Raw genomic sequence first — 54,826 nt, forward strand, 5'->3', positions numbered from 1 at the left:
AGCTCGGCGGAAAGAAGATCGACGAGATCGACCACAACGCCGGCTGACCGAACCGGGCCCCGTCGGGGCCGCGGACCGGCGCCCGGCGCCCCGGCCGAGCACGGCGGCGAGGCCACGGCCGTACGGCCGTGGCCTCCGCTGTAGGGGCGCTCTGCTCCAGGGGTCTGCGGCCGAGCGGCGGGGTGCGCTCCGGCCGATGGAAGCCGCCCCGCTCTCTTCGCGGCGATGGCAAGGCGGCGGGGCGCCCGGGTTCCACCACTCCACCGGCGCCATCGGCACCGGTTCCCTGTGGAACGACCTGCGTGCGTCCGACTGAGGTTCTCGCAGAATCGGTGGGGTGGCCGTCGCTCTGCGACGGATCCGCCGGGGCGCCTCTCACCCTCCTCCCGCCGCTCTCCCCCCTCAGTCCTGGTCCCAGCCGGCACCGTCCGGGGTGTCCAGCCATACGCGGTGGCGGCCGTCGGCGGACACGGTCAGCCCGAACCGGTCCGGTCCGGGCCCGCCCAGTGAGCGCCACTCCTCCTGGGCGGCCTCCACCTCGTCCCACAGCGAGCGCGGTCCGGCCTGCTCGGCCCGCCACGCCGTCCCGGCGGGGACCACCTGGGCCCAGGACCGTCCGTCGTCGGAGGCCAGCCAGAGCCGGCGCCCCGTCCCGCCGGGCGCCGGGCGCAGCCCCATCCGCCACCGGGGCACCATCACGGTGACCGGGAACGCCGTCGCGAACCGGGTGAGCGGGGCGATGGGGTCGCCGCCGTGCAGCAGCCGCGTCTCGTCCGGCTGGGCTTCGGCGGAGGGGGCCGCCGCGGGCGGCGGGCGCTGGGAGCGCAGCGGCATGAACCCCAGCCCGCCCAGGAACGGCCCGCTCGCCGACCCGTCCCCGTGCACGGTGAGCCGGGCCAGCACCCCCGCCCCCTCCATCGCCGTCCAGGGCAGCACCACCAGCCCGCCCGGCACGGTCTGCTCGATCCACGCCCGCGGCACCCGGGTGGCGGCGCAGGTGGCGACCACCCGGTCGTAGGGGGCGCCTTCGGCCAGGCCGTGCTCCCCGTCGCCGTGCACGGTCCGGGGCGAGCGCCCCGCGCGCACCAGGCCCGCCCGCGCCGCCTCCAGCACCTGCGGGTCGATCTCCACGCTGGCCACGCGGTCGTCGCCGAGCCGCGCCGCCAGCAGTGCGGCGGTCCACCCGGTGCCGGTGCCCACCTCCAGCACCCGGTCTCCGTCCCGGAGCCCGGCGGCCTCCAGCATCCGCGCCACCACGCCCGGGGCCGAGCAGGAGGAGGTGGGCACGCCTTCGCCCCGGTCCGCATCGCCGTCGTCGATCCGGGTGACGATGGGCGCGTCGGTGTAGGCGGCCTCCAGCCACCGCTCGGGGGCGCGGTCGGCGTCCAGCGGTGCCCCGGAGGTGGTGACCGCGCCGTGCAGGGGGACGAAGAAGTGCCGGGGGACGGAGCGGAAGGCCGAGACCAGTCGGCGGTCGCTGAGCGCCCCTGAGGCGGTGAGGGAGTCGATGAGCGCACGGTGGCGCCGCGCGGCGCTGAGCATGGCGTGTCGTCCCCGTGGGTTCGCGGCACAGGGGCGGCCGGCGGCCACCCGTCCCATGGTCCCCGGAGCGGGCGCGCCGGTAAACCCGTGGCGGCTAGTCTCGGCAGAGTCGGCAAGCGATCCGAGGAGAAGTGGGCAAGTGAACCCTGGCGGCGGAATGGACATGCAGGCGCTGCTGCAGCAGGCGCAGCAGATGCAGCAGCAGCTGATGGAGGCCCAGCAGGAGCTGGACGAGGCCCGCGTCGAGGGCTCGTCGGGCGGCGGCCTGGTGACCGTGACGGTCAACGGCCGCGGCACCGTCGAGGACGTGAAGATCGCCCCCGACGCGGTGGACCCCGAGGACGCGGCGGAGAGCGCGCAGACCATCGCCGACCTGGTGCTGGCCGCGGTGCGCGACGCCGAGGCGGCGGTCGAGCGGCTGCAGCAGGAGAAGATGGGACCGCTGAACGACGCGCTGGGCGGGATGCCGGGCGCGGGCGGCGGCATGCCGGGCCTGCCCGGCATGTAGCGCCGAGGGCGGGGCGGCCCGGAGCCCCCGGCGGCCCGGGCCCCTGCCGCACACCCCTCCTGCGGAGCGCGTCCGGCGCGCGCCGCCCGGGAGCACGCCGTGCGCGTCCTGGGCTACGGTGGGAGGGCGACAGCTGCGACACCTTGGGTAGGCGATGTACGAAGGCGCGGTCCAGAACCTGATCGACGAGCTCGGGCGACTCCCCGGCGTCGGTCCCAAAAGCGCGCAGCGCATCGCCTTCCACCTGCTCGCCGCCGAGCAGGCCGACGTCAAGCGCCTGGTCGACGCCCTGGTCGATGTCAAGGACCGGGTCCGCTTCTGCGAGGAGTGCGGCAACGTGGCCGAAGAGGAGCGCTGCCGCATCTGCCGCGACCCGCGCCGCGACGAGGCCGTCGTCTGCGTGGTGGAGGAGTCCAAGGACGTCGTGGCCATCGAGCGCACCCGCGAGTTCCGCGGCCGCTACCACGTGCTGGGCGGAGCGATCAGCCCCATCGAGGGGGTGGGCCCCGACGACCTGCGGGTCAAGGAGCTGATGACGCGGCTGTCGGACGGCCGTGTCACCGAGCTGATCCTGGCCACCGACCCCAACCTGGAGGGCGAGGCGACCGCGACCTACCTCGCCCGCCTGGTCAAACCCATGGGCCTGAAAGTCACCCGCCTGGCCAGCGGGCTGCCCGTCGGCGGCGATCTGGAGTACGCCGACGAGGTGACCCTCGGCCGGGCCTTCGAGGGCCGCAGAAGCCTGGAGTTCTAGGTCACATTCGCGGGCGCTCCGGCGGCCGGACCGCCGTGGCCGGCGCCGCGTCGACCGAGTTGGCGGGGTCGTTTCGCCGGAACCGCGAATAAGGTCCCGCAATCCGGGTAAACCCTGCCCTCGGTGCCTTTCTGCCCAGGTGGGAGGGCATCTCCCACCCCCCGTACCGCTCGCTACACTCCATTACTGATCACCGTGAATCCCAATCCTCAGGAGCGCCGACCGTGGCATTGATCGTGCAGAAGTACGGTGGCTCCTCCGTCGCCGACGCGGAGGCCATCAAGCGGGTAGCCCAACGGATCGTCGCTCAGAAAAAAGCGGGATACGACGTGGTCGTCGTGGTCTCGGCGATGGGCGACACCACCGACGAGCTGCTCGACCTGGCCGAGCAGGTCTCTCCGCTGCCCCCCGGGCGCGAGATGGACATGCTGCTGACGGCCGGCGAGCGCATGTCGATGGCGCTGGTCGCCATGGCCATCGGGAACCTCGGCTATGAGGCCCGCTCGTTCACCGGTTCGCAGGCCGGCGTCATCACCACGTCCCTGCACGGAAACGCCAAGATCATCGACGTCACCCCCGGCCGCATCCGCGAGGCCCTGGACGAGGGCTCGATCTGCATCGTCGCCGGCTTCCAGGGCGTTTCGGAGGACAGCAAGGACATCACGACGCTGGGCCGCGGCGGTTCGGACACCACCGCGGTGGCGCTGGCCGCCGCCCTGGAGGCGGACGCCTGCGAGATCTACAGCGACGTGGACGGCGTGTTCACCGCCGACCCGCGCATCGTGCCCGCGGCGCGCCGCATCCCCAAGATCTCCTACGAGGAGATGCTGGAGATGGCCGCCAGCGGCACCAAGATCCTCCACCTGCGCTGCGTCGAGTACGCGCGGCGGTACAACATCCCGCTGCACGTGCGCTCGTCGTTCAGCCAGAAGCCCGGAACCTGGGTCGTCTCCGAAGTCGAGGAAAGCGAAGGCATGGAACAACCGATCATCTCCGGCGTCGCGCACGACCGCAGCGAAGCCAAGATCACCGTGGTGGGGGTCCCCGACCGCGTCGGCGAGGCGGCCACCATCTTCAACGTGCTGGCCGAGGCCGAGATCAACATCGACATGATCGTGCAGAACGTGTCGGCGGCCTCCACCTCCCGCACCGACATCTCCTTCACGGTCCCCGACTCCTCCGGCCAGACCGCCATGGCCGTGCTGAAGAAGGTCCAGGAGAAGGTCGGCTTCGAGTCGCTGCGCTATGACGACAAGATCGGCAAGGTCTCGCTGATCGGCGCCGGCATGCGCTCCTACCCCGGGGTGACCTCGCGCTTCTTCGACGCGATCGCCGGGTCGGGGACCAACATCGAGATGATCTCCACCTCGGAGATCCGCATCTCCGTCATCGTGACCGAGGACCAGGTCGACTCGGCCGTCGCGGCGGCGCACAGCGAGTTCCGGCTCGACGCCGACCAGGTCGAGGCCGTCGTCTATGGAGGTACCGGCCGATGAGCAACCGTCTTCCCACCCTGGCCGTCGTCGGTGCCACCGGCGCCGTCGGCACCGTGATGCTCGACATCCTCTCCACCCGGGAGAACGTCTGGGGCGAGATCCGCCTGGTCGCCTCCCCGCGCTCGGCGGGCAAGCGCCTGACCGTGCGCGGCGAGGAGGTCGAGGTCCAGGCGCTGTGCCCGGAGGTCTTCGACGGGGTCGACGTCGCCATGTTCGACGTGCCCGACGAGGTCTCCAAGGAGTGGGCGCCGATCGCCGCCGAGCGCGGCGCGGTGGCCGTGGACAACTCCGGCGCCTTCCGGATGGACCCGGACGTGCCCCTGGTGGTGCCCGAGGTCAACGCCGAGATGGTGGCCCAGCGCCCGCGCGGCATCATCGCCAACCCCAACTGCACCACCCTGTCGATGATCGTGGCGATCGGCGCGCTGCACCGCGCCTACCGCGCCACCGACCTGGTGGTCGCCTCCTACCAGGCCGCCTCCGGCGCCGGCCAGGAGGGCATCGACACCCTGCGCGACCAGATGTCGGCGGCCGCGGCCGACCGCACGCTGGGCGAGCGGGCGGGCGACGTGCGCTCCGCCGTCGGCGAGCTGGGCCCCTTCCCCGCGCCGCTGGCGCTGAATGTGGTGCCGTGGGCCGGGTCGCTCAAGGAGGACGGGTACTCCTCCGAGGAGCTCAAGGTCCGCAACGAGTCCCGCAAGATCCTGGGCCACCAGGACCTGCGCGTCTCGGCGACCTGCGTGCGCGTCCCGGTCGTCACCACGCACGCGCTGTCCGTGCACGCCACCTTCGATCAGGAGGTCGACGCCGGCAAGGCGCGCGAGCTGCTGGCCTCGGCCCCCGGCGTGGTGGTGCAGGACGACCCGGCGGCGGGCGAGTTCCCGACCCCGGCCGACGTGGTCGGCACCGACCCGACGTGGGTGGGGCGCATCCGCCGCTCCATCGACGACCCGCGCTCGCTGGACCTGTTCCTGTGCGGGGACAACCTGCGCAAGGGCGCCGCGCTGAACACGGCGCAGATCGCCGAGGTCGTCGCCCAGGAGTTCGTCCAGGGCTGAGGCGGATCCCGCCGGCATCCGGGGCCCGGCCCGCGCACCGCGCGGGCCGGGCCCGTTCCGGGCCGCTCGGCGCCTCCCCTCGCGTTGATCTCGGGGAAGTCGGCCTTATCAGGGCCCTGATAAGGCCGACTTCCCCGAGATCAACGCGAGGGCGCACCGTTTCTCAGGGCAGGCGCCAGCGCGGCCGGGTCAGGCTCAGCCGGTACACCAGCCGGCACTGGTCGGTGGAGCCGACCAGGTCGGAGGTCTCCACCGGGCGTCCCTGGCAGTAGTGGGTGCGCTCCACCACGAGCATCGGCCGCCCCGGCGGCAGCCGCAGCGACGTCGCCTCGGGCTCGCGCAGCGGCCGCACCCCCACCTCCTCCACGACCCGGTCCACCGACACCCCGGCGCCGGCGAGCCGGTCCAGCACCCCGGTGTCGGGGGCGTCCGCGGGGGAGCGCAGGGTGCCCCGGGTGAGGGAGGTCGGCTCCCAGGCGGTGTGCACCGCCACCGGCTCGCCCTCGGCGGTGCCGACGGTCAGGGTGCGGAAGACCGGTGTGCCCGTGCGCAGCACCAGCCGCCGGGCCACGGGGTCCTCCGCCTTCTCGGTGGCCACGTCGCTCTCGGCGGGGTGCAGCGGCCCCACCCCCGCGCCGGAGGCGCGGTCGGTGCGCGGGAAGCGGTGCACGTTGGGCAGTGAGCGCACGAAGTACCCCGCACCGGGGCGCGCCTCCACCAGGCCCTCGCTGACCAGCAGCCGCAGCGCGTGCCGGGACACCTGTTCGCTGACGTCGTAGATGCGGGCGAGCCGGGAGCGGGAGGGGAGGCGTTCACCGGGCCCCAGCTCGCCGGAGAGGATCGGCCGGCGCAGCAGCTCGGCGACCCAGACGTAGCGCGGTCGCGGCTCCACGGCTACACGGTTCCCGGTGCGGGCCCTCCCGGTGCGCCCCCGAGGTTTCTCAGGGCGAAGTCCAGCTCGGCGGACATGTGCCGGATGCGTTCCTCCACCACGAAGGACCCGTGCCCGGCGTCGAACCGGTACACCTCGTGCGGTTTGCCCAGCTCCCGCAGGCGCTCCACGTAGTTCTCGATCTGCCGGATGGGGCAGCGCGGGTCGTTCTCCCCGGCCAGGACGAGCACGGGCGCCCTGACGTCGGAGGCGTAGGTGATCGGGGAGGAGGCGGCGTAGAGCTCGGGGACCTCGTCGGGCGAGCCGCCGAACATGGAGCGGTCGAAGGCGCGCAGCGCCTCCATCTCGTCGGCGTAGGCGGTGGTGTAGTCGGCGACCGGCACCGCGGCGATGCCCAGGGACCAGTCGTCGGGGCGCACGCCCAGGCCGAGCAGGGTCAGGTAGCCGCCCCAGGAGCCGCCCTCGAGCACCAGCCGGGCGGGGTCGGCCAGGCCGGAGGCGACCGCCCAGTCGCGCACGGCGGTGATGTCCTCCAGCTCGGTCAGGCCCACGCGGCGCTCGATGGCGTTGCGCCAGGCGCTTCCGTAGCCGGTGGAGCCCCGGTAGTTGACCCGGACGACGGCGAACCCGTGGTCCACCCAGGCGGCGACGTCGGAGAAGAAGGCGTCGGTGTCCTGGGCCTCGGGGCCGCCGTGCACCAGGAAGACGGTGGGGTAGGGGGCGGTTCCGGCCTCCGGCTCGGAGACCAGGGCGTGCACGGTCCCGCCGGGGCCCTCCACGTCGACGTCGCGCACCGGGACCGAGGGCGGGGCGGCCGTGCCGGGCGGGGTGAGCACCGTCTCGCCGCGGGTGTTGCGGATGACCGGGGGCAGCTGGGAGCTGGACCAGGAGTACTCGACGGTGCCGTCGGGCCGCGCGGCGGCGGCGCTGACCATGCCCGGGGGTGTTTCCACGGGCTCGGTGCGGCCGGCGGCGGGGGTGTGCAGGTGCAGCCGCGAGCGGGCGCGGTGCTCCTGGACGATCAGCAGCTGCTTGCCGTCGGGGGTCCACTCGGCGGAGAGCTCGCCGGGCAGGTCGTCGAGGCGGACCTCCAGCTCGTCGCCGGTCTCGGGGTTCCACAGCAGGGGTTCGGTGCGACCGCGCCGCTCGTGCAGGACCAGCAGCGCGCCGCCGCCGGGGGAGAAGCGGCCGGGGTACAGGGCGCGCCCGGGGCCGTCCCACAGGTCGCCGACGGCCTCGGCCCGCGGCCCCTCCGCACCGCCGGAGCCGTCCAGCCGGTAGACGCGCACGGCGGTGTACCGGGAGTCGCCGTGCTCGCTGTGCGCGATGGCGAACAGGGAGCCGTCGTCGGACATCCCGGCCAGGTAGCCCTCTTGGCGGTGGGAGTACAGGGTGGCCGGGGGCGCGCCGGGGCGGCACAGGTGGACGCTGAAGCCGTCGTCGGTGGAGCGGCCGATCAGCGCGGTGCCGTCGGCGCCCAGCGCCAGCCCGGCGGGGTAGGAGGGGGCCAGGCCGGGGGCGGCCTCCTCGTCGGGGCCGCCGGTGAAGGGGCGGCGCATCCATACGCCGAACTCGTCGCCGTCGGTGTCGGCGAACCACCACACCCAGGCCCCCGTGGGATCGAGGGAGCCCAGCTCGGTCCCCTGGGGGCGCGCGGTGGCCTGGCGTTGCTCACCGGTCGCGCGGTCCCAGGTGTACAGCTCCCACGTTCCGCTGGAGTTGCTGCGGAAGAGGGAACGGTCCGGGGCCTCACGGGCCCAGGAAGGAAGACTGATCCTGCCGGCTCGGAACCGGTCCTGCCAACGCTCGCCCATGATCCCCAGTAAAGCAGTGGACTTGTGCTGATTGGGGGCGAATCCACGAGTCGACTTGGCCACTCTTGGACGAATCGGCATGGGAAGGGCGCCACCGTAGGAAAACGGGTGGCGGGAGTGGGCGTTGGTGCCAGGGAGGTGGAACACCGGGGTCAGGGCCGTGTTCCGCACACGCGGCGCACGGTACGGACGAGGAAGGGCGCGAGTGCGCGTGCGGCGGCCACGGTGGCGGGGAAGAGGGGCAGGGCCCGCGCGGATACGGAGACCGCGGGCGTTCCGCCCGCCCCGCTCAGGGGCCGCCGGGCCCACGGCCCGAAGGGGAGGACCAGACGGGGGGCCGCGGCGGCCGCCCCCCGGTCGGGGCCGCAGCGCCGCCGAAGGGCCCGGGTGGGACCGGGCGTGCAGGCCGGGCCCGGCCGGGGACGTCTCGAGAGGGCGCTGCCAGAGAGGGCGTTGCGTCCTCCGGTGCGCGCTCTCCGGCTCCTCGGCGCCGTGCAGGGCCGTGCCTTCCCGCGGTCCATGCGCGCTTCCCGCGGCCGGGTAGCCTTCGGCGGATGAGAGTAGCGATTATCGGGCTCGGCGACATCGCCCGGAAGGCGTACCTGCCGACCCTGGCCGTGCGCCCCGGTGTGGAGCCGGTGCTGATGACCCGCTCGGCGGACCGGCTGGCCGAGGTCGCGGCCGCCTACCGGGTGCCCGACCGGAACTGCTTCACCGATCTGGGCGCCCTGCTGCGCCGCCCTCCGGAGGCCGCGTTCGTGCACGCCGCCACCGACGCGCACGCCGAGCTCCTGGAGGCGCTCATCGACGCGGGCGTCCCCGCCTATGTGGACAAGCCGATCGCCCCCGGGCTGGAGGCCGCCGAGCGGGTCGTCGCCCGCGCCGAGCGCGCCGGGGTGGGGCTGATGGTCGGCTTCAACCGCCGCTACGCGCCCGGCTACGCGGCCGCCCGGGAGCGCCCCCGCGACCTGGTCTTCCTGCAGAAGAACCAGCAGGGCCGCCCCGACACCCCGCGCCGGGTGGTCTTCGACGACTTCATCCACGTGGTGGACACGCTGCGCTTCCTCGCCCCCGGCGGCACCGAGGGCACTGCGGGCACTGAGGAGGCCGAGGTCTCGGTCGACACCCGGGTGCGCGACGGGGCGCTGGAGCACGTGGTGCTGCGCCTGTCCGGCCGCGGGTGGACCGCGATCGGCGCGATGAACCGGGTGTCCGGCGCCAAGGAGGAGCGCCTGGAGGTCTCCGGCGGCGGCGGGAAGTTCACCGTCGTGGGCCTGGGCGAGACGATCGAGCACGACGGGGTGCAGCGCACCGAGCGCAGGGGCGACTGGACGCCGGTGGCCCGGCAGCGCGGCATCGAGCAGATCTGCACGGCCTTCCTGGACGCGGTGGCGCAGGGCGCTCCGCTGGACGCGCGGGACGCCCTGCGCACGCACGAGCTGTGCGAGCGGATCGTCAGCCGGGCGGAAGGTCGCCGTCCAGACGGCGCATGAGCATCCCGTCGGCCAGCATCAGGCGGCGCACCAGCGCCTCGTCGTAGTCGGCCAGACCGGCGTCGTTGAGCACCCGCATGTGGACGGGGTGGGGGAGCACATCGCGCGGGTGGACCTGGCCCACCCCCTCGGCGGCGTCCGGGGCGGCCGTGAAGCCCTCGGGCACCTCGCACGGCTGCAGCGCGCGGAAGACGTGCAGGTGCAGGTGGTAGCCGACGTCGTCCCCGCCGCCCCGGAGCTCGTACAGCCCGGTGGGCGCCATCGCCCCCGGGCGCACCCCGGCGGTCTGCTCGGAGGTGCGCCGGGCGGCCTGCTCGGCGCTCTCCCCGGGGGCGGTGCGGCCCCCGGGCAGGGTCCAGTGCCCGGCCTGCGGGCCGCGGGCGCACAGGACGAAGGTGAGCGTCCAGTCCGGCCCGGGGATGATGGCGGCGGCCTCCACGGCCGGCCCCGCCGGGCCGTGAGGGGGGTAGACGGTCGACATTGGTCCGGTTGTCTCCTGGTCGGCGCGGTGGTCGGCGGGGCACGCGGCTGAGCACGGGTTCCGCCGCTGACCACCATCGCGCATCCGCCGCACCCGGCGCCACCTGATGCGGACGACCGGCGGGGAGGGGAGGGGCGAACCGGGAGGGAACGCCCGGCCCCCGCGCGTGGCCGCCCCCTCAGGGGCGGCCCGCACGCGGAGGCGCGGACGGGGCGCGCCCATCAGACCCGGTGTTTCACGTGGAACGAGGCGGGCGCTCCATGCACCAGGTGGTCGGGGCGCCTGCGGGCAGGTCGACCTCGGCGGTCACCTCGAACCCGAGCCGGCGGTACAGGCGCACGTTGGACTCGGTGGCGGTCTCCAGGAACACCGGTGCGCCCGCGGCCTCGGCGGCGCGCAGCCCGGGTTCGATGACCGCGCGCCCCAGGCCCTCGCCCCGGCGGTCGCGGCGGACCCCGACCGTGGCCAGGAACCAGCACGGGTGCTTGGGCCGGTGCGGCTCCAGGGCCGCGTCGGCCCGGCCGATGTCGGCGAGCCGCTCGCCGTAGAGCCCGGCCAGCTCGGGCGAGGAGAACAGGTCGGGCGGGATCTCCACGTCCGGCACGGTCCACACCGAGGCGGCCGCGTTTCCGCCGGCCGTCCACACCCGCCCGTAGGGCAGGCCGACCTTCTCGGCGAAGTAGCGCTGCAGGCCGCGCAGGCGCTCGCGGTGGTCGTCGGCGGGGACCGCCCAGCGGGTCCACGGGTAGTCCGTGAAGGCGTCGGCCAGGGTGTCGGCGATCGCCGCGAGGTCGGCCTCTCCGGCCGGGCGGGCCGGGGCGGCGTCGGCGCCCTCTCGGTCCTCGTGCGGGGCGGACGGAACGGTCATGGGTCGGTGCGCTCCAGGGCGTCTCGGCGTCGGCGGCGGCGCGTCCGGTGACGGATCGCGCGGGGACCCGGGGGCCCACCCGACGATGCTGCCGTCCCGCCCCCGGATTGTCGACGGATTTGTCCGCGCGCCGGGGCGGGGGCGGTCCGAGGCCGCACAGCGCCGCGGGGGGCGGAGATCCGGGCCCGTTCCGCCCGGAGAACGCGCGGGGCGCCCCGGCCGTTCCCCGGCCGGGGCGCCCCGCGAAGGCGTGCGGCGAGCCGCGCTACAGGATGATCCGCATCGGGCTCTCCAGGACCTCGGCGAGGTCCTTCAGGAAGGCGGCGCCCACGGCGCCGTCCACCGCCCGGTGGTCCACCGACAGCTCCAGCGCGATGGTGTTGCGCGCGACGACCTCGCCGTCGTGCACCACCGGGGTGGGCTTCATGGCGCCCACCGCCAGGATCGCCGACTCGGGGGTGTTGATCACCGCCGAGAAGCTGTCGATGCCGAACATGCCCAGGTTGCTGACGCTGAACGTGCCGCCGCTCATGTCCTGCGGCTTGAGCTTGCCGTCCCGCGCCTTGCCCGCCAGGTCGCGGGTGCGGGCGGAGATGTCGGAGAGCGTGGCCGTGTCGGTGTCGTGCAGCACCGGGACGACCAGGCCCTCGTCGATCGCGACCGCCACGCCCACGTTGACGCGGTGGTGCTGGAGCAGCCGGCCGTCCTCCCAGGAGCGGTTGACCTCCGGGTGCGCCTTGAGCGTGGTGGCGGCCGCCTTGACGATCAGGTCGTTGAAGCTGATCTTGGTGCCGGTGTCGGCGAGCTGCTCGTTGATCTGGGCGCGGAAGGCCTTCAGCGGCTCGGCGTCGATGGTGCGGCGCAGGTAGAAGTGCGGGGCCTGCTGCTTGCTCTCCGCCATCCGGCGCGCGATGGTCTTGCGCATCTGGCTGACCTTGAGCTCCTCCGAGCCCCGCGGGTCCTCCGTGCCGGCCTGGGCGGCCTGGACGGCCGGGGCCGCGGCGGGCGCGGCCGGAGCCGCGGCCGGGGCACCGGAGGCGGCGCGGTCGCGGGCGGCCTCCACGTCGGCCCGGACGATGCGGCCCTTGGGCCCGCTGCCCTCGATCGCGTCGATGTCCAGGCCGTACTCCTTGGCCAGGCGGCGGGCCAGCGGAGAGGTGCGCGGACGGGCCGGGCCCTCGCCGTCGGCGGCGGGCGCCGGTGCGGCCGGTGCGGTCTCGGCCGGCTTCTCCCCGGCCTGCTCCGAGGCCTGCTCCGCCCCCTGCTCCGAGCCCTGGGCCGGGGCCGCCGGGGCGCCTCCGGCGTCGGGGGCCTCGGCGTCCGGGGTCTCGCCGATGAAGCCGATCACGGCGCCGATCGGGACCGTGTCGCCGGCCGATACGTACTGTTCGACGAGGTAGCCGTCCTCGTAGGCCTCGTACTCCATGACGGCCTTGTCGGTCTCGATCTCCACCAGCACATCACCGGAGGCGACCTTGTCACCGACGTTCTTGGCCCAGGAGCTGATGACGCCTTCCTCCATGGTGTCGGAGAGGCGCGGCATGTAGATCTCAGTCATCAGAGCTTTCCCCTCAACCCACGCGCCGGCCGACGGCGTCCAGGGTCTCCTTGACGGCGGTGGTGATCGACTCGACCGACGGCAGGGCGGCGGTCTCCAGCGGCTTGGCGTAGGGCATGGGGACCTCCGCCATGGCCACGCGGCGCACCGGCGCGTCCAGGTAGTCGAACGCCCCCTCCTGGATGGAGGCCGCGATCTCGGCGCCGATGCCGTAGGTGAGCCAGTCGTCCTCGCAGATGACCGCGCAGCTGGTCTTGCGCACCGAGTCCACCACGGTCTGCCGGTCCAGCGGGCGCAGGCTGCGCAGGTCGACGACCTCGACGCTGATGCCCTGCTCGGCCAGCTGCTCGGCGACCTGGCCGGCGACCATGGCCATGCGCGAGTAGCCGATGAGCGTGATGTCGGTGCCCTCGCGGGTGACCTTGGCGCGCCCGATCTCGGCGACGCTCTCGTCGCCGTCCGGCACCTCGCCCTTGGTGTTGTAGAGGCCGAGGTTCTCCAGGAACAGGACCGGGTCGTCGTCGCGGACGGCCGCGCGGAACATCGAGGCGGCGTCGGCGGGGGTGCTCGGCGCCAGGACCTTCAGTCCGGGGACGAAGGAGTAGTACAGCTCGATGTTCTGCGAGTGGGTCGCGCCCAGCTGCTGGCCGCCGCCCCCGGGGGTGCGGATGACCATGGGCACGGGGGTCTGGCCGCCGAACATGCCGTAGATCTTGGCGGCGTGGTTGACGATCTGGTCGATCGCGATGAGGGAGAAGTTGATCGTCATGAGCTCGACGACGGGGCGCAGCCCCAGCATGGCCGAGCCCACGGCGGCGCCGACGAAGCCCTCCTCGGCGATGGGGGTGTCCCGGACGCGCTTCTCGCCGAACTCCTTGAGCAGCCCTTCGGTGATCTTGTAGGACCCCTCGAAGACGCCGATCTCCTCGCCCATGACGAAGACGTTCTCGTCGCGCAGCATCTCGGCGCGAAGGGTGTCGCGCAGGGCCTGGCGGTAGGTGATGACGGACATGTCCCGCTCTCCTTAACTACTACTCGGCGAAGACCGGGTCGGCGGGCATGCGGCGCGACTCGTTCGCCACGGGGGTGGCGTAGGTGTAGTCGAACAGCGTGGACACGTCGGGGTGCGGGCTGTTCTCGGCGAAGTCGGCGGCGTCGGCCACCTCCTCCTTGACGGACGCGGTGATCTCCTCGCGCAGCTCGTCGGTGAGCACGCCGGCGTCGCTGAGCTGCTTGTCGAAGATGGCGACCGGGTCGTTGGCGGTGTCCCGGGCCTCGGCCACCTGCTCCTCGGTGCGGTACTTGGCCGGGTCCACGACCGAGTGGCCCTTCATCCGGTAGCTGGTGGCCTCCAGCAGGAAGGGGCGCTGCTCGGCGCGGGCGCGCTCGACCAGGTCGGCGGCGGCGTCGCGGACCTCCAGCACGTTGCGGCCGTCCACCTTGACGCCCTCGATGCGGAAGGCGGAGCCGCGCTTGTGCAGCTCGGGCTCGGCCGAGGACATCTCGACGGTGGTGCCCATGCCGGTGAAATTGTTGATCACCACGAAGACGATCGGCAGGTTCCACAGCGCGGCGATGTTGAGGGACTCGTGCCAGGCGCCGATGTTGGTGGTGCCGTCGCCCATCTGGCACATGACGACCTCGTCGCCGCCGCGGTAGGACACGGCCAGCGCGGCGCCGGTGGCCAGGGGGAGCTGGCCGCCGACGATGCCGTACCCGCCGAGCATGCGGACCTCGGTGTCGTACATGTGCATCGAGCCGCCCCAGCCCTTGGACACGCCGGTGGAGCGGCCGTAGAGCTCGGCCATCACGTGGCGGGGGCTCATGCCCTTGCCGATCGCGTAGCCGTGGTCGCGGTAGTTGGTGAAGAGGTAGTCCTCGTCCTTGAGGGCCGTCATCAGGCCGACGACGGTGGCCTCCTCGCCGAGGTTGAGGTGGCAGTAGCCGCCGATGCGGGCCTGGGTGTAGGCCTGGGCGGTGCGCTCCTCGAACCGGCGGACGAGCAGCATCTGCCGGTAGTAGTCGAGCAGGACCTTGGGCTGCTCGTCGGCGATCTTCGGCGCACTGTCCTTGCGGGTACGCCGGCGGCCGCCCGAGTTCCTGGCGGTGCCGCCGCCCTTCGGCTTGGCCGTGTCAGCCATGGTGGTGCCTTTCTACGTGCGGAATCGGCCCCTACGGGGCCGATGGACCGCGAGGGGCCGGTGCCGTGGCCCGCTGTGCGGCGGTGCCAGGCGGGGGAGCGCGCAGCCGGGCTCAACGGCGCGGCGCTCGGTGGCTGTGGAGTTGTTCGTGTCGAGAACCCTCTAGTGCTCGTTTCCCCACGGGGCGGCGGCCATTCCTCGGGGGCGTTCGCCCTGCGGGAACCGCCGTGCGGGTGGCGAGCCCTGCCGTGTGATGTGCGTCGCGGACACTCTACGGATTGATCGATGATCGATCAATCCGACTCTAGGGGAAATCCGGGGTGAATCCGGCCGGGTCCCCCGGAAGCGGACACGCCCGGCGGGCGCCCCCGCAGGGTCAGTGCCCGGCGCCTCGGGACTTCATGGCGGCGTCCACGTAATTGTGAACGTGCTCACTCAGCATTCGGCCCACGTCCGGATCCCGCTCGACGAAGGCCTCGGCGATCCGCGCGTGGTCGGCCGCCTTGGCGTGCAGCTCCATGTCCAGCCAGCGCACCGACAGCCGGGTCCACACCTCCACGCCCAGCGACTCCCAGGTGTGCAGGAGCACGTCGTTGCGGGCGGCCAGGACGATCCGGCGGTGGAACTCCACGCTGTGCCGGATCTGCTCCTCCACGTCCCCCTCGGCGGTCGCGCGGCGCAGCCGCTCCACCTCCTCGCGCAGCGGGGAGGGGTCCTCGGCCAGGCGGTCCGCGGCGAGTTCGGCGGCGACGCGTTCGAGACCGGCCCGGACGGGATAGATCTCCGCCATGTCCGCTACACCGAACTCGCGAACCCGCGCCCCCTTGTTCGGGACCGAGTCGATCAGCCGCAGCGTCTCCAGTTCGCGCAGGGCCTCCCGCACGGGGGCCTGGCTGACGTTGAGCTCGGCGGCGATCCGGCGCTCGACGATGCGCTCGCCGGGCTTCCACCTGCCGGAGAGCAGACCCTCCACGAGAACGCGGCGGATCTGCTCGCGCAGAGGGTTGCGGGCCACCCGTGCTGCGTCGTCGGGTGTGGCGGGCATCAACGGCCTTTCTGGTCGGGGCGGCCGCCGCCGGGGCGGCGGCTGCGGTCGTGGGGAGGCGATTGCACCTTAGCCGCCCTCATCCGGGCGGTCTCTGTGTGCGATACCGGACGTCCGTTATCGAAGACGGGCTAACGGAACGCTCACGGTCGAGGCGCATGCGGGTGAACATCGTCCCGGACCCGGCTGACCGGACGGCAAAGTGCGAGGTAAGGCGGTCGGCGCCGACAGGGCGCCGCGTCCCTTGACCGAGCGGAGCGCTATGCTGTCCTGTCGGAAATGTTCGATCAAAACCGGGTAACGTGGTGCGCGGGGCCACTCCCGGTAGCCGGCGTCCCCCGTGCACGAGCGGCTCCGCCCCCTTCCCGCTCCGCCCCCGCGGCCGCGGACCGGCGCCCCCGCGGCGTCCGAGACGGCCGCCTCCGGGTGCTCTGACCTCGCGCCCGGGACGCGTTCCCTGCCCCTGTTCACATCCGAGTCCGAGCGGCGAGCCCGTCCCCCGACAAGCACAGCCGTGCCGCAGGCCAGCCCACGAAACGTGAGACAGCACTGAGCACACATGATGCCTACATCGCGGAGAAGGTCGACACCGTCGCGACGCGCGGGGCCGACGCCGACGTCACCCCATAGACGGCGTCGCGTCCTGGACGCGGTGCCGCGCATTTCCGCGAAGGCGGCGCGCGGCGCCGAGGACGGGCGTGTCACGTGGCCCAGTGTGAGCGAGATCGCATGGGGCATCGCCTCGGACAAGATCGCGATCGCCCTGGCCGTGCTTCTCATCACCATGACGATGCTCTCGGCCGGCCCGTTGCACCCTATCGACAATCTGATCAACAACGCACCTCGGCCGTTCTGGGACGAACTGCGCCTGTTCCTCATCCTGTGGCCGGACACGGTCGCCTCGCGTTTCGTGGCGATCCCGGTCCTGGCGGTCACCGCGCTCCAGCTGGCCTACCGGCACCGCTCCTGGCGGCCGATCATCCTGGGCGCCGTGGGCGTGGTGGGCATGATGGGCCCGGTGGCGTCGATGAAGCTGTTCTTCTCGCGCAACCACCCGCGCAGCTTCGACCCGGCGTTCTTCGGCGACTCGGGGGGCGTGTCGTTCCCGTCCGGGCACGGGGCCAACGCCATCCTCATCTACGGGCTGGTGCTGTTCCTGATCATCCGGTACCAGGCCGCGCGTCCGCACATCATCCGCCGCCTCGGCTTCTGCATCGTCGGAATCGCGCTGCTGCAGTCCGTCGTCTCGGCCTACCTGCACTTCCACTGGTTCACCGACCTGGCCACGGGGATGATCGCCGGCGGCCTGTCGCTGCGGATCGTGATCTGCCTGGACGCCATGATCCCGGGCGGGCGCACCACCATGTGGTGGCCCTGGTACGGCGGCAGCTTCTGGAGCGCCGACGAGACCCGGCAGTCCCCCACCGACGCGGAGGAGGCGCGCGCGGCGTGAACCGGCCTCCCCTTCCCGCCCAACGCCGATAGTCTCCGGCGGGGATTGCACGCAGCGGGGGGAATGGGAACACGGACATGGCAGCCACGGAACTGAGCTTCGAACGCGACCCGGAGATCCTGGACCGGCTGGCGGAGGAGCTGTGCGCCGCCGCCGGGGTGGAGGCGCCCGAGCCCGGCGAGGCCGGCGAGGAGGACGACCCCGGCGTACTGGGCGCGGTCGTCGCCCGGCGCGGGCAAGCGCTGGAGGGGTGGGCCGTGCTGCTCGCCCCCGAGGACGAGGAGGACGAGGGGCCGCACCTGCAGTGGGCGCTGGCCTCGGTGGAGGCCGAGCAGCTCAAGGGCGTCTTCGACCCGGCCCGCGACGCCACCGACGCGGAGTTCGCGCTGGTGGAGAAGATGGTGCGGGAGGCCGCGGCCCGCGCGGCGGAGCTGGGCCACGACGCCCTGCTGTGGTCGCCGACCATGCGGGCGACCGACGCCCGGCTGGCCGACCGCCTCGGCGCCGACGTCGAGCGCGAGGAGGGCCGCACCTGGGGTGCGGGCCTGGAGTGGCGCCGCCCGCCGGGGCTGCCGCCGGTGCGGGTGCGCACGATGCCGGCCGTGCCGGACGAGGCCCTGCTGGACGATTACGTGGAGCTGTACCGGGCGTTCGGGGCCGACGGCGACTTCGGCGAGGACTGGGACCGCGAGGAGGTGCGGGAGTGGCTGGACAACAGCCACCTCGGCCCGGACCTGCTGGCGGGTGAGGCCACGTTCGACCTGATGCCGGAGGACGGCGACGGGGTCCCGGTGGCCCAGTTCACGGTGCTGGTGGACGACGAGGGGATGGCCTCGGGGGGCCTCGTGGTGCACCGGGGGCCCGAGGCGGGCGCCCTGGGGGCGGCGTTCGCCGAGGCGATCGAGGGCCTGCGCAGCGCCGAGGGCGTGCGCGAGTTCCACCTGCAGGAGTTCGACGACGACCTGGTGGCCGAGGCGGCCGACAAGGCGGGCCTGGAGGTCATCGACCGGTGGCCGGTCTACATCCTGGAGCTCGACGCGCTCGACTGACGTGGGCGGGCGCCGGGCCGCATGCGGCCCGGCGCCCCGCGCGCGGGAACGTCCGCCTCGGCTCTCGCCTCAGCTCTCCTTGCGCGCCTTAGTACTCCTCGGCGAGGAGGCCGAGCACGACCTCGTCGAGGAACTCGCCCAGCACCCAGGCCGAGGAGCGCGTCCGCCCCTCGCGGACGAAGCCGTTGCGCTCGGCGGCGTGCAGCATGGCGAAGTTGTCCGCCAGCGTATCGATCTGCAGCCGGTTCAGGCCGCGGACGGTGAAGCCGTAGTGGCACAGGGCCGCGACCACGTCGGTGCCGTAGCCCTTCCCGCGGTGGGCGGGCCGCAGGCCCAGCCCGATCTGCGCGGTCCGGTGGTGGGGGTCGATGCCCGCCAGCACCGCGGTCCCGATCAGCGTCCCGCCCTCCAGCTCCACCACGGAGAACTGCACGGTCTGCTGGTTGGAGTCGTCCACGACGAGCCGCCGGTCCTTGGTCCCGGGCGTGAGCGGCGTCCACGGCCGCCCGTCGGCGCGGGAGCCGTTGACGACGTCGTCGTAGAGCTCGGCGAGCAGGACGGGGATGTCGTCGTCATGCCGCGCACGAAGACCGACCTTGGTTCCTTTGAGCATTGCAGTGTTCTATCGGATCAGATATTCCGTCGACAACCGGAATAAAGCGAATAAATAGGAAGAATATGGACAGACCTTGCTCCCCGGAGGAAGGCCTCTGGGGAGCAAGGGGCGTCACAGGGGGTTGAGCCGGGCCTTGAGAAGGCAGAACTCGTTGCCTTCGGGGTCGGCCAGCACGTGCCACTGCTCGTCGCCGGTCTGCCCGATGTCGGCCGGGCGCGCGCCGAGCGCCAGGAGGCGTTCGAGCTCGGCGTCCTGGTCGCGGTCGGTCGGGTTGACGTCGATGTGGAGCCGGGGCTTGCCCTTCTCCGGCTCGGCCCTGCCGCTGAGGATGATCGTCGGCTGGGGGCCGCCGAAGCCCTCGCGCGGGCCGATCTCCACGGCCTGGAAGGTGCCGTCGTCCTCCCGGTCGAGGATGACGAAGTCCAGGACATCGCACCAGAACCGCGCCAGCGCCTCGGGGTCGTGGCAGCCGAGCACGAGTTCACTGATACGACACGCCATAGGGGAAACCTGCTCTCAAACGGAGAACCGCAGGGGGCCGGACACGGAGGCCGTGGAACCCCAGCGGGGACAACAACCAGGCGAGCGTAGCGAGTAGGGAGATGGGGGTCGAAGGGTTTTTCAGGCCTGCTCAGCCCCGGGGCGCGCGGCGGCTCGGGCGGTCGGTCTCGGCGACAGGGGCTCATGCTCCGAGGTCGGTGTCCCGTCTCAGCGCGCTGAGAAGAGAGGTCCACTCCCTTTGGGGGAAGGTGAGATGGAGGAGTCGAGGGCGCTTCGAGTCGCGGACGGATGTCGTCGAGCGAAGCCGTGATATTTCGACGCACTGGTTGGTTCCACCGCTGTACGTGCTCTTCTTCCACGGGTTCTCAGAGTTCTTCATCGCGGATTTTCCTCATTTCTTTTTGGAGTATCGTGAGGGATTCATCGGGGGTGGCGGCAGCCCCTTGTAGGGCTCCGAACAGTAGCCGAACCCCCCAGGACCCCCGGGGCCTGGACGCCCGGCAGAACGCCGAGCTGGCCCGCCTCATCCGGCGCCTCGCGGCCGTGCGCCCCGAGATCATCGCTGCCCAGCCCCCGCCGCCCGCCTCGCCCGAGCCCGTGCCGGACTCTGTGCCGCCCGTGCCGGACTCTGTGCCGCCCGTGCCGGACTCTGTGCCGGAGGCCGTGCCGGAGATGTTCGCGCCGCACCTGACCCGGGACGACTTCCCCGTCCCCAAGCAGGACCGCGACCTGGTCGCCCATCTGCGGGCCCTGTCCCTGGGCCGGATGCGCCCGGGCGACCGTTGGCCCGCCCACGCCGACGACCGCTTCCTGGCCCGGATGCGCCGCCCCCTCCTGCGGCACCGCATCGCCGGCTTCGTCCGTGACCGGGTCCGCCCCGTCTGCACCGCCGTCGGCGCCCTGACGCTGGTGTGCGGCCCGGCCCTGATACTCCTGACCGCCCTCGGAACCAGCACGCCACTGCCGTGAAGCCGCCCAGAGGGCGACTCCACGGCAGTGCGGTCCGATCTCTACGACCTCTACGACGGCCGCGAGGCGGGGAATCCGTGCCGGCGGGCCGCGACGACCACCACCATCACCGGCATCAGCAGCGCCAGCACGCTCCACGGGAACGGCTCGGTCCCCAGGGCGCTCAAGAGGACGCCTCCGACGGCCCCTCCAGCGGCCATCGCCCCGTTCCACAAGGTCACGAGCATCGCCTGGGCCGCGTCGCCCCCGGTGTCGGTCGCCGCGGTCTGCAGGAGCGTCGGCACCCCGCCCCACCCCAGCCCCCACAGCACCGCCGCCGCGTACACCAGCACCGGGCTCCCCGACCCCAGGGCGAGCACCGCCGACGCCGCCCCGACCAGCACCACGGCGGCGACCGTCAGCAGGCGCAGCCTGCGGTCGATCTGCGCCCCCACGAGCCAGATGCCCGCCATCGACGCGCCCCCGAAGAGCAGGAGGACCGCCCCCACCGAGCCGCCCATCCCCACCCGTTCGAGGAACGAGGCGATGTAGGTGTAGAGCACGGTGTGCGCCAGCACGAACGTGACGGTGACGAACAGGATCGGCACCACCCCCGGTGTCAGCACCGTCTTCAGCACCGGGGCCCGGTCCGTCGTCCGCCGTCCGGGGACCTCCGGGGCCAGGGCCGCAATCCACCCGATCACACCCACGGCGAGCACCGTCAGCAGGGCGAACGTCGGCCGCCAGCCGAAGGCCGCGCCGGCGAACGTCCCGGCGGGCACGCCCAGGGCCAGGGCCACGGGCACCCCCGCCATCACCACCGCGACCGCCCGGCCCCGGACTCCGGCGGGGACCGCCGAGCGCGCGTAGCCGACGAGCATGGCCCAGGCCAGGCCCGCGGCCACCCCCGCCAGGAAGCGGGCCGCCAGGGTCAGCGCATAGTCCGAGGACACCGCCGTCACCGTGTTGGCGACGGCGAACCCCGCCATCGTCACCAGCAGCAGCCGCTTGCGCGGCCACCCGGCCGTGGCGGCGCTCAGCGGGATCGCGGTCAGCGCGGTGCCGATGGCATAGGCGGTCACCGCCTGCCCCATGGCGGACTCGGTGACGCCCAGATCGGCGCTCCAGGCGGGCAGCAGCCCGGCGGGCAGCGCCTCGGTCAGAACGGTCAGGAACACGGCGGAGGCCAGGGCGAGCAGCATGGGCAGGGGGAGCCCGCGCTTCTCGGCGGAGGGCCCGGCGGCTAGAGTCGCATCGTCGGTCGTCATGCCGGAATGCTCGAACCTTCACATAGATGTGAGGGTCAATCGTGCCGATGGTGAGGTGGGGCACATGCGTATCGGGGAGCTGTCCGAGCGGACCGGGGTCCCCCGCCGCCTCCTGCGCTACTACGAGGAGCAGGGCCTCGTCGTCCCCGACCGGCTGCCCAACGGCTACCGCGACTACGACGAGCGCTATGTCGACCGCGTGGCCCAGATCCGCGGCCTCCTCGACGCCGGCCTCCCGACGCGGATCATCAAGCAGATCCTGCCCTGCCTGGACAAGCCGCGGGTGATCCACATGTCCGACGTGACCCCGGAGATGCTCGCGACCCTGGAACGCGAGCGGGACCGCATGACCGAGCGGATCGACCACCTCACCCGCAACAGGAACGCGGTCTGCGAATACCTGGCGGCCGTGAGGGAGGAGTCCGCCTGAGTCCAGAGGCCCCGCCGAGGCGCTGAGGGGCCGGGCGGTGACGCGACGGCGGCCGCCTGTTCATGGCCGGGACGACGGGCCGCCCCTCACCCGGGCGACCGGGACCGGTCGGCTCCCCCTACCGGCCCCGACCAGCGCCTACCAGGCCACCGGCAGCTCGTACACGCCGTCGGCGGCACGGCAGTGCGCATCGCACCCCGGCCCGTCGGCGACCTCCGGCCCGGACCCCTCCAGCCAGTCGGTGTCCGGCCGGGCGCCGACGACCACCACGCGCGGCGAGGCGCTCATGCGTCCTCGTCCACGGTGATCGCCGCGGTGGGGCACACCTGCGCCGACTCGCGGACGGCGTCGTGGTGCTCTGCACCGGGGGAGGCGTCGAGCAGCACCCCGATCCCGTCCTCGTCGCGCTGGTCGAACACCTCGGGTGCGATCAGCACGCACTGCCCCGCACCGCAGCACTTGTCCTCATCGACGGTGATCTTCACGGTCGCTCCTTCTCGCTCTGGCGCTCGGAAGCGCTCGGACGGTCGCATGCCGGGATCCGAGGAGGCGGGCCGACGGCATGGGGACGGCAGTGGGGGATGTCCTCGATGAACCGGATCCGACCCTGTACCCGGCCCCCCGGCCCCGGCCTCGACCCAGGCCCCGGGACCGGAACCGGGACGGGTGCGGGCGGTCAGGCGTGAGGCCCGGGCCCGCCTTCGGCGGGCGTGGCGGCCGCCAGCATGAGGCCGTGCAAGGCGTCGACCATCCCGGTCGCGGCCTCGTCCCAGGTGGCGCGGAGCGTCGGCCGGCCGGCGGCGAGGTTCCGCTCCCGGTCCGCGCACAGGTTGACGATGATGTGGCGGAACATCTCCCCCCGCTCGCGCCGCACCTGGTTCGGCAGTTCGCGGGTGCGCAGGTCGAGCGCGTGCATGATCTCCCGCAGCGACGGCGCGGACATGGCCTCTTCGGCCATGATCCGGCGGAACCCCGGATCGGCCATGACCTGCACGCTGAACCGGGCGAACCAGGTCGGGCGGCCCAGCTCGGCCAGGTGGCCGGTGACCGGGCGGACCATGCAGGCCAGCCACGCGCGCGGGTCCTCGGAGCCGCGCACCTGCGCGACCATCCGCACCCGGCGCTCCTCGATGGCGTCGCTGTGCCGGCGCACGATCGCGCGCACCAGGTCGGCCTTGGTGCCGAAGTGGTAGCCGACCGCGGCGTTGTTCCCCTGCCCGGCGGCCTCGCTGACCTGGCGGTTGGAGACCGCGAACAGCCCCTCCTCGGCGAACAGCCGCTCGGCGGCGTCCATGATGGCGGTGCGCGTGGACTCCGAGCGCTCCTGCCGGGACACGGTGGGAGGCACGGTCACCACCTCACCGGAACGGTCGCCAGGCCGCCGACCGCCAGGCCGTCGACCCGCTCCAGATCCCCGGCGGGGACCGCCAGCTCCAGCGTCGGCAGCCGGTCCAGCAGCACCTCCAGCACCACCTGGAGCTCGGTGCGGGCGAGCGCCTGGCCCAGGCAGGAGTGCGCGCCCGCCCCGAAGGCGATGTGCCGGTTGGGCGCGCGGTCCAGCACCATCTCCCCGGCGTCGGCGAACTCCCCGGTGTCGCGGTTGGCGGCGGCCATGGCGCACATGACCGTGGTGCCGGCGGGCACGGTCTCGCCGCCGAGCTCGGTGTCCTCGGTGACGAAGCGCGGCAGCCCGATGCCGGAGTCGGCGTCGAAGCGCAGCGCCTCCTCCACGGCGGTGCGGACCAGCGAGCGGTCCTCCACCAGCCGCTCCCAGCGGCTCCGGTCGGACAGCAGCATCGCGACCATCTTGCCGATCATGTTGGCGGTGGTCTCGTGGCCGGCGACGAGCAGGCCCATCCCGGTGCCGACCAGCTCGCCGTCGGTGAGCTTCGCGCCGTCCTCGGTGGTGCCGGTGATGAGCGCGCTCAGCAGGTCATCGCCCGGGTCGCTCCTGCGCCGCTCGATGTGCCCGGACATGTAGGCGAAGAACTCCTCCTGGGCGGCGGAGACCTCCTCCTCGGTGTAGCGGGTGAGGTTGAGCAACGCGTCCGACCAGTAGGAGAAGCGGTCCCGGTCGGACTCGGGCACGCCCAGCAGGTCGCAGATGACCCACACCGGGAGCGGGAAGCCCAGGTGGGCCTTGAGGTCGGCGGGCGCGCCCGTCTCGACCATGCCGTCGATCAGCCCCTCGGCCATGTCCCGGATGCCGGGGCGCAGGGCCGTCATGCGCTTGGCGGTGAACCACGTGCCGACCTCGCGGCGCCAGCGCCGGTGGCCCTCGCCGCCGTCGGGCACGGACGCGGCCATCTCGCTGCTGAACACCCCGCCGGACTCGTTCGCGGCGATGCGGGCGGCGCCGGCGCCGGTCAGGCGGCGGGAGAACCGCGGGTCGGCGAGCAGCCGCTTGACGTCCTCGTACCGGGTGACCAGGGCCGCCTCGTCGCCGGAGGGCAGGGTGACGCGCGCGACCGGGCAGCCCGAGCGCAGCCGCTCCCACTCCTGCGGCGGCTCCAGCGCCGAGGGCGCCGGTATCGGGTAGTCGAGCACCTTCTCCTGGTCGCGCTCCATGGCCATCCTCACTTTCCGTGGGGGCGGGGTCCGCGACCAGTGAACCTCCGGGGCTACAGTAAGTCAAGCGACTGAATTAAAAGTTCGCACGGAACCACGCCGCCGTCACGGAAGGCACCCCATGTCCCAGCCCGCAGGGGCCGACGGCGCGACGTCCGCCTCCCCGCACCCCCCGGAGGCGCCCGCCGCACCCGAGCCCGCCGCGCCGCAGGCCGCCGGCCCGAAGCCCACCGCCGTCATCGCCGTCCTGGCGTTCGCCGGCATCACCGTCTCGCTGATGCAGACCCTGATCGTGCCGATCGTCCCCCGGCTGCCGGAGTACCTGCACACCTCGCCCGGGCAGGCCGCGTGGGCGGTCACCGCCACCCTGCTCGCTGCGGCCGTGGCGACCCCGGTGGCCGGGCGGCTGGGCGACATGTTCGGCAAGCGCCGCGTCCTGCTGGCCAGTCTGGGGCTGATGGTCGCGGGGTCGGTGGTGGCCGGGCTCAGCGACAGCCTGGCCCCGATGATCGCGGCCCGGACCCTCCAGGGCGCGGCGGCGGGCGTGATCCCGCTGGGCATCAGCATCATGCGGGACACGGTCCCGGCGCACCGGCTGGGGTCGGCGACCGCGGCGATGAGCGCGTCCCTGGGCGTCGGCGGCGCCCTGGGACTGCCGGCGGCGGCGCTGCTGGTGCAGAACGCCGACTGGCACGCGCTGTTCTGGACGGCGGCCGGGGTCGGCGCGGTGGCCGCCGTGCTGATCACGGCCGCCGTCCCGGAGTCGCCGGTGCGCAGCGGCGGGCGGTTCGACCCGGTGGGCGCGCTCGGGCTGTCGGCCGGGCTGCTGTGCCTGCTGCTGGCCGTGTCCAAGGGCGCCGACTGGGGGTGGACCAGTGCCACCGTGCTCGGCCTGTTCGCCGCGGCGGTCGTGGTGCTGGTGCTGTGGGGCGCCTGGGAGCTGCGCACCGCGCACCCGCTGGTGGACCTGCGCACCACGGCGCGGCCGCAGGTGCTGGCCACCAACGCCGCCTCGGTGGTGTTCGGGTTCGCCATGTTCGCGATGTCGCTGGTGCTGCCGCAGGTACTGCAACTGCCCGAGGCGACCGGCCACGGGCTGGGGCGGGACCTGCTCACGGTCGGCCTGGTGATGGCGCCCTCGGGGCTGGTCATGATGGCGATGGCGCCGGTGTCCTCGCGCATCTCGCGGACGGCCGGGCCCAAGGTGACGCTGATGGTCGGCGCGGTGGTCGTGGCGCTGGGGTACGGGCTGGGCACCGTGCTGATGGGCTCGGCCTGGGAGCTGGTGGCGGTGTCGAGCGTGATCGGCTCGGGCATCGGGCTGGCCTACGGGGCCATGCCCGCCCTGATCATGGCGGCGGTGCCGGTGTCCCAGACGGCGGCGGCGAACAGCCTGAACACGCTGATGCGCTCGGTGGGGACCTCGACGTCGAGCGCGGTGGCCGGGATGGTGCTGGCGACCATGACCACCCCCTTCGCGGGCGCGGCGGTGCCCTCGCAGGGGGCGTTCCAGACGGTGATGGGCCTGGGCGCGGCCGCGGCGGTGGTCGCCCTGCTGGTGGCGGCCCTCATCCCGGGCGGGCGCAGCGGGGCCGACCGACGGTGATGCACCGGAGGCAGTGAAGTGAGGGAAGGGGCTCGGCCCCTTCCCTCACGGAGACTTCAGTGGGGGAGTCGAAGGCGCTCGGCGGTCGGAGGAGCACCCCGCATCCTCGGTGCCCTCCGTCAGTCGAACAGCTCGTCGACCGAGGAAACGGTGAAGGCCCGGTCCCCCCAGCGCTCGAGGGTCTCGGGGTCCGTGCAGTTCATGATCCGGTCGCGCGCATCGGAGGTGACGGCGATGCCTCGGGAGGTCAGGGCCTTCATGATCACCTTCGCCGCGGCCTCAGCCGCCTCGGCGCGCCCTTCGGTGCGGCCCTGCTCGACATAGCGCTCAGTGAAGGGCGAGGTGAAACCGTAGAGTGCAGATTCCATGATCTCCTCCAGCCGGTGTCGTGGCGCCTCGGCCAGGAGCACCATCGCGAATCCAGTATAGGTGGCCGCCTTGTGGCGGGCGATCTTGTCGAGGCCCTCCATCATCACGTCGACCAGGGCCTCGTCCTCCTCCGCATGGACGAGTGTCGAGAGCACGCCGAGTTCGGGCGACTCGGCGAAGGCGGCGGGGTCGTCGACGACCGGTACCTCGTCCGGACCGAGGACGATCGGGGCCAGATCGAACCCCGGGTGGCCCGTGGCGATCGTGTGCCGGCTCCAGTCGGCCATGCCCCGGTTGGGACACAGGACCAGAAGGGCGACCGGCGCATCGATCCGGTACCGCAGGTTGGTCACGTAGCAGGGCCAGGTCAGCCGCTTGTCGTCGTCCTTGCAGCGCTGCACCTCCGTGATGATGCCTGCGACGGCGTCGGTCGGACGGCCGTGGACCGTCCGCTTCCGCTGCGGGTCACGGAGAAGGACTACGGAGTCCGCGGTCATCTCCGGGGGGTCGACCTTGTTGACGCGGTTGCTCTGCAGGGTGACCCGGGTGTACCGCGGCAGGTCATCGGCTAACCACGGGGCGGCGAACTCGACCGCGAGCCCGGGGTCGTTCTGGAAGAGCTCGGTGAGGAACTCGTGCTCGATCTTCGGCATGCACGGGAAACTACAGAGGGGGAGTGGCAAGCTACTTTACGTGTCCATTAGATCGGTCTTCAGGTCTGATGGGGGATACGTCGGGCCTGGGGGTGAAAGCCCGTTGCCGTCCGGAACCTCGGATGCGAGGCCGGGGCGTCAACCGTTCAGGAGGGCACGGCGTCTCATCCCCGTGCCGATGACGAAGCCTTCACCTTCCTCCCGCCGGGCCGCCCGGCCCCTCGCCGCCTCCGTCTTCGCGGTGCTCCTGCTCGCCGGGTGCGGCGGCGGGGCCCCTGAACCGGAGGCCGGGGGCGGTGAGGACTGGTGGACGCCCGCGCCCGGCGAGGTCGCCTCGTGGGAGTGGCAGCTGGAAGAGCCCTACGACCTGTCCGTGGACGCGCAGATGTACGACCTCGACCTGTTCGAGGTCGCCCCCGCCGGGGCCGAGCTGCACTACCCGGGCGGCGAGGTGGTCGAGGTCCCCGCCGGCCCCCTGGCCGGGGCCGTGGACGAGCTGCACGCACGCGAGCCGCGCCCGGTCGTCATCTGCTACATCGACACCGGCGCCTACGAGCACTACCGCCCCGACGCCCGCATGTACCCGGGCTACGAGGAGGACCTGGAGGACGTCCCCGACCGCCCGGCCGCCCCCGCGGAGGGGTCGGCGCTGGGGTGGAGCTCGGGCTGGGAGCAGGAGCGCTGGCTGGACATCCGCGCCTCCGAGCGGGACGCCTGGACCGACGTCGTCTGGGCGCGCTTCGACCTGGCCCGGGAGCTGGGCTGCGACGGGGTCGAACCGGACCAGAACAACCCCCTCGGCAACGACCCGGGGTTCCCGGTCACGGTGGAGGACCAGAACTCCTGGTACGTCGAACTGGCCGAGCAGGCGCACGCGCGCGGGCTGTCGGTCGGGATGAAGAACGGCCACGACCGGCCGGGGGCGTCCGCGGAGCTGGCCGAGCACTTCGACTGGGCGCTGCCCGAGGAGTGCGTCGAATTCGACGAGTGCGAGGCGCTGAAGCCGTTCATCGACCGGGGCAAGGCGGTCTTCGCCGTCGACTACCGGGGAGGGGTGGATGAGGCCGAGGCCTGCCGGGAGTACGCACGCCTGGGCTTCGACGGCATGGTCAAGGACCTGCACCCGACCGGCGCCTACCGGAACCCCTGTCCACAAGGGTGATCGGGCGTCCGGAGGCCCCGCGGCGCGGCGGGGAGGATACGTCAGCGGGGCGGCCCGATCGACCCCCGAGCGCCCTTCCGGCATGTGAACACCGTCTCAGGAAGACCATGTGACCTCGGGGATCGCCGCCGGGTAGTGTCTCGCTTCGGGAGTTTCGTGCCTAAGTGCGGAACTCCTATTGCTTTGCCACTTTTCCCGCTGTGCAGGAGCGCCGTCCGTTCGGGGTCCGGTGCCTCCACAGCGCAGGGGGATCCGCGGAATCTCCGCACCGCACACGGGACCGACCTTTCCCCGAACCCTCACAATCACTTCTCCGGGCCACCGGCCCGCGTCCCGTCTTCATCGACCGATGTCCGGCCGACCGCCGCTGGCGGTCGCACCGAGCTGCCCGAAAGTGAGCGGCTTATGACCACACTGAGGACGGCGTGGCGGCGGGCCACGCCTCCGCGCCTGTCGGTGCTGCGCACCGAAGCCCTGTCCGGGCTGGTTGTGGCCTTGGCCCTGATCCCGAATGCGATCTCGTTCTCGATCATCGCCGGGGTCGATCCCAGCGTCGGGCTGTACGCCGCCACGATCCTCGCCCTCGCCCTGGCCTTCCTGGGCGGGCGCCCGGCGATGATCTCCACGGCGACCCCGGCGATGGCGCTGGTGGTGGCGCCCCTGGGGCGCGAGCACGGGGTCGACCACCTGCTCGCGGCCACCGTCCTGGCGGGGGTGTTCCAGGTGCTGCTCGGCCTGGCGGGGGCGGCCCGTCTGATGCGGTTCGTGCCCACGAGCGTGATCACCGGGTTCGTCAACGCGCTCGGGGTCATGATCTTCACGGCGCAGATCCCCTACTTCGCGGGGGACGGCTGGGCGGTGTACGCGATGATCGCCGCGGGGCTCGCCGTCATCTGGCTGCTGCCCCGGCTGACCCGGGCGGTGCCGGCGCCGCTGGCGGCCATCGCGCTGCTGACCGCCGTCGCCTGGACGACGGGCCTGGAGCTGCCGACCGTGGGCGACATGGGGCGGCTGCCGGACAGCCTGCCGGTGCCCTTCCTGCCGGACGTCCCGCTCACCGTCGAGACGCTGGCCGTCATCGGCCCCACGGCGCTCACCCTGGCCCTGGTCGGCCTGATCGAGTCGCTCATCACCGCCAAGCTGGTGGACGACTACACCGAGACCGGCTCGGACAAGGCGCGGGAGGCCCGCGGCCAGGGGTGGGCCAACATCCTGTCCGGCTTCTTCGGCGGCATGCCGGGGTGCGCCACGGTGGGCCCGACCGTGATGAACGTGCGCTCGGGCGCGCGCACGCGGCTGTCCCTGCTCTTCGCCGGGGTGTTCCTGATCGTGCTGGTCACCGTGCTCGACGGCCTGCTGGCGGTCATCCCGATGGCGGCGCTGGTCGCGGTGATGGTCTACGTGGCCGCCACCACGGTCGACTGGCGCAGCCTCAACCCGCGGACGGTGCGCCGACTGCCGTGGAGCGAGACGGCGGTCATGCTGGTCACCGCGGTGGTCATCGTGGCCACGCACAACCTGGCGCTGGGCGTGGGGATCGGCGTCGTGGCCTCCATGGTGCTGTTCGCCCGCAACGCCGCCGTGGTCGCGGAGGTCACCAGCGTCCTCGACCCGGAGGGCGGCACCCGCGTGTACTCGGTGCACGGCGAGCTGTTCTTCGGCTCCCGGGAGCAGGTGCTGCACCACTTCGACTTCGCCGAGCCGGGGGTGCACGCGGTCACCATCGACCTCTCGGGGGCCCACGTATGGGACGCCTCAGCGGTGGCCGCCTTGGACCGGGCACTCGAACGCTTCCGCAAGAACGGGGTGGAGGCCGAGATCACCGGCCTCAACGAGTCGAGCGCGGCCCTGCACAACAACGTGAGCGGCCTGATGGCCGAGGCGAAGTGACGCCGCAACGAGCGAAGACGAAGTGACGACAGAGCAACGGGGGCGGACCTTTCCGCCCCCGTTCGCTTTGTTCCTGTGCATCCCGCCCGGCCCGGAACGGCTCTGAAGCGCAGGGGATGCACCTTTTCCTCAGGGCGGAGAAACGCGGCGCGGACCCGCCTGGAGGCCGGTCCGCGCCGGGCCGCGGTTCCGCCGGGGTGTGCCCCGGTCAGGCCTTGATCTGGGCGCGGGTGCCGCCCTCGCCGACCGCGATCTTGCGCGGCTTGGCCTGCTCGGCGACCGGGATGACCACGGTGAGCACCCCGTCCGCGTAGTCGGCCTTGATCCGGTCGGTGTCGAGCGTCTTGCCCAGGAACAGCTGGCGGGAGAACGAACCGGTGGGGCGTTCGCTCACCACGTTCTCGCGCCCCTCGGTCCGCTCCGGGGCGGGCCGGTCCGCCTTGACCGTCAGCACGTCGCGCTCCACCTGCAGGTCGATGCTGTCGGTGGCGACCCCCGGCATGTCGAAGTGGATGACGAATTCGTCGCCCTCGCGGTAGGCGTCCATCGGCATCACCGCGGGACGGGTGTCGTTGAACACCCGCTGGGTGAGGCGGTCGAACTCGCGGAAAGGATCGGTGCGCATCAGCATCCCACGTACACCTCCTCATCGGGTCAAGAACCTTGATGAGACCTCACGCAGGTTTGCTACCACATGATGGGCAATATAAACACCCGCTGTGGGGAAGAAAACCTCCACGAGGCCATGGAGCGCAGGAACGTGGAGTGCAGGCGGGCGCGGCACGGGCGGCCGTCGCGGGAGGAGGACCATGCGGCAGGAGCGGCCCCGGAGTGATCAGGGCGTCTACACCATCTCGGTGGCGGCCGGCCTGGTCGGCCTGCCCGCCGCGACACTGCGCCAGTACGAGGAGAAGGGCCTGGTCGAACCGGCGCGGACCCAGGGGCGCACCCGCCTCTACAGCGACGACGACATCGCGCTCCTGCGGCGGATCGCCGAGCTCAGCGGCGAGGGGGTGAACCTCGCCGGCATCGCCCGGATCCTCGTCCTGCAGGAGGAGAACGCCCGTCTGCGCCGGTCCGCCGACGGGGAGCAGGGGGCCGAGCGGCCGCCTGCACCGGGCCGCCGCTCACCGTCCTCGTGATCGCTGTCCGCCGCCGGTCCGCGATCACGGGACCAGGAGCACACGGCTCCCCCCGATCGCTTGCCGGACCGGTGGACCCGCATGTGTCGACGGTCTGGTGCAGAGCATCGAGAGGGGCGCGCGCCAACCGGCGCCGGAGGTGTCCGGCCCCCATGGAAGCGCCGAACGGCGCGCACCGAGTCCTCCGCGACCGCCGGTCCGCCGTGTGCAAGGCTTGCCGGGTCCCGGTCCCCGCACGGGCCCGGCGCTAGGAAGGACACGGATGGACCTGCTCGGCCTGCTCTTCTTCACCCTCTACGTGATCCTGGTCAGCGCGCTGGCGCGCCGGACGCTCGGCGCCCCGATCGGGTGGCCGCGCTCGATCGCGGTGGCGCTGGTCGTGCTCACCTCCGCCTACGGTGCGGCGGTGGCCGTGGTGAAGGCCGCCGGGCTTCCCTTCACCGAGGAGGCGCTCCGGGAGTCCCCGCTCCCCTACGTGGCGCTCGCCGGGCTGGCCCTCGTCTGGGTCTTCCTGTTCGGCCTGGTCGCGCTGGTGCTGCTGGAGCTGTTCATGCCCACCGGCGCCCTGCCTCCGGTGCGCTCCCTGTTCACCGGGTGGAAGGACCGCCGCAGGCGGGCCCGCCGCTATGCCCGGATCACCGCGATCGCGGTCAAGCACGGCCTGGGCGGCTACCTGCGCGGGCGCCGGCGCACCGCACCGGTGCAGGGCATGGCCAAGACGGCGCGGGCCCTCACCGCGGCGCTGAACGAGGCGGGCGTCGCCTACATCAAGTTCGGGCAGATGCTCTCCACCCGGCCCGACCTGGTCCCCGAGGTCTTCACCCGGGAACTGTCCGCGCTGCAGACCCGCGCCGCCCCCGAGCCGTGGCCGGGCATCGAGGGCGCGATCACCGGGGCCCTGGGGCGCCCGGCGGCGGAGGTGTTCGCGTCGGTGGACCCCGAACCGCTCGCCGCGGCCTCCGTCGCCCAGGTGCACGCCGCCGAGCTGCGCGACGGCACCCGCGTGGTGCTCAAGGTGCAGCGGCCGGGGGCGCAGCGCCAGGTCGAGGCGGACGTGGACATCCTGCTGCGGCTGGGCCGCCGGCTGCAGCGCGCCACCGCCTGGGGTGCGGCGCTGGGCGTGCAGCGGCTCGCCGAGGGGTTCGCGGCCTCCCTGGAGGAGGAGCTGGACTACCGCGTGGAGCTGGCCAACATGCAGGCCGTCGCGGCGGAGGTCGACGGGGACCGGCTGCGGGTTCCGCGGGTCCACCCCGAGTACTCCTCGCGCACCCTGCTGGTGATGGACCGGGTCGAGGGCACCCCGGTCGGCGACGCGTCCGAGCTGCTCGCCTCCTTCACCGCCCAGGAGCGCCGGGAGATCGCCGAGCGCCTGGTCGGGGAGGTGCTGCGGCAGATCACGGTGAGCGGTGTCTTCCACGCCGACCTGCACATGGGCAACATCCTGGTCGGCCCGGGCGGGGAACTGTCGATGCTCGACTTCGGTTCGGTGGGCCGATTGGACAGCGGTGCCCGCAGCTCGTTGGGGCTGATGCTGGCGGCGGTGGACCGGGACGACTCCATCGGCGCCACCGACGCCCTGGTCGACCTGCTGGACCGCCCCGAGGACCTGGACGAGCGGCGCCTGGAGCGGGAGGTGGGCCAGCTCATGGTGCGCTACGGTTCCGGTCTGGGCGGGCGGGGGGCCTCGGACATGTTCGCCGAGCTCTTCCCGGTCGTCCTGGGCCACGGCTTCTCGATCCCGCCGCAGATCGCCGCCGCCTTCCGGGCGCTCACGGCCCTCCAGGGCACTGCGGCGGCCATCAGCCCCGACCTGGACCTGATCCAGGCGGCCCGGCAGCAGGGGCGGCTGATCGCCGACGAGGCGATGTCCGGCGCGGCCCTGCGGGAGTCCCTGGAGGCGCGTCTGATGTCGCTGCTCCCGGCCCTGCAGCGGCTGCCCCGGCGCGTCGACAAGATCACCGAGGATCTGGAGCAGGGCCGGTTCACCGTGACCGTCCGCCCGTTCGCCGACCGGGAGGGCCGGCGGTTCCTCACCGACCTGGTGCGCCAGGGGGTGCTCGCGGCCCTGGCGGCCACCGCGGTCCTCGCCGCGATCATGCTGGTCACCAGCGACCAGGGCCCGATGCTGGCCCCCGACATGCCGCTCTACACCTTCCTCGGCGCTGGACTGCTCTTCGTCGGCTTCGTCCTCGCCCTCCGCGCCCTGGTCCTGGTCTTCCGCGACGACACCCCCTGACCCCGGCCCATGGGGGAGGCCGGCGGCGGACGTCCCGGCCTCCCCCTTCGGCGGACCGGGCGGACTGAGCAGAGCGTCCAGAGCACAAGACAGTCGAAAGCCCCGGTCCGCTTCAGCGGACCGGGGCTTTCGACTCCTGCGCACTCGGGAGGATTCGACCCCTCAACCTTCTGATCCGCAGTCCGATACATGCCGATTCGCATTCTTATATGAAGTATCGCCCGATGTCGCCTAGTGTTGGTCTTCCCAGGTCACCGGCGCTCCACCGTCCCAGCGGGGCCGGTGCGTGCCGGGCAGTGTCCCGAACTCCGCCCTGCCCTCGTCCTGCCCCGTGAGGTCTGACGCTGGCCTACCACCATCAGATTTCAGTCGGATGGTGGCCGGTTGAGCCGGTGTGTGTGGGTGACGCCGCCCTTCCGCCTCGGGGATCGGGGCGTCGAAGAGGGTAACGGCGGTTTCCTAGGTGTGTGCTCTGCCAGAGTCCTCGCCATCGTCATGGGCGAAAGGGGGATTCTCCGGTGGCGGTGCGACCCGCTTCCGTTGGTGCATCGGCGCACTGCTCCACGGCACCGGCCAGGCGCCGCGACCACCGGCCTGACCGGACGGCGACACCGCCCGGTCGCTACCGCGACGGTACGGGCCGGGGGCAGATCGGCCCGTGACGAACACGTTCGCTACCATGCGCGCATGGCCGAACGCCCCCAGCCCCGCAGCCGCCGAGAGCGCCCCTCCAAGCCGGCCCTCACCCGAGAGGGAATCATCGCCACCGCGGTGCGCCTTATGGAGGCCGAGGGCCTGCAGCGGGTCACCATGCGCCGACTGGCTCAAGAGCTCGACACCGGGCCCGCATCGCTGTACGTCTACGTGGCCAATACAGCCGAGCTGCACGCGGCAATCCTCGACGAACTGCTCGGCGAGGTCGACCTCAGCCCGGCCACAGCCGCCGGCGACTGGCGGAAGCGACTCGAAGCCGTCCTCACCTCGTACAACGAGGTGCTTCATGCCCGCCCGGCTCTCGCCCGCTCGGCTCTGCTCGCCCGCCCTTCCGGTGCCAACTACCTCGACCTGGTGGAGGCATTGCTTACGCTGTTGGCCGAAGGAAACGTGCCGGGTAACCAGGCTGCCTGGGGCGTCGACGTCCTGCTTCAGGTCGCCACGGCGTCCGCGGCAGAACACTCCGCCCAGGCGGAATCGGCCGACGCTCAGGACGAGTGGAGCGCACTCACCGACGCCCTTCGTGCTGCCTCTCCGGACCGCCGGCCGCATATCGCCGCCCTGGCCGAGGAGCTGATCGCCGGCCCTCCCACGGCACGTCGCACATGGATCTTCCACGCCCTCATCAACGGCATCCTGCACACCGCCGTCGACATCTGACCGCCGCACCGGTCCCCGGTAGGTGACCCGGACCCGGCAGCGGCTGCCCTGGAGGACACACCTCACCGCTGGGCCCGGATGACGCCGAGCCGCCGTCCCCGAGTCGCCGTCCCCGAGCCGATGGTCCGCAGGTCGGCCTGCAGACGCCGCAGCGAAGCCGGTCCGGGTCGGCAACCGGCTCTCTCCACTCGACATCCTCGGCCGCCACCGACCGTCATAGCTCCACGCCCCCTGTGTCGAACTTGTTCGTATCGAACATGTTCGTTACTGTGGTGATACCTCGCCTCAGCGGCGCGCTACTGGGAGGCGGGGAAGCGATCAACGGGACGAGTGCGACTACAGGACTACGAACAGGAAGCAGCCGCCGGAGCCCGCTCGTGGGCCCCGTCCCCCTCAACACCCGAAGCTCAACCACACACCGTGAAGGGGATGACCGGGATGAACGGCGACGACGAAGAGACACCGGTGCTGATTCTGGGCGGCAGTCTGGTCGGACTGTCCGCCGCGACCTTCCTGGCCTGGCACAACGTTCCGGTCGCCGTGGTCGAGAAGCACCACGGGAGCTCCCTGCATCCGCGGGCCATCGGCTTCACCACCCGCACGATGGAGCACTTCCGGGAGGTCGGGGTCGGAGTGCCGCCGTCACTGCAGGGTATGAGGCCGCCGCGGCGGGCGCGGGTGGAGAGCCTGACCGGCACGTGGTTCGAGGAATACCCGTGGACGCCGGGTGGCAAGGGCGCCTACGGCGCGGAGGACTCGCCGGTGCACGCAATCGCGATCACGCAGGACAACCTCGAACCTCTCCTGCGGAGCCGGGCGGTCGAGTTGGGCGCGGACGTGCGGCTGGGTACCGAACTCCTCGGTTTCGCCCAGGACGACGATGGCGTGACCGCGACACTGCGTCGCCGCGACGACGGCCACGAGTACCGCCTTCGCGCTCGGTATCTCGTGGCCGCGGACGGCGCGACCAGCACCGTACGTGAGGAGTCGGGCATCGGCCGCCACGGTGTGGGACCGCTGTCGGTGCAGCGCAGCATCCTCTTCCGCGCGCCCTTGGACGAGTACCTGGAGCACGGCGTGGTCCAGTTCGAGATCGAGCAGCCCGATCTGAAGGCATTCCTCACCACCTACTCCGACGGGCGGTGGGTGCTGATGCTCAGTGACGACATCGAGCGTGACGTCGCCGAGCAGCTCCAGGTGGTGCAGCAGGCGATCGGGCGCACCGACATCCCCATCGAATTGGTGACCACCGGCCGCTGGGACTTGGCCGGGCTGATCGCTGACCGTTTCTCCACCGGCCGCGTATTTCTGGCCGGGGACGCTGCTCACCAACTGCCGCCCAACCGTGGAGGTTTCGGCGCCAACACCGGTATCGACGATGCGCACAACCTGGCCTGGAAACTGGCCTCCGTGCTGGCCGGCAAATCCCGGCCCCGGCTGCTGGACACCTACGACGCCGAACGTCGGCCTGCCGCGGACCTGCGCCACGACCAACTGTTCGCCCGCGCCGACTACAAGGCCTACCTGACGACCCCGGCATCGGACGTGCCGGTGCTCGACGACGCGGCCGTCGAACTCGGCCAGCTCTACCGCTCGGCCGCGGTGCTGGGCGCGGGCGCCGACCTGCCTCCCGCGCAGCGGCCCGACGAGTGGGCCGGTCAGCCCGGCACCCGGGCCCCGCACCTGTGGGTCACCGTCGACGGCGAGGAAGCCTCGACGCTGGATCTGTTCCGAGGCGACTGGGTGCTGCTGTCCGAAGACGCCCGATGGGCCGACGCCGCAGCCCACGTCGCTGCGCAGCTGGATATTCCGGCTACGTTCGTGCACATCGGCACGGACGCGAATCCGGTGGAGCCCAACGCGTTCCGCACCGCCTACGGCCTCGAACCCTCCGGGGCGGCCCTGGTCCGTCCCGACGGATACATCGCCTGGCGTACCGTCACCGCCCCGGCCGACCCCGCCCAGGCACTCAACACCGCGTTGACGGCCACCGCCATGCCCGCCCACGCCGTCGAGACACCAGCAGGGAAAGCTTGATCAGAGCCGCCGCCAGGGCACACTTCCTCTTGTCCGGCCCTCCATGGCAGTCCACTCGGCAGGCCCGTCGACCTGAACCGAGGGTCTCTCGAGGCAGCACGCGGGAAGCGTGACGGAGCATCGACGCACCTCAGCGCACATTCGATGGGGTGCGGATCCTCTGACGTGATGGACGGGGGCAAGCAGTGAGGCTGTAGTTGTGCTGGCCGGGACCAGTGGAGAGGCAGGGACCGCAGCACGCCGAGCCGGTCGGCGACCATCGGGGCCTCGGCCTCCCCGCCTTGGGCCTCCTGCCTCTGTGGCGGAACGAGGTGGCTGAACTACCGGACCACAGGGGTGTAGTGGTCGAAGACGTCCGCAAGCAGCGCCTCGGCCTGCTCCCAGGGCAAGCGGTCGCCGTCGGACTGCTCGCACGCCTGCCACCGTGCCCGCATCAGGGCGCGGGCTTCTGTATAGCGGGTGTTGTTGTGGCGCACGCAAGCTCCGGCACACCGCCGCTTCGCTCACACCGCCGCTTCGCTGTCGACCGCGGGTGGTGCGGATGTATACGGCGTTCAGCGGATGCTCGGCCACGCCAAACCGTCGATGACGCTCGACACATACGGGCACCTGTGGCCGGACCGCCTCCACGAAGTCGCCGATGTGATCGACATCCGACGCGTCGAGGCGGTGAACAAGGCAGCGGAGCGGGCGGCGTAGAGCGGACTCGCCCCCGGGGCATGTGTACCGAATGCGTACCGGGAGCCCGCGGCATCCTCGCAGGGAAGCGCCAGACACGACGAAGCCCCACCTGCTTTCGCAGGTAGGGCTACATCATCACTGTGTCAGTGTGGCGCACTCGGGAGGATTCGAACCCCCAACCTTCTGATCCGTAGTCAGATGCTCTATCCATTGAGCTACGAGTGCCTGTCTTCTGTTGTGTCTTCCCAGGTGGCCCCTGTCCTCCCGGGCGACGTCTAAGACTCTACCAGAGTCCGCGGAGGGCTTTGACCGCATCATGCGTGCGGTGGGGGAGGGCCTGCGGGACCGGCCGCTCCAGCAGGCTCCGCCCGGAGGCAGGGGGCGCGCCGGCCGCCCGGCCGGCACACCCCCGATCGGTCCGGGTCAGGCGGAGGCGTCCGCCAGTGCCTCCGACCAGAGCGCCAGCGCCTCGTCGATCTGGTCGGCGTCCACGACCAGCGGCGGGATCATCCGGACCACGTTCCCGTGCGGCCCGCAGGTCAGCAGGAGCAGCCCGCGGTCGGTCGCCGCCTTGTGCGCCTTGGCCGCCGTCTCGGCGTCGGGGGAGCCGTCCGGCGCGGTGAACTCGCTCGCCGCCATCAGCCCGAGCCCGCGCACGTCGCCCACGCGCCCGTGTCCCTCGGCCGCCTTGCGCAGCCCGGCCAGCAGCCGCTCCCCGTTCCGGGCCGCGTTCTCCACCAGCCCTTCCTCGCGGATGACCTCCAGCGTGGCCAGCGCCGCCGCGCACGCCACCGCGTTGCCGCCGTAGGTGCCGCCCTGCGACCCGGGCCACGCGCGCTCCATGATGCCCTCCGGCGCCGCGATCGCCGACAGCGGGAAGCCGCTCGCCAGCCCCTTCGCGGTGATCACCACGTCCGGGCGCACCGCGGTGTGCTCGTGCCCCCAGAACCGGCCGGTCCGCCCGAAGCCGGTCTGCACCTCGTCGGCGACCAGCAGGATCCCGTGCTCGTCGGCGCGCCGCCGCAGCCCCTCCAGGAACGCGGGCGGGACCGGCACGTACCCGCCCTCGCCCAGGACGGGCTCGATGAAGAACGCCGCCGTGTCCCGGGGCGAGGTGACCGTGGCGAACAGGTAGTCCAGCTCGGCGAGGGCGTACTCGACCGCCTGGTCCTCGGTCATCCCCAGGCGGTAGGCGTAGGGGAAGGCGGAGACCGCGACGCCGGGCATCAGCGGCCCGATCCCCGCGCGGATCTTGGTCCCGGAGGTGGTGAGGGAGGCGGCGCCCATCGTGCGCCCGTGGAAGGAGCCGTCGAAGACGACCGCGTTCTGCCGGCCGGTGGCCTGCCGGGCCAGCCGCAGCGCGGCCTCGACCGCCTCGCTGCCGGAGTTGACGTAGAAGAGCCGGTCCAGCCCCTCGGGCAGGACCGTGCCCAGCTCCTCGGTGAGGCGCAGCAGCGGACGGTGCATGACCGTGGTGTACTGCCCGTGGATGAGGGTGGCGACCTGCCGCTGCGCCGCCTCCACCACCTTGGGGTGGCAGTGGCCCGTGCTCGTGACCCCGATTCCGGCGGTGAAGTCCAGGTAGCGGCGGCCGTCCTCGTCGTAGATGTGCACGCCCTCGCCGCGTGCGGCGAGGACCGGTGTGGCCTGCTTCAGGACCGGGGACAGCCGGGCCGACTGCTCGACCATGCGCGCGAACCTCATTCCGTAGGATTGTTGACAATCGACGGCGCTATGGAATCATCCGCCTGGAGCGGTGTCCAGACCGCGCTCCTCCGGGTCCCTACCCGCACCCCCGTTAGCCAACCAGGACCGGCGGGAAGGGGGCCGGGCAGGGACGAGCGAGAGGGAGCGGCAGACCGATGGCGCAGCACAGCGACGAAGTGAAGGCCGTCGAGCAGGTGGACAAGCGGCTCATGGTCGGCGGCCGGTGGCGCGACGCGAGCGGCGGCGCGACGTTCGCCGTCGAGGACCCCTCGACGGGCGAGGCCCTGTGCCGGGTGGCCGACGCCGGACGGGACGACGCCTTCGCCGCCCTCGACGCCGCGGCCGGAGCCCAGGCCTCGTGGGCCGCCGTCGCCCCGCGCGAGCGCGGGGAGGTCCTGCGCCGGGCCTTCGAGATCCTCATGGAGCGCCAGGAGGAGCTGGCGCTGCTGATGACCCTGGAGATGGGCAAGCCCCTGGCCGAGGCGCGCGGCGAGATCGCCTACGCCGCCGAGTTCCTGCGCTGGTTCTCCGAGGAGGCGGTGCGCGTCTCCGGCGGCTACGCCACCTCCCCCGACGGCAAGTCGCGCTTTTTGATCATGAAGCGCCCCGTGGGCCCGTCCATGCTCATCACGCCGTGGAACTTCCCCATGGCGATGGGCACCCGCAAGATCGGCCCGGCGGTGGCGGCCGGGTGCACGATGGTCCTCAAGCCCGCCCAGCAGACCCCGCTGTGCGCCCTTGCCCTGGCCGGGATCCTGGAGGAGGCCGGCCTGCCCGAGGGCGTGCTGAGCGTGCTGCCCACCACCGACCCGGGCGGGGTGACCGAGCCGCTGCTGCGCGACGGCCGCATCCGCAAGGTGTCCTTCACCGGCTCCACCGGGGTCGGCCGCGCCCTGCTGGAGCAGAGCGCCGAGCAGGTGCTGCGCACCTCCATGGAGCTCGGCGGGAACGCCCCCTTCCTGGTGTTCGGCGACGCCGACCTGGACGCCGCGGTCGAGGGCGCCATGCAGGCCAAGATGCGCAACATCGGCGAGGCCTGCACCGCCGCCAACCGGTTCTACGTGCACGAGTCGGTGGCCGCCGAGTTCTCCCGCCGCCTGGGGGAGCGCATGGGCGCCCTGACGGTCGGCCGGGGCACCGAGGACGGGGTCCAGGTGGGGCCGCTCATCGACTCGCGCGCGCGGGAGAAGGTGCAGCGCCTGGTGGACGACGCGGTGGACCGTGGCGCGCGCGTGGTCGTCGGCGGCGGGGAGGCCGAAGGGCCCGGGTACTTCTACCGGCCCACGGTCCTGGAGAACGTCTCCCAGGACAGCGACATGTACTCGACGGAGATCTTCGGCCCCGTGGCGCCCGTGAGCGTCTTCAGCACCGACGAAGAGGCCCTGAGCGCGGCCAATGACACCGAGTACGGACTCGTCAGCTACGTCTACACCAGCGACGTGAAGCGCGCGCTGCGCGTCTCGGAGGCGCTGGAGACCGGGATGGTGGGCCTGAACCAGGGAATCGTCTCCAACCCCGCGGCCCCGTTCGGCGGGGTGAAGCACTCCGGCCTTGGCCGCGAGGGCGGAACCGTCGGCATCGAGGAGTTCCTGGACACCAAGTACGTGGGCATCGGCGGCATCTAGAGCAGGAGTCGGAGAAACGGCGAACAGGGCCGGGAGGCGGAGAGTCCCGCCTCCCGGCCCTGAGCCGTTCGCCCCGGTCCTCCTGAGAGAGGTTCCCGCCGGTTCCGTGGAGCGGCCGTCGCTCTGCGATGGATCCGTAGAGGTGGGGCGAGTGAGTCATCGGTAGTGGTGATCTCGCCACTTCAGGCCGCCGAAAGTGGTGATCTCACCACTATCGATACGGGCGGCCCCCGCACGAGGCGCATGAACCGGCGGTCGGAAGCGGAGCGGGCCCGGCCACGGCCCTACGCCCCAGAGGCCGAGCGCCAGGGCGTTCGCGGGCCGTCCCGGACCGGGACGGCCCACCACCGGCCCCCTATCGAGACCGGCGGCCGAACACCTGCTGAGCGCTGTCCCGTCCTCTCCGGACATTGCGTCCACGCGCGATGTCAGTCGTCCTCTTCGGGGTTCTCGAACTCCGCCGCCACAGGGGCTCGGGGGTCGTCCTCGTCCTCGCCGGTCCCGGTGTCCACGTCCACGCGGAAGCGCAGCGAATCCGCCGCGTCCTCCGGGACGAGGAAGCTCGCCACGAATCCGCCCGTGTCCCCCGGCCGCAGCGGTTCGCCCTCGGTGTCGGTGCACCCGAGGAAGCCGGGGAAGACCACGTCCTCCAGGCCGGCGCGGTTCGCGTACTCGTTGGTCGTCTCCCAGGTGCGCCCGCGGTCGTCGGTGGCCTGGAAGCTGCAGGTCTCCAGCATCTCCGCCGAGCGCTCGTCGGACGGCGTCGCCTTGAACACCGCGTCGACCAGCGTGATCCCCGCCGGGGGCGGCTCGGCGCCGATGTACTCGTCGACCACCACCCCGGCGAGCTCCCAGTCGCTCCCGGCGAGGGAGGCCGTGGCGTCCTGGGCGGGGACCGGCTCGGGCGGGACCGCTCCGGTCTCCTCCCACTTCTCGGTCTCCAGCCACCACGGGCCGACGAGCGAGACGGGCAGGAGGACGGCGATGCCCGCGATCCAGGGCAGGTGCAGCCGCTTCCACAGCGGTGCGCGGTCCGTCCGGGGCGCTCCCCGGCGCCGGCCCCCGGCGACCGGCCCCTGAGGGCCGGAGGAGCCGACAGCGGGTGGACCGGCGTAGGGGCCGGTGTTCGGGCCGGGGCCCATCCCGTGGACCGGGACGCCGGGCGGCGGTCCTTGCGGGTGCGGTGCGGCGGGACGTGCACCCGGCTGGGGGCCGGTCGGAGCGGGCCCCTGGGGTGCGTGCGGAGCGGGCGGCCCGGGCGGGGGTGCGTACGACGGGTGTCCCTGCTGCGGTGGGCCCTGCGGCTGCGGTGGCCGCTGCGCGTTCGGGGGCCCGGCGGGGTGCGGCGGGCGGCCGGGGGGAGGTCCTTGCGGGGGCCCCTGCGGGGTTCCCGGAGGCGGGCCGAACTGCGGGCGCTGTGGCCCCGGCTCCTGCCCGGCGGGCGCGTTCGGCGCCTTCGGGGGGTTCGGCGCGCTGGGCCGACCGCACGGCTCACGCCCCTGCGGGGCGGGGCCCTGCGGGTCGCGGTCCTGGGGATCGTGAGGGGCGGGCACGGGCCGTCACACCTTCTGCATCCGGGGTTCGGGCACGTCGATGGTCTCTTCGGCGCCGGCGATCGCCTTCTTCAGCTCGTCCCCGCTCAGTCCCAGCTCCACGTGGGCCTCGCCGGACAGCCGCCGGTCGATGCCGGTGGACACGTTGACCTCCAGTACCGGGTCCTTCAGGGCGTCCTCCGGCACCTCGAACGCGGTCGCCCCGCGCATCGGGATGCCGGGCGGGAACCCCTCGCCGACGCCGCCGAAGGTGTTGTACAGCCACGACGTCGCGCCGTAGACGTTCTTGTCCCCGCTGTCGAGGCGGGCCTCCAACCGGGTGAGGTGGTCCTCCCGGGCGGTGACCTCCAGGAAGACCACCATCCACACCCCCTCGGCCTCGAAGTACTCGGGCTCCGGCCCGAAGTCGGAGAGCGCGGAGTCCCCCGCGTCCCCGGAGCCGTCCGCCACGGCCCGGGCGAAGCGCACCTCGTCCACCCGCACGGTGAAGGAGCGCGCGTCCACCGCCGAGGACGCGTCGCCGGAGGCCACCATCGGCAGGGTCGCGTCCACCGATGAGGGGAACCGCAGCGACTGGGCGCCCATGAGCAGCGCCAGCAGCACCAGCGAGGCGAGCACGGTGGGCCAGCGCCGGCGGCCGCCCTCGTCCGGGGGCGGCGGTGAGGCGGGCGGCCCGGCGGCGGGGACGGGCGGCTGCGGGGGCGACGGCGGGGGAAGGGGAGCGCTGACGGTGATCACTCCTCGTCGACGGGCAGGTCGACCACGGCGCGGGGGCGGTTGTCGGTCCACCACCGCTTGGTCTCGTCGGTGAAACCGGCCTCGTACTTGGCCCCGGTGACGGTCACCTCGACCTCGTCCACCTGGGCGATCTGCCCGGAGACGTCGTCCGGTTCGGCGAGCAGGTCCTCGCCGAAGATCTCCTCGCCGGTCTTGGGTGTGGTGTCGTCGGGGTCGTCCTCGGACAGCGGCCAGCTCAGGACCACCTCCTCGGGCATCCCCGGCTGCAGGTCGGAGGCGGTGACCTCGGGGTGGCGGGTGAGCGCCATCCGCATCGGGCCCGGGGCCAGGTCCTTGCGGCCGAACCGGGGCTTGAACAGCCCGCCGATCTCCGAGACCGAGACCGGCTCGTTGAACCGCGACTCGATGTCGGCGCGGATGTCGAGGGTGAACTGCCCGGTGTCGGGGTTCCGGCCGAAGGCCGCCTCGTGCAGCCGCAGCTCGATCAGGGAGTTGCGGATCTCGTCGCCGGGCTCGACGGTGCGGTGCTCGGTCGCGGTGGCGGACTCCAGGCCGCCCCCCGCCCAGAGGCCGGCGACGGCGGCCGCGACCGCGAGGACACCCACGGTGACGGCGGCCAGGCGTGCCCGGGTGCTCCGGGGCAGACGGACCAGCGGAGCTTCTTCGGGGTCGGGCGCGTGGTGGGCCACGGCAGGGAAGTTTAGAGGCGATGGGTGACTGAAGGGGGACAAGCGGCCGAAAGAGGACATCGGGCCTGCGTGCGAAGCCCCTGCCCGGGGGGAAGACGAGGCCTTCGGGGCACACTCGCGACGGCTCACCGGCGCCCACCGGACGATCGGTCGGGCTCGCCAGGCGCTCGGTCGGTGCGCGCCCGCTGCCCGACCTGGGCTCTCCGCCGGCGACGACGGTCGCACGGCCGTTTCGGGTGCCGGTAACGGCGGCTGAAAGCGGTCTGAAAGCGCCGCAGAAGGCGGCGCCTCTAGCGTGGAGCACGTTCGGCCAGACCGGGACCCCGCGGGAGGACGGCCCGCGGGTCCGGTCCGGCACGCCCACGGCGCTCGGTGCGGTGGATCGGCCGCATCCAGGGGGGTGCCCGTTCGTTACTCAGTTGGGATGGGTGAAGATGCTGCTGATCGAGTCGAGTCGGGTCGAGGAAGAGTTCCTCCGGATCGTCGAAGGCCTCGACGCTCCCGCCTCTGTCGTGCCTGCGGTCGCCAAGTCGAAGCCTTGGAGCGACGACGGGGACGACGGGGTCTCCCGCCAGGAGGAGATGGAGCCTCTGGAGGACGACGACCTCATCGACATTGACATTGATTGGCCGTAGGGCGCACCTCCAGTGAGTGGGGGCGTGGACGCGGCCCCGCGGAAAGGGAAGTGTGACATGACGGGGTGCACGACGCTGTACGGGGAGTTCGACGCCGTCGTGGACCGGCTCGGGGACGTGGTCGCGAAGATCAAGCCCTACGAAGAGCCGATCCCGGGAGGCAGGCCGGACTCCGAGAGTGACGGGGGCGAAGCCGATGAGCAGACCGAGGAGGAACGCCCTCCAAGGCGAACGGTCGATCACTCTTCATGGCGGTGAATCGGGTAGGTCTGGTCCGACCCGAAAATGACCAAATGAGGTCGAGCGTCAGGATCCACAAATGGCCTTGGTACAGTGCCATTTGTGGATTTTGGCGTGCTCGGCCCTATCGCCGCTTGGCGGGACGACGGTGAGCCGGTCCCGGTCGGCGGCCCGAGGCAGCGCTGTGTCCTGGGGGCCCTCCTCGTCGACATCGGCAAGGAAGTGCCGATCGATCGCCTGATCGAATACCTGTGGGACGACGACCCGCCCCGTACCGCTCGGTCGGTGATCCAGGTGCAGGTCTCCCACTTGCGGCGGACGTTCCCGGACCTGATCGTGACCACGCCGGGCGGCTACCAGGCCGATGTCGCCCCCGACCGCGTCGATCTCTACCGTTTCCGCGGCCTGGTGAACCGCGCCCAGGCCGCAGAGGCCGAAGAGGAGGCGCTCCTCCTGTGGGACCGGGCGCTCCAGTGCTGGAGGGGGCGCCCGTTCTCGGGGACGGGCAGTGACAGCCTTTGGTACGCCCTCGGGCGGCCCCTGATGGAGGAGCGCTGGGCGGCGGTCGTCGCCTGGGCCGAGCGGGCCTTCTCGCTGCGGCGCTATGACGAGGTCGTCACCCGCCTCACCCCTGTGGTGCGTGAGGACCCGTTGCGCGAGCGGCTGCAGTACCTGCTCATCGCGGCGCTGCACCGTAGCGGCCAGCGGGCCGCAGCGCTCAACGCCTACCAGGAGAACCGCCGCTTCCTCGCTGAGGAGCTGGGCGTGGATCCGAGCGCCGAGCTTGCCGAACTGCACGCGCGTATCCTTAACGACACCGAAGGCCAAGAGAGCCGCTTGGCCGGGGCGGCTGGGCCCACGGCACCGGTCGGTGAGGCACCCGCGGCTCCGCGTGACGACTTGCCGCGAGACCTCCCCGATTTCACCGGCCGGGAGGACGATCTCCGAGAGCTGCTCGCGGTCTCCGAACTCGGTGAAGAGGCCGCTCGGGTGTACGTGGTCTCCGGGCCGGGCGGGGTCGGCAAGACGTCGCTTGTGGTGCACGCCGCTCACCGCATGGCCGAGCGCTTCCCTGACGGTCGGTTCTTCATCGATCTGCACGGTTTCAGCCCTGAACGGGATCCGGTGACCCCCGAAGCCGCCTTAGGCGTGCTGTTGCGTGCCACCGGGGTGCCGCCTGACCGGGTCCCTGATGCCCTCGAAGAGCGCTCAGCCCTCTGGCGTTCCCAACTGTCCGGGCACAGAGCGCTCGTCGTGCTGGACAACGCTGCGGGATATTCTCAGGTGTCACCGCTGCTGTCGGCCTCTTCAGGGTCGCTCACCGTCGTCACCTCGCGCTATGACCTTCCCGGGGTGAGCGGGGCCGGCCATCTGTCGCTCAGCATGTTCGACGAAGAGGACTCGCTGGCCCTGTTGTGCACCGTGCTCGGGGAGACGCGTGTGCAGAGCGAGCGAAACGGCGCGGTCGAGGTCGCGCGGCTCTGCGGAGGCCTGCCACTCGCTCTGAGGATCATTGCGGCGAGAATGCTCAATCGCCCTCGGTGGACGTTCGACCATGTCCGCCAGCGCTTGAGCGAGCAGCGGCGCCGTTTCCGAGAACTCCGCGTGGACGGCCAGAGTGTGGAGGCCGTCTTCGAGCTCTCGTTCCACAGCCTGGGGGAAGAGCAGAGACGGTTCTTCAGCCTGCTCGGGGTGGCCATCGGTGGAAGCTTCGATCTGCACGGTGCCGCAGTACTGCTCGAGCTTTCCCCGCCCGACACCGACGATCTCCTGCAGGAGCTCGTCAGCGTATGCCTCCTGGACGAGCATGGCGTCGACTTCTACCGGTTCCACGACCTCATCGGTGACTACGCCCGTCACAAGGCTCATGAGGTCCTCCACGAGGCGGACATCGAAGCCGCACGCTGGAGGCTCGCCGAGTACTACCTGGAGATGGCGAACAAGGCGGCGGGGTTTCTGGGGCCCCGGGCCCATGCCTACGAGCTCGCGGTGCAGGACAAGTCCCGCTACGACAGCGATATAACCGATCGGGACGAAGCGGTCGCCTGGTTCGAGCGGCATCAGGACAACCTCGTCTCGGTGGTCGATTTCTTCGCCGAGCAGAAGGCCGGTGAGCACACCTGGCAGATCGCCGAGTCGGTGTGGCGGTTCTACGCATCGCACGGCAGGACCGATCACCTGTTCGTGACGCATGAAAAGGCCCTGGCCGTGAGCAAGGAGCAGGGCAGGGAGCGCGGAACAGCGGTGACTCTGATCGGACTGGGGATCGCTCAGTGTTACGCCGGCAGGTACCGCGTGGCGCTGGAGCTACTCGACGACGCCGCGGTGATCCTGGAGGCCTTGGGGGACCAGGAGGGGCTCGCCCGCGTCAACTCCAACCGTGCCATGGTCTACGAACGCCTCGGCCGATACGGCGAAGCGCTGAAGACCTTCATCGAGATCCGTGAAATCGCCCGGGCCAAGGGTGACCTGCAGCTGGAAGTTCTGCAGACGCTCAACATCGCCCTGATGAATCAAGCGCAGCGGAACTCCGCCGAGGCGATGAGGGAAGCCGAGTACATCCTCAACCAGCCCGATCGCTCTGTGGTGTGGGATCTGCGGGTGTCAGCCCTGAGAGTCATCGGTGAGGCCCTTTCCGATCTCGGGGACCAGGAATCCGCGGGAAAGTATGTGCAGGAATCGATTTCCTTGTCTCGGGAGACGGGCGACCATTCGGACGAGATCTTTGCACTGAATGCGTTGGCCATCGTCCTGCGGCGTTCCGGGGATGTGGAGCAGGCGATCCGCACGCACATCCAGGCCTTGGAACTCGGCGGTGAGATGTCGTTGGGCAGCGCGGACTCGGAGATCCTCTTCGAGCTCGGCAACACGTATGCCCAGGCAGGAAAGAAGGAGGAGGCGGCCGACTCCTTCGGGAGGGCGCTCGAATTCGCCCGCGATCGTGATGAGCGCTACGCCGAGGCCCGCGCCCTGCTGGGACTCGGGACCATGGAGTCCCCGTGCGACTCCCACGAAGCCGAGATCGCCCGCGACCGGCTCACGGCCGCACTGGCCATCTTCACCGAGCTCGGGGCTCCCGGCGCGGATGAGGCCCGCGCCGCTCTCCAGAACCTGGGCGGGGCGATCCCGGCCCCGCGTACCGGCGACGTTCCGAAAGGCACAGCGTCCTTCGAGTCCTCAGAGCCGGTTCCCCCTCGCTCGTCGGAAGGCGTGGACATCCCCTCCTCAGGGGAGCCGGGGGCCTCGGACCGCCCGGATCAGTAGCCCTCCCAGGCCTCCTGCTCCTGCTGGTAGCGGAGGACGGCCGGGTCGAGCAGCGTCGAGGCGCGCACGTCCCGCTCCTCTCCGGGGCCAGCCTCTCCGCCGTCGCCGGTCGTGCGCTCGCGGTCCTTGGGGAAGACCTTCGCCGCTTCGAGGACCCGATCGTCGAGGAACCTCAGCTCGGGCGCGTCCTCCGGCAGCGTGAGCTCCGGGGCGCCCTCCCCGGGGCCGCCCTCGGTCGGCCGTGCCAGATAGAACCCCCAGTTGCCGAAGCTGGGCACGTCCACGTTGTAGGGCACCGCGCTCCAACCGGAGTCCTCCAGCGACTCGGCCACGCTCCAGTAGGCGTCCGCCGCGAAGTAGGGCGACCCCGCCTGCACCGACATCAGTCCGCCGTCCCGCAGCGCCCCGCGGACCAGCCCGTAGAACTCCACCGAGTACAGCTTGGCCGTGGCGACGTCGTCGGCGTCGGGCATGTCGACGACGACGGCGTCGAAGCGGCTCCGCTGCTCGCGCAGCCACTTGAAGGCGTCGGTGTTGACGACCTCCATGCGCGGGTCGTCCAGGGCGTCCTCGTTGAGGTCCGAGAGCACCGGGTCGGTGCGGGCCAGCCGGGTGACGGCCGGGTCCAGGTCGACCAGGGTCACGTGCTCGACGTCGGGGTACTCCAGCACCTCGCGGGCGGCCAGCCCGTCCCCGCCGCCCAGCATCAGCACCTCCCCGCGCGGCCCGGCCATCGCGGGGTGCACCAGCGACTCGTGGTAGCGGTACTCGTCCAGCGAGCTGAACTGCAGGTCGCCGTTGAGGAAGAGCCGGGTGTCCCGGCCGTCGGTCGTGCGGGTGAGCACGACCTCCTGGTAGGCCGAGCGCTCGGCGTGCACGATCGGGTCGCGGTAGAGCGCCTGGCGCGCGGTCACCTCGAAGCGGCCGGAGTAGACGAACGCGGCGGCGAGCACCGCGAGCACCACCGCCATCCCCAGCGCCGCCCCGATCCGGGCGCGCGGGCGCAGGGTCGCGCGGAAGATCCACAGGACCACCCACATGCCGACCAGGGCGTTCAGCGCCCCCACCGCGAGGGCGCCCTCGACCAGGCCCAGGAGCGGCAGCAGCAGGAACGGGAAGGCCAGGCCGCCGACGAGCCCGCCCACGTAGTCGGCGGCGAACAGGTCGGCGACCGCGTCGGCGGCGTCCTGGCGCCGGATCCGCTGGATGAGCTTCATCAGCAGCGGGATCTCGGCGCCGATGAGCGCACCCACCGCGAACGCGCACAGCACCAGCGCGGGCTGGTACATCGACAGGTAGGCGTAGGCCCCGTACAGGAGCAGCACGGACAGGCCGCCGACCAGCGACAGGGCGCCCTCGATCACGATGAACCAGAACGCGGGCCGGTCGGTCAGCCGCTTGGAGGCCAGCGAGCCCACCCCCATGGCGAAGACCATGACGCTGAGCACGATCGAGGCCTGGGTGACGCTGTCGCCGAGCAGGTAGCTGCCCAGCGCCACCAGCGCGAGTTCGTACACCAGCCCGCAGGCCGCGCAGATGAACACGCCCAGCAGCACCAGGAAGCGGGCGGCGCGCGGTCCGACCGGAAGGCGGACGGGGGAGGCGCCCGCCTCGGGCGCCTCCCCCGTCCGCGCGGCCCCTTCGGAGCCGGACATCAGGAGATCGCCGCCGCCACGACCAGGGCGACGGACACGTGGGCGATCGCGTTGATCCACGCGGCGGGGCGCAGCTCGGTGTGGTTGACCACGTCGCCGAGGCGGCCCGGGGTGAGCAGGTCGATGGCGACGAAGGACAGGGTCATCAGCACCAGGCCCACCACCCCGTAGACGGCGGTGCGCAGCAGCCCGTCGGCCACGGTCCCGCCGGAGGCGTAGATCGCCATGGCCACCACCATGGCCACCCCCAGGGTGTTGGCGGCCAGCACGAGCGTGGCGTTGGGGTTGCGCTGCTCCCAGATGAGCACGTGCAGCCTGCCGGGCGTGAGCAGGTCCACGAGCAGGTATCCGGCGAGCATCAGGACGAGGCCGAGGGCCCCGTAGGCGAGAACGGCCAGGGCTTCATAGATGATGAACATCGCGTCTCGGGGGTTCCTTGTCTGTCTCGTTCCGTCATGGGTGCCGGCTGTGCCGCCGGCGGTCGAGGGGCCGGCGTCACTTGCCCCATCCGGGGCCGCCGCCCCGGAATCCGGAGCCGTCGCGGGATCCGCCGCCCCAGAAGGAGAAGAACCCGCCGCCACCGGATCCGCTGCTCGAACCGCTGGACCCGTGGGAGCGGGAGGTGTCGCAGCCGACGTAGATGTAGCGGCCGTCCTCGCGCTCGTAGTCGCCGCGGTCGTCGTTGTACACGTACTCGCCGTTGACAAGGTCGTAGTCGCCGCAGTCCGGCCGGGCCGAGGCGCTGCCGCACGAGGCCAGGGCGATGACGAGGACGATGCCCCCGAGGCCGGCGATCAGCAGGACCTTGCCCAGGTTCCCTTCGAGGTTCACTGTGCGGGACTCCTTTCAACAGGGGCGTCGGCGGCGGTCCGGATCCGCGTCCGTGTGCACACCAGCTCCCCGGCCTGGGGGTAGGCGTGCCAGGTGCGCCAGTGCAGGTGCCCGGGGGCGGGGGAGGCGGCGTCGAGCGCGGTCACGGCCGACGGCGACCCGGGGAACGCGGCGGCGAGGGCGGCGGGGCGGCCGTCGAGCCGGTCGACCAGGGCGCGCACGCGCCGCTCCAGCTCGGCCCCGGTGAGGCGCTCGACCGTGCTGGTGAAGGCGTAGGAGGCCAGGCCGGGGACGTCGGGGGCCGCCGAGGCGGGCAGGTCCCCGTCCCGGTCCGGCAGGCAGGCGACGGTCTCCACGGTGCCCGCGGCCCCCGGGAGGACGACCTGGTGGGAGGCGCCCAGGACGCGCAGTTCGACCTCGGTCCCGCCCAGCAGGACGGAGCGCGCGGCGAGGGCGGGCAGCGGCGGCCGCTCCAGGCTCCAGGCCAGGTCGTGGGCGCGGGTATCGGCGAAGGGGACACGGACCGGTACGGCGGCGGGTGCGGGGGCGGTGCGCACGTCAGCCTCTCCCGCCGTCGGAGCCGCCGGACCCGTCGGAGGTGGGGTAGACGGTGAGGGTCCCCGGGGAGACGGGGGCGCCGGTCGCGGCCTCCCAGCCGCCGTGGTCGAAGCGCTCGAAGGAGAGCAGCGAGCCGTCGTCGGCCTCGTAGTCGGCGTAGTCCATGCCGCCCGAGGCGCGCAGACCGGTGGTGCCCTCCGAGCGGTAGGAGGCGCTGCCGCGCTCGCTGAGCCGGTAGCGCGTCCCCTCCAGCTCCAGGGACGAGGCGCCGGGGACCAGGTCCAGCTCGGGGCGGCCGGTCCACAGCGCCAACTGCAGGTCGGGGTCCTCCTCGACGGAGAGCCAGCGGCGGGCGCCGGTGCCGCCCGTGTCCCCGGCGTCCACGAAGTGCTCGGCCCACTGCGCGCCGCCCTCGGACAGCCGCAGGGTGCCGCGCACCCAGAGCCGCTCGGCGCCCATCTCGACCATGTCGCCGGCGCGCAGCCCGCGCGGGTCGCCGTTGATCTCGCCGACGTCGGCGAAGGGGTCGCGCGGGGGAGCGGGCGGTGCGGGCGCGGTGCGGGCGGGGCGGCGGCGCATTTGGACGATGAGGATCGCCGCGCCCAGCACCACCAGCGCACCGAGCAGGATCAGCACCACGGTCAAGACGGGGTCCACAGCGCGCCTCCGGGCTCGGGGATGAGGTCCGGCCCTATCGGACGTGCGGACAGGCGCACAGGGTTCCACCTGCGAGGTCACGACCCCGTCACGGTTGCGGGAACGGACGGTTCCTCAGGAGCCGGAGGCGGACGCGCGCGGAGCCCGGGGCTCCGGTCCCGGGCCCGCAGAGCCCGTGCCGCCGGCGGAGACGTTCCACCGTCCGGGCGCGGTGCGGGCGACGGCCGCGCGCAGCAGTGCGGCGTCGCCGTGGGCCCGGCACAGGTCGCCGTGGACGTCGCCGCCCTCGCGCGGGTCGGGGCAGCCCTCTTCGGCGCAGCACCGGTCGCCGAGCCGGGAGCGGAGCGCGCGGACCGCGTCGGTGTGCGCCGTGCAGTACGGCCGCTCGGGATCGGTCATCCCGATACAGCCGGGCACGGCGCACACCCGCTCCCCGTTGAGTCGGCGGGACAGGCGGACCCACCAGGGAAAGGGCCGCGCATCATCGGGGTCGGGGACGGTGGTCGCGGCACCCATGCCCCGACGGTGCGACGGTCGGGGGACCCCGACAAGGGAAGGGACCGCCCTCGGCCGTTCTTCTCTAGAGAGGTTTGGGGTCCTGCCCACGGGATAGACACCACCCATGCGCCAGGACCGGGGAGGTCGCGCCCTCGGGCGTGGCCTCCCCGCATTGCGTCCAGGACCGAACCCCGCGCCGGGACGGCCCGGAAGCCCGCGGCCTCCCGCTTCACCCGGGCCCCCGCATCCTCTCCCCTCGACTTCCCTTCCGCGTGTGCGAGCACCCCTCCACGTCCGCTAGACTGATCAGCGTTGCCACGGGGTGTAGCGCAGCTTGGCAGCGCGCTTCGTTCGGGACGAAGAGGTCGTGGGTTCAAATCCCGCCACCCCGACAGGTGATCCGGAGGTCGACTCCGGATCGGAAGTGGCCGTTCGGTGGTCGTCGATCACTGGGCGGCCCTTTTTCATGTCCCGGAGCGTCCCCACGCACCCCTCACGGGTGCTTGTTCCGGGACATGCGGGCCGCGATCCTCTCCAGGTGGGTGACGCGCACCCTTACCGGCGGATGGCTGGAGCGCAGCGTGGTCCAGATGTCCTCCATCTTGCGGCCGATCGCGTCGTCCGGGTGCTTCGGCTTTCCGCGGCGGACGCGCTGGAGGGGCAGGAACGTCTGTGTCGGGGTGTTCGCGAAGGAGCGCAGGTCCGCGGAGGCCGGGATGGACCGGGACAGCCGGGTCAAGGTGGCGGCCAGGGTCGACGGTGCGCCGGTCAGTACCGCCGCGGCCCGGTCCGCGGCCAGCTCACGGCGCCGGGTCAGCTGGAGTACGGCGATGCGGCCGGGGAGCCAGGCGGCGCCGTAGAGCAGGACCCCTGCGAACAGCGCCGGCAGGACGACGGCGAGGCAGCCGATGACCAGCGCGGCCCGTGCCAGGACGATGAGGACGAGCACGGCACGGGCGGTACGGGGCCGGAACGGGGGGCCGACGTCGTGCTCGGGGTCGCGGGCGCCCGCGAGCACGGACAGGGGGTCCGCGGGGCGGCGCTTCTCGAACATGGGCGACCACTCCTTGCCGCACCGGGACGCCAGCCGGTACAGCGGCCGGTCGAGCGGGACGACGAGGGCGAAGACGGTCGCCGGCACCACCAGGGCCCACTCCAGCGTCGCCATGAGCGAGGCGAAGCGCAGGACGCGCTCGTCCTTGTGGGCGAGGTGCGCGAGCTCGTGGGCGATCACGCCCTCCAGCTCCCGGGCGTCCAGTCGGTCCAGGAGGCCCATGCTGACGTAGACGGTGTCGGGCTCGAAGGAGATCGCGTTGGGCGTGCGGGCGTCGTACAACCGGAGGACCGGCTTGGCCTGCCCGGTCAGTGCGCACAGGCGGTCGACGACGGCGTGCAGCCGGGGATCGTCGTCGGGTTCGATGACGATGGTGTCCCCGGGAGCGGTGCCGCCGGAGACCCGGGTGAGCAGCGACAGCTCGGCGCCCGCCAGCGCGATCCCGATCGGGACCAGGCCCCACCACCACGCCAGGCCCACCGCCCAGAGGGCGGCGCAGCACAGGGCGGCATAGGCCGCCGAGACCGTGGCCACCACCAGCCAGGACCCGAGCATCGGCCACACCGGCCGCGCGCGCTGGAGCATGCGCGGGAGTGTAGCAACGGTCCCCCAGGGCGTTCGGCCCTGAATCGAGGGATTCGCCCCGTGGTCGCCGGCGCGATGCGGACGGGTGGGCGCCCAGGCACCCGGGTTGAACGGGGCCGGCCGGTATTCGTGCGCATCGTGTGCGCGAACCGGAGGCGCTGCGCACCGTGGGGCGCCCGGGGCTTCTCCGAGAAGGACCTTCGGCGGTTTCGGCGCCGCCCTGCGGCCCTTGACGTGGGATTGCGCCGCCGGTCAGGGGGATGGATTCTCCCGTTTCCCGCCTAGTGACCGCGTGCGATCCCTACGATGCGAAATGTGAGGGGCACGGCGAGGAGGTGGACCGGCGGCGCGACCGGTCCGTGTCCCGCCACCGGTGCGGGCGCCCCGGCCCCCACCGGCCCCTCCGTTCGTACCCCCCGCAGGCCCCGGCCCGTGCCGGAGCCCATCCCGTTTCCCAGGAGGCATGCATGGTCTCGATCGTCCCGCGCTCCGAATGGGGCGCGCGGGCGCCCCGCGACAGGTCGACCACATCGTGGTCACAGCGGCGCGGGGTCACCGTCCACTACTCGGCCGGCCCCGCCAGCCAGTCCGTGAGGTCGATCCAGGACTTCCACATGGACGGCAACGGCTGGTCCGACATCGGTTACAACTTCCTGGTCGACCGCTCCGGAACCGCCTATGAGGGGCGGGGATGGACGGTCGTGGGCGCCCACGCCTCCCCCTACAACGCCTCGCACATCGGGGTGTGCTTCATCGGCCAGGACGGCGACGCCACCGTCGCCGCCAAGGCCGCCATCCGCGCCCTGTACGACGAGGCCAACCGCCGCGCCGGGCGCACCCTCGACAAGACCGGGCACCGCGACCTGAACAGCACCTCGTGCCCCGGCGACGACCTCGCCGCCTG

The 54,826-nt window shown here is 72.3% G+C and carries 52 protein-coding genes and 2 tRNA genes (1 of these 54 cut by a window edge); 22 read left to right on the plus strand and 32 right to left on the minus strand.

What is annotated here, in order from left to right; all coding sequences use genetic code 11:
- Positions 1-402: 402 nt before the first annotated feature.
- Positions 403-1,542 carry a methyltransferase domain-containing protein gene (locus tag C892_RS0121250; RefSeq protein ID WP_017558830.1) on the minus strand — a complete coding sequence of 380 codons (1,140 nt, stop codon included), beginning with the start codon at positions 1,540-1,542 and terminating at the stop codon, positions 403-405.
- Between the two features lie 157 nt (positions 1,543-1,699).
- Between C892_RS0121250 and C892_RS0121255 the strand changes: the two genes are divergently transcribed.
- The 4 genes from C892_RS0121255 (at position 1,700) to C892_RS0121270 (ending at position 5,358) form a co-directional block, all read left to right on the plus strand.
- Positions 1,700-2,050, plus strand: coding sequence for a YbaB/EbfC family nucleoid-associated protein (locus C892_RS0121255; protein ID WP_017539560.1), 351 nt, complete (start codon positions 1,700-1,702; stop codon positions 2,048-2,050).
- Between the two features lie 154 nt (positions 2,051-2,204).
- Positions 2,205-2,804 (plus strand): recombination mediator RecR, encoded by a 600-nt coding sequence (recR, locus tag C892_RS0121260; RefSeq protein ID WP_017558831.1) that lies wholly within the window; start codon positions 2,205-2,207, stop codon positions 2,802-2,804.
- A 224-nt stretch (positions 2,805-3,028) separates the two neighbouring features.
- Complete coding sequence (locus C892_RS0121265; RefSeq protein WP_026124535.1) at positions 3,029-4,300, plus strand: aspartate kinase; 1,272 nt, start codon at positions 3,029-3,031, stop codon at positions 4,298-4,300.
- Positions 4,297-5,358 (plus strand): aspartate-semialdehyde dehydrogenase, encoded by a 1,062-nt coding sequence (locus tag C892_RS0121270; RefSeq protein WP_017539557.1) that lies wholly within the window; start codon positions 4,297-4,299, stop codon positions 5,356-5,358. Before C892_RS0121265 ends, C892_RS0121270 begins: the two co-directional genes overlap by 4 nt.
- A 163-nt stretch (positions 5,359-5,521) precedes the next feature.
- On the opposite strand, the gene C892_RS0121275 is transcribed toward C892_RS0121270, so the two are convergent.
- Positions 5,522-6,250: a GntR family transcriptional regulator gene (locus C892_RS0121275; protein ID WP_017558832.1), complete on the minus strand. Its 729-nt coding sequence runs from the start codon at positions 6,248-6,250 to the stop codon at positions 5,522-5,524.
- A gap of 2 nt (positions 6,251-6,252) precedes the next feature.
- On the minus strand, positions 6,253-8,064 hold the full coding sequence (locus C892_RS0121280) for a S9 family peptidase (RefSeq protein WP_017558833.1): 1,812 nt from the start codon (positions 8,062-8,064) through the stop codon (positions 6,253-6,255).
- Between the two features lie 554 nt (positions 8,065-8,618).
- Here C892_RS0121280 and C892_RS0121285 point away from each other — a divergent pair.
- The gene (locus C892_RS0121285) at positions 8,619-9,557 is read left to right on the plus strand and encodes a Gfo/Idh/MocA family protein (protein WP_026124536.1); all 939 of its coding nucleotides are present in this window, start codon (positions 8,619-8,621) and stop codon (positions 9,555-9,557) included.
- On the opposite strand, the gene C892_RS0121290 is transcribed toward C892_RS0121285, so the two are convergent.
- From C892_RS0121290 to C892_RS0121315, 6 genes are all read right to left on the minus strand, one after another.
- Entirely contained in the window at positions 9,520-10,038 is a 519-nt protein-coding gene (locus tag C892_RS0121290) for an NUDIX domain-containing protein (RefSeq protein WP_017558835.1), read from the minus strand. The two genes, C892_RS0121285 and C892_RS0121290, sit on opposite strands and share 38 nt — an antisense overlap.
- A 235-nt stretch (positions 10,039-10,273) precedes the next feature.
- The gene (locus C892_RS0121295) at positions 10,274-10,906 is read right to left on the minus strand and encodes a GNAT family N-acetyltransferase (RefSeq protein WP_017558836.1); all 633 of its coding nucleotides are present in this window, start codon (positions 10,904-10,906) and stop codon (positions 10,274-10,276) included.
- A gap of 265 nt (positions 10,907-11,171) precedes the next feature.
- Complete coding sequence (locus tag C892_RS0121300) at positions 11,172-12,464, minus strand: dihydrolipoamide acetyltransferase family protein (protein ID WP_017558837.1); 1,293 nt, start codon at positions 12,462-12,464, stop codon at positions 11,172-11,174.
- Between the two features lie 13 nt (positions 12,465-12,477).
- The gene (locus tag C892_RS0121305) at positions 12,478-13,476 is read right to left on the minus strand and encodes an alpha-ketoacid dehydrogenase subunit beta (RefSeq protein WP_017539550.1); all 999 of its coding nucleotides are present in this window, start codon (positions 13,474-13,476) and stop codon (positions 12,478-12,480) included.
- Between the two features lie 19 nt (positions 13,477-13,495).
- Positions 13,496-14,605, minus strand: coding sequence for a pyruvate dehydrogenase (acetyl-transferring) E1 component subunit alpha (pdhA, locus tag C892_RS0121310; protein WP_017539549.1), 1,110 nt, complete (start codon positions 14,603-14,605; stop codon positions 13,496-13,498).
- 376 nt (positions 14,606-14,981) lie between these two features.
- Complete coding sequence (locus C892_RS0121315; protein WP_026124537.1) at positions 14,982-15,650, minus strand: GntR family transcriptional regulator; 669 nt, start codon at positions 15,648-15,650, stop codon at positions 14,982-14,984.
- 715 nt (positions 15,651-16,365) lie between these two features.
- On the opposite strand from C892_RS0121315, the gene C892_RS0121320 reads away from it, so the two are divergent.
- Positions 16,366-17,103 carry a phosphatase PAP2 family protein gene (locus tag C892_RS0121320; protein ID WP_017558838.1) on the plus strand — a complete coding sequence of 246 codons (738 nt, stop codon included), beginning with the start codon at positions 16,366-16,368 and terminating at the stop codon, positions 17,101-17,103.
- Positions 17,104-17,180: 77 nt separating this feature from the next.
- On the plus strand, positions 17,181-18,152 hold the full coding sequence (locus tag C892_RS0121325) for a hypothetical protein (RefSeq protein WP_017558839.1): 972 nt from the start codon (positions 17,181-17,183) through the stop codon (positions 18,150-18,152).
- 88 nt (positions 18,153-18,240) lie between these two features.
- Here C892_RS0121325 and C892_RS0121330 read toward each other — a convergent pair whose 3' ends face one another.
- The 3 genes from C892_RS0121330 to C892_RS30820 all read right to left on the minus strand — a co-directional run bounded on the left by C892_RS0121330 (position 18,241) and on the right by C892_RS30820 (position 19,648).
- On the minus strand, positions 18,241-18,765 hold the full coding sequence (locus tag C892_RS0121330) for a GNAT family N-acetyltransferase (RefSeq protein WP_017558840.1): 525 nt from the start codon (positions 18,763-18,765) through the stop codon (positions 18,241-18,243).
- A gap of 114 nt (positions 18,766-18,879) precedes the next feature.
- Positions 18,880-19,269, minus strand: a complete 390-nt coding sequence (locus tag C892_RS0121335) for a VOC family protein (protein WP_026124538.1) — start codon at positions 19,267-19,269, stop codon at positions 18,880-18,882.
- Positions 19,270-19,450: 181 nt separating this feature from the next.
- On the minus strand, positions 19,451-19,648 hold the full coding sequence (locus tag C892_RS30820) for a DUF397 domain-containing protein (protein ID WP_083934441.1): 198 nt from the start codon (positions 19,646-19,648) through the stop codon (positions 19,451-19,453).
- 260 nt (positions 19,649-19,908) lie between these two features.
- Between C892_RS30820 and C892_RS32370 the strand changes: the two genes are divergently transcribed.
- Positions 19,909-20,238, plus strand: coding sequence for a hypothetical protein (locus C892_RS32370; RefSeq protein WP_239647475.1), 330 nt, complete (start codon positions 19,909-19,911; stop codon positions 20,236-20,238).
- Between the two features lie 50 nt (positions 20,239-20,288).
- Here the strand turns inward: C892_RS32370 and C892_RS0121345 are convergent, their stop codons facing one another.
- A complete protein-coding gene (locus tag C892_RS0121345) occupies positions 20,289-21,485 on the minus strand; it encodes an MFS transporter (RefSeq protein ID WP_017558842.1) in 1,197 nt (398 codons plus the stop codon).
- A 64-nt stretch (positions 21,486-21,549) separates the two neighbouring features.
- Between C892_RS0121345 and C892_RS0121350 the strand changes: the two genes are divergently transcribed.
- The gene (locus tag C892_RS0121350) at positions 21,550-21,915 is read left to right on the plus strand and encodes a MerR family transcriptional regulator (protein WP_017539541.1); all 366 of its coding nucleotides are present in this window, start codon (positions 21,550-21,552) and stop codon (positions 21,913-21,915) included.
- Between the two features lie 138 nt (positions 21,916-22,053).
- Here the strand turns inward: C892_RS0121350 and C892_RS31890 are convergent, their stop codons facing one another.
- The 4 genes from C892_RS31890 to C892_RS0121370 all read right to left on the minus strand — a co-directional run bounded on the left by C892_RS31890 (position 22,054) and on the right by C892_RS0121370 (position 24,489).
- Entirely contained in the window at positions 22,054-22,203 is a 150-nt protein-coding gene (locus C892_RS31890; RefSeq protein ID WP_017539540.1) for a hypothetical protein, read from the minus strand.
- The gene (locus C892_RS0121360) at positions 22,200-22,400 is read right to left on the minus strand and encodes a ferredoxin (RefSeq protein WP_017558843.1); all 201 of its coding nucleotides are present in this window, start codon (positions 22,398-22,400) and stop codon (positions 22,200-22,202) included. Before C892_RS0121360 ends, C892_RS31890 begins: the two co-directional genes overlap by 4 nt.
- Before the next feature lie 191 nt (positions 22,401-22,591).
- Positions 22,592-23,269 (minus strand): TetR/AcrR family transcriptional regulator, encoded by a 678-nt coding sequence (locus C892_RS0121365; protein ID WP_017539538.1) that lies wholly within the window; start codon positions 23,267-23,269, stop codon positions 22,592-22,594.
- Complete coding sequence (locus C892_RS0121370; RefSeq protein ID WP_017558844.1) at positions 23,266-24,489, minus strand: cytochrome P450; 1,224 nt, start codon at positions 24,487-24,489, stop codon at positions 23,266-23,268. Before C892_RS0121370 ends, C892_RS0121365 begins: the two co-directional genes overlap by 4 nt.
- A 115-nt stretch (positions 24,490-24,604) precedes the next feature.
- Between C892_RS0121370 and C892_RS0121375 the strand changes: the two genes are divergently transcribed.
- Positions 24,605-26,089 (plus strand): MFS transporter, encoded by a 1,485-nt coding sequence (locus C892_RS0121375; RefSeq protein ID WP_017558845.1) that lies wholly within the window; start codon positions 24,605-24,607, stop codon positions 26,087-26,089.
- A 119-nt stretch (positions 26,090-26,208) separates the two neighbouring features.
- On the opposite strand, the gene C892_RS0121380 is transcribed toward C892_RS0121375, so the two are convergent.
- Positions 26,209-27,111 (minus strand): hypothetical protein, encoded by a 903-nt coding sequence (locus C892_RS0121380; RefSeq protein WP_017558846.1) that lies wholly within the window; start codon positions 27,109-27,111, stop codon positions 26,209-26,211.
- A 178-nt stretch (positions 27,112-27,289) separates the two neighbouring features.
- Here C892_RS0121380 and C892_RS0121385 point away from each other — a divergent pair, with 178 nt between their 5' ends.
- Both C892_RS0121385 and C892_RS0121390 read left to right on the plus strand, forming a co-directional pair.
- Complete coding sequence (locus C892_RS0121385; RefSeq protein ID WP_017558847.1) at positions 27,290-28,273, plus strand: endo alpha-1,4 polygalactosaminidase; 984 nt, start codon at positions 27,290-27,292, stop codon at positions 28,271-28,273.
- Positions 28,274-28,678: 405 nt separating this feature from the next.
- Positions 28,679-30,163, plus strand: coding sequence for a SulP family inorganic anion transporter (locus tag C892_RS0121390; protein ID WP_017539531.1), 1,485 nt, complete (start codon positions 28,679-28,681; stop codon positions 30,161-30,163).
- 208 nt (positions 30,164-30,371) lie between these two features.
- On the opposite strand, the gene C892_RS0121395 is transcribed toward C892_RS0121390, so the two are convergent.
- On the minus strand, positions 30,372-30,794 hold the full coding sequence (locus C892_RS0121395; protein WP_017558848.1) for an Hsp20/alpha crystallin family protein: 423 nt from the start codon (positions 30,792-30,794) through the stop codon (positions 30,372-30,374).
- 178 nt (positions 30,795-30,972) lie between these two features.
- Between C892_RS0121395 and C892_RS0121400 the strand changes: the two genes are divergently transcribed.
- The 4 genes from C892_RS0121400 to C892_RS0121415 all read left to right on the plus strand — a co-directional run bounded on the left by C892_RS0121400 (position 30,973) and on the right by C892_RS0121415 (position 36,952).
- The gene (locus C892_RS0121400) at positions 30,973-31,305 is read left to right on the plus strand and encodes a MerR family transcriptional regulator (RefSeq protein WP_017558849.1); all 333 of its coding nucleotides are present in this window, start codon (positions 30,973-30,975) and stop codon (positions 31,303-31,305) included.
- Between the two features lie 262 nt (positions 31,306-31,567).
- Positions 31,568-33,541 (plus strand): ABC1 kinase family protein, encoded by a 1,974-nt coding sequence (locus tag C892_RS0121405; RefSeq protein ID WP_017558850.1) that lies wholly within the window; start codon positions 31,568-31,570, stop codon positions 33,539-33,541.
- A 687-nt stretch (positions 33,542-34,228) separates the two neighbouring features.
- The gene (locus tag C892_RS0121410) at positions 34,229-34,915 is read left to right on the plus strand and encodes a TetR/AcrR family transcriptional regulator (RefSeq protein WP_017558851.1); all 687 of its coding nucleotides are present in this window, start codon (positions 34,229-34,231) and stop codon (positions 34,913-34,915) included.
- Positions 34,916-35,344: 429 nt separating this feature from the next.
- Positions 35,345-36,952, plus strand: coding sequence for an FAD-dependent monooxygenase (locus C892_RS0121415; RefSeq protein ID WP_017558852.1), 1,608 nt, complete (start codon positions 35,345-35,347; stop codon positions 36,950-36,952).
- Positions 36,953-37,272: 320 nt separating this feature from the next.
- Here the strand turns inward: C892_RS0121415 and C892_RS31895 are convergent, their stop codons facing one another.
- The 3 genes from C892_RS31895 to C892_RS0121435 all read right to left on the minus strand — a co-directional run bounded on the left by C892_RS31895 (position 37,273) and on the right by C892_RS0121435 (position 39,322).
- A complete protein-coding gene (locus tag C892_RS31895; RefSeq protein ID WP_017558853.1) occupies positions 37,273-37,428 on the minus strand; it encodes a hypothetical protein in 156 nt (51 codons plus the stop codon).
- 354 nt (positions 37,429-37,782) lie between these two features.
- A tRNA-Arg gene (locus C892_RS0121430) sits at positions 37,783-37,858 on the minus strand.
- Between the two features lie 198 nt (positions 37,859-38,056).
- Positions 38,057-39,322: an aspartate aminotransferase family protein gene (locus C892_RS0121435; protein WP_017558855.1), complete on the minus strand. Its 1,266-nt coding sequence runs from the start codon at positions 39,320-39,322 to the stop codon at positions 38,057-38,059.
- 173 nt (positions 39,323-39,495) lie between these two features.
- On the opposite strand from C892_RS0121435, the gene C892_RS0121440 reads away from it, so the two are divergent.
- Positions 39,496-40,965, plus strand: coding sequence for an NAD-dependent succinate-semialdehyde dehydrogenase (locus C892_RS0121440; RefSeq protein WP_017558856.1), 1,470 nt, complete (start codon positions 39,496-39,498; stop codon positions 40,963-40,965).
- A 428-nt stretch (positions 40,966-41,393) separates the two neighbouring features.
- Here C892_RS0121440 and C892_RS0121445 read toward each other — a convergent pair whose 3' ends face one another.
- The 3 genes from C892_RS0121445 to C892_RS0121455 form a co-directional block, all read right to left on the minus strand.
- Positions 41,394-42,107, minus strand: a complete 714-nt coding sequence (locus C892_RS0121445) for a hypothetical protein (RefSeq protein WP_017558857.1) — start codon at positions 42,105-42,107, stop codon at positions 41,394-41,396.
- A 417-nt stretch (positions 42,108-42,524) separates the two neighbouring features.
- On the minus strand, positions 42,525-43,256 hold the full coding sequence (locus tag C892_RS0121450; protein WP_017558858.1) for a hypothetical protein: 732 nt from the start codon (positions 43,254-43,256) through the stop codon (positions 42,525-42,527).
- On the minus strand, positions 43,253-43,945 hold the full coding sequence (locus C892_RS0121455) for a hypothetical protein (RefSeq protein ID WP_017558859.1): 693 nt from the start codon (positions 43,943-43,945) through the stop codon (positions 43,253-43,255). Before C892_RS0121455 ends, C892_RS0121450 begins: the two co-directional genes overlap by 4 nt.
- Positions 43,946-44,379: 434 nt before the next feature.
- Between C892_RS0121455 and C892_RS0121460 the strand changes: the two genes are divergently transcribed.
- The 3 genes from C892_RS0121460 (at position 44,380) to C892_RS29370 (ending at position 48,084) form a co-directional block, all read left to right on the plus strand.
- Positions 44,380-44,580, plus strand: a complete 201-nt coding sequence (locus C892_RS0121460) for a hypothetical protein (protein WP_017558860.1) — start codon at positions 44,380-44,382, stop codon at positions 44,578-44,580.
- A gap of 57 nt (positions 44,581-44,637) precedes the next feature.
- On the plus strand, positions 44,638-44,838 hold the full coding sequence (locus C892_RS0121465; RefSeq protein WP_017558861.1) for a hypothetical protein: 201 nt from the start codon (positions 44,638-44,640) through the stop codon (positions 44,836-44,838).
- A gap of 84 nt (positions 44,839-44,922) precedes the next feature.
- A complete protein-coding gene (locus tag C892_RS29370) occupies positions 44,923-48,084 on the plus strand; it encodes an AfsR/SARP family transcriptional regulator (protein WP_239647476.1) in 3,162 nt (1,053 codons plus the stop codon).
- Here C892_RS29370 and C892_RS0121475 read toward each other — a convergent pair.
- The 6 genes from C892_RS0121475 to C892_RS0121500 all read right to left on the minus strand — a co-directional run bounded on the left by C892_RS0121475 (position 48,078) and on the right by C892_RS0121500 (position 52,301).
- A complete protein-coding gene (locus tag C892_RS0121475) occupies positions 48,078-49,739 on the minus strand; it encodes a polyamine aminopropyltransferase (RefSeq protein WP_017558863.1) in 1,662 nt (553 codons plus the stop codon). The genes C892_RS29370 and C892_RS0121475 overlap by 7 nt on opposite strands.
- Positions 49,739-50,158: a DUF350 domain-containing protein gene (locus C892_RS0121480; protein WP_017558864.1), complete on the minus strand. Its 420-nt coding sequence runs from the start codon at positions 50,156-50,158 to the stop codon at positions 49,739-49,741. Before C892_RS0121480 ends, C892_RS0121475 begins: the two co-directional genes overlap by 1 nt.
- 76 nt (positions 50,159-50,234) lie before the next feature.
- The gene (locus tag C892_RS0121485; RefSeq protein WP_017539509.1) at positions 50,235-50,570 is read right to left on the minus strand and encodes a hypothetical protein; all 336 of its coding nucleotides are present in this window, start codon (positions 50,568-50,570) and stop codon (positions 50,235-50,237) included.
- Positions 50,567-51,127 carry a DUF2617 family protein gene (locus tag C892_RS0121490; protein WP_017558865.1) on the minus strand — a complete coding sequence of 187 codons (561 nt, stop codon included), beginning with the start codon at positions 51,125-51,127 and terminating at the stop codon, positions 50,567-50,569. Before C892_RS0121490 ends, C892_RS0121485 begins: the two co-directional genes overlap by 4 nt.
- A gap of 1 nt (position 51,128) precedes the next feature.
- Positions 51,129-51,785 carry a DUF4178 domain-containing protein gene (locus C892_RS0121495; RefSeq protein ID WP_017558866.1) on the minus strand — a complete coding sequence of 219 codons (657 nt, stop codon included), beginning with the start codon at positions 51,783-51,785 and terminating at the stop codon, positions 51,129-51,131.
- Positions 51,786-51,899: 114 nt separating this feature from the next.
- A complete protein-coding gene (locus tag C892_RS0121500) occupies positions 51,900-52,301 on the minus strand; it encodes a hypothetical protein (RefSeq protein WP_239647477.1) in 402 nt (133 codons plus the stop codon).
- A 300-nt stretch (positions 52,302-52,601) separates the two neighbouring features.
- Here C892_RS0121500 and C892_RS0121505 point away from each other — a divergent pair.
- Positions 52,602-52,675 (plus strand) — tRNA-Pro (locus C892_RS0121505).
- A 101-nt stretch (positions 52,676-52,776) separates the two neighbouring features.
- Here the strand turns inward: C892_RS0121505 and C892_RS0121510 are convergent.
- Positions 52,777-53,922, minus strand: a complete 1,146-nt coding sequence (locus C892_RS0121510; RefSeq protein WP_017558868.1) for a M48 family metalloprotease — start codon at positions 53,920-53,922, stop codon at positions 52,777-52,779.
- A gap of 467 nt (positions 53,923-54,389) precedes the next feature.
- Here C892_RS0121510 and C892_RS0121515 point away from each other — a divergent pair, with 467 nt between their 5' ends.
- Positions 54,390-54,826, plus strand: partial view of a peptidoglycan recognition protein family protein gene (locus C892_RS0121515; RefSeq protein WP_017558869.1) — the 5' portion only. The gene runs 289 nt beyond the window's last position; 437 of the gene's 726 nt are visible here — the first part of the coding sequence; the start codon lies at positions 54,390-54,392; the stop codon falls past the right edge of the window.

Origin of the sequence: Nocardiopsis baichengensis YIM 90130 (assembly GCF_000341205.1) — a bacterium.
GTDB classification, from domain to species: Bacteria; Actinomycetota; Actinomycetes; order Streptosporangiales; family Streptosporangiaceae; genus Nocardiopsis_A; species Nocardiopsis_A halophila.

What these genes read in the sequence shown, in the direction of transcription:
- C892_RS0121250 (WP_017558830.1), bottom strand. Translation starts at nt 1,542, where the DNA reads ATGCTCAGCGCCGCGCGGCGCCACCGTGCGCTCATCGACTCCCTCACC.
- C892_RS0121255 (WP_017539560.1), top strand. Translation starts at nt 1,700, where the DNA reads ATGGACATGCAGGCGCTGCTGCAGCAGGCGCAGCAGATGCAGCAGCAG.
- recR (WP_017558831.1), top strand. Translation starts at nt 2,205, where the DNA reads ATGTACGAAGGCGCGGTCCAGAACCTGATCGACGAGCTCGGGCGACTC.
- C892_RS0121270 (WP_017539557.1), top strand. Translation starts at nt 4,297, where the DNA reads ATGAGCAACCGTCTTCCCACCCTGGCCGTCGTCGGTGCCACCGGCGCC.
- C892_RS0121280 (WP_017558833.1), bottom strand. Translation starts at nt 8,064, where the DNA reads ATGGGCGAGCGTTGGCAGGACCGGTTCCGAGCCGGCAGGATCAGTCTT.
- C892_RS0121285 (WP_026124536.1), top strand. Translation starts at nt 8,619, where the DNA reads ATGAGAGTAGCGATTATCGGGCTCGGCGACATCGCCCGGAAGGCGTAC.
- C892_RS0121290 (WP_017558835.1), bottom strand. Translation starts at nt 10,038, where the DNA reads ATGTCGACCGTCTACCCCCCTCACGGCCCGGCGGGGCCGGCCGTGGAG.
- C892_RS0121295 (WP_017558836.1), bottom strand. Translation starts at nt 10,906, where the DNA reads ATGACCGTTCCGTCCGCCCCGCACGAGGACCGAGAGGGCGCCGACGCC.
- C892_RS0121300 (WP_017558837.1), bottom strand. Translation starts at nt 12,464, where the DNA reads ATGACTGAGATCTACATGCCGCGCCTCTCCGACACCATGGAGGAAGGC.
- C892_RS0121305 (WP_017539550.1), bottom strand. Translation starts at nt 13,476, where the DNA reads ATGTCCGTCATCACCTACCGCCAGGCCCTGCGCGACACCCTTCGCGCC.
- pdhA (WP_017539549.1), bottom strand. Translation starts at nt 14,605, where the DNA reads ATGGCTGACACGGCCAAGCCGAAGGGCGGCGGCACCGCCAGGAACTCG.
- C892_RS0121315 (WP_026124537.1), bottom strand. Translation starts at nt 15,650, where the DNA reads ATGCCCGCCACACCCGACGACGCAGCACGGGTGGCCCGCAACCCTCTG.
- C892_RS0121325 (WP_017558839.1), top strand. Translation starts at nt 17,181, where the DNA reads ATGGCAGCCACGGAACTGAGCTTCGAACGCGACCCGGAGATCCTGGAC.
- C892_RS0121330 (WP_017558840.1), bottom strand. Translation starts at nt 18,765, where the DNA reads ATGCTCAAAGGAACCAAGGTCGGTCTTCGTGCGCGGCATGACGACGAC.
- C892_RS0121335 (WP_026124538.1), bottom strand. Translation starts at nt 19,269, where the DNA reads ATGGCGTGTCGTATCAGTGAACTCGTGCTCGGCTGCCACGACCCCGAG.
- C892_RS30820 (WP_083934441.1), bottom strand. Translation starts at nt 19,648, where the DNA reads ATGAAGAACTCTGAGAACCCGTGGAAGAAGAGCACGTACAGCGGTGGA.
- C892_RS0121345 (WP_017558842.1), bottom strand. Translation starts at nt 21,485, where the DNA reads ATGACGACCGACGATGCGACTCTAGCCGCCGGGCCCTCCGCCGAGAAG.
- C892_RS0121350 (WP_017539541.1), top strand. Translation starts at nt 21,550, where the DNA reads ATGCGTATCGGGGAGCTGTCCGAGCGGACCGGGGTCCCCCGCCGCCTC.
- C892_RS31890 (WP_017539540.1), bottom strand. Translation starts at nt 22,203, where the DNA reads ATGAGCGCCTCGCCGCGCGTGGTGGTCGTCGGCGCCCGGCCGGACACC.
- C892_RS0121370 (WP_017558844.1), bottom strand. Translation starts at nt 24,489, where the DNA reads ATGGCCATGGAGCGCGACCAGGAGAAGGTGCTCGACTACCCGATACCG.
- C892_RS0121375 (WP_017558845.1), top strand. Translation starts at nt 24,605, where the DNA reads ATGTCCCAGCCCGCAGGGGCCGACGGCGCGACGTCCGCCTCCCCGCAC.
- C892_RS0121380 (WP_017558846.1), bottom strand. Translation starts at nt 27,111, where the DNA reads ATGCCGAAGATCGAGCACGAGTTCCTCACCGAGCTCTTCCAGAACGAC.
- C892_RS0121385 (WP_017558847.1), top strand. Translation starts at nt 27,290, where the DNA reads ATGACGAAGCCTTCACCTTCCTCCCGCCGGGCCGCCCGGCCCCTCGCC.
- C892_RS0121390 (WP_017539531.1), top strand. Translation starts at nt 28,679, where the DNA reads ATGACCACACTGAGGACGGCGTGGCGGCGGGCCACGCCTCCGCGCCTG.
- C892_RS0121395 (WP_017558848.1), bottom strand. Translation starts at nt 30,794, where the DNA reads ATGCTGATGCGCACCGATCCTTTCCGCGAGTTCGACCGCCTCACCCAG.
- C892_RS0121400 (WP_017558849.1), top strand. Translation starts at nt 30,973, where the DNA reads ATGCGGCAGGAGCGGCCCCGGAGTGATCAGGGCGTCTACACCATCTCG.
- C892_RS0121405 (WP_017558850.1), top strand. Translation starts at nt 31,568, where the DNA reads ATGGACCTGCTCGGCCTGCTCTTCTTCACCCTCTACGTGATCCTGGTC.
- C892_RS0121410 (WP_017558851.1), top strand. Translation starts at nt 34,229, where the DNA reads ATGGCCGAACGCCCCCAGCCCCGCAGCCGCCGAGAGCGCCCCTCCAAG.
- C892_RS0121415 (WP_017558852.1), top strand. Translation starts at nt 35,345, where the DNA reads ATGACCGGGATGAACGGCGACGACGAAGAGACACCGGTGCTGATTCTG.
- C892_RS0121435 (WP_017558855.1), bottom strand. Translation starts at nt 39,322, where the DNA reads ATGGTCGAGCAGTCGGCCCGGCTGTCCCCGGTCCTGAAGCAGGCCACA.
- C892_RS0121440 (WP_017558856.1), top strand. Translation starts at nt 39,496, where the DNA reads ATGGCGCAGCACAGCGACGAAGTGAAGGCCGTCGAGCAGGTGGACAAG.
- C892_RS0121445 (WP_017558857.1), bottom strand. Translation starts at nt 42,107, where the DNA reads ATGGGCCCCGGCCCGAACACCGGCCCCTACGCCGGTCCACCCGCTGTC.
- C892_RS0121460 (WP_017558860.1), top strand. Translation starts at nt 44,380, where the DNA reads ATGCTGCTGATCGAGTCGAGTCGGGTCGAGGAAGAGTTCCTCCGGATC.
- C892_RS0121465 (WP_017558861.1), top strand. Translation starts at nt 44,638, where the DNA reads ATGACGGGGTGCACGACGCTGTACGGGGAGTTCGACGCCGTCGTGGAC.
- C892_RS0121475 (WP_017558863.1), bottom strand. Translation starts at nt 49,739, where the DNA reads ATGTCCGGCTCCGAAGGGGCCGCGCGGACGGGGGAGGCGCCCGAGGCG.
- C892_RS0121480 (WP_017558864.1), bottom strand. Translation starts at nt 50,158, where the DNA reads ATGTTCATCATCTATGAAGCCCTGGCCGTTCTCGCCTACGGGGCCCTC.
- C892_RS0121500 (WP_239647477.1), bottom strand. Translation starts at nt 52,301, where the DNA reads ATGGGTGCCGCGACCACCGTCCCCGACCCCGATGATGCGCGGCCCTTT.
- C892_RS0121510 (WP_017558868.1), bottom strand. Translation starts at nt 53,922, where the DNA reads ATGCTCCAGCGCGCGCGGCCGGTGTGGCCGATGCTCGGGTCCTGGCTG.